The 42,772-nt window shown below is 48.2% G+C and carries 61 protein-coding genes and 1 pseudogene (1 of these 62 running past the window's edge); 40 read left to right on the forward strand and 22 right to left on the reverse strand.

Features of this window, described 5'->3' with window-relative positions:
* The 4 genes from EFB08_RS22990 to EFB08_RS23005 form a co-directional block, all read right to left on the reverse strand.
* Positions 1-734, reverse strand: the 5' portion of a protein-coding gene (locus EFB08_RS22990) for an alpha/beta hydrolase family protein (protein ID WP_123129326.1). 193 nt of this gene lie to the left of the window's left edge; only the first 734 of its 927 coding nucleotides appear in the window; its start codon is at positions 732-734; its stop codon lies off the left edge, out of view.
* 213 nt (positions 735-947) lie between these two features.
* Complete coding sequence (locus EFB08_RS22995; RefSeq protein WP_123129327.1) at positions 948-2,081, reverse strand: YsnF/AvaK domain-containing protein; 1,134 nt, start codon at positions 2,079-2,081, stop codon at positions 948-950.
* 63 nt (positions 2,082-2,144) lie between these two features.
* A complete protein-coding gene (locus EFB08_RS23000) occupies positions 2,145-2,624 on the reverse strand; it encodes a YsnF/AvaK domain-containing protein (protein ID WP_227006451.1) in 480 nt (159 codons plus the stop codon).
* A gap of 380 nt (positions 2,625-3,004) precedes the next feature.
* Complete coding sequence (locus EFB08_RS23005; protein WP_123129328.1) at positions 3,005-4,300, reverse strand: DUF2382 domain-containing protein; 1,296 nt, start codon at positions 4,298-4,300, stop codon at positions 3,005-3,007.
* A 1,245-nt stretch (positions 4,301-5,545) separates the two neighbouring features.
* Here EFB08_RS23005 and EFB08_RS23650 point away from each other — a divergent pair.
* The 5 genes from EFB08_RS23650 (at position 5,546) to EFB08_RS23035 (ending at position 9,971) form a co-directional block, all read left to right on the forward strand.
* A complete protein-coding gene (locus EFB08_RS23650; RefSeq protein WP_165865006.1) occupies positions 5,546-5,722 on the forward strand; it encodes a hypothetical protein in 177 nt (58 codons plus the stop codon).
* 579 nt (positions 5,723-6,301) lie between these two features.
* Complete coding sequence (locus EFB08_RS23020; protein WP_123129331.1) at positions 6,302-6,712, forward strand: hypothetical protein; 411 nt, start codon at positions 6,302-6,304, stop codon at positions 6,710-6,712.
* A gap of 266 nt (positions 6,713-6,978) precedes the next feature.
* Entirely contained in the window at positions 6,979-7,260 is a 282-nt protein-coding gene (locus EFB08_RS23025) for a hypothetical protein (RefSeq protein WP_123129332.1), read from the forward strand.
* Positions 7,261-7,578: 318 nt separating this feature from the next.
* Positions 7,579-8,913, forward strand: coding sequence for an NAD(P)/FAD-dependent oxidoreductase (locus EFB08_RS23030; protein WP_123129333.1), 1,335 nt, complete (start codon positions 7,579-7,581; stop codon positions 8,911-8,913).
* 455 nt (positions 8,914-9,368) lie between these two features.
* A complete protein-coding gene (locus EFB08_RS23035; RefSeq protein ID WP_123129334.1) occupies positions 9,369-9,971 on the forward strand; it encodes a hypothetical protein in 603 nt (200 codons plus the stop codon).
* Positions 9,972-10,208: 237 nt separating this feature from the next.
* Here EFB08_RS23035 and EFB08_RS23040 read toward each other — a convergent pair whose 3' ends face one another.
* The 6 genes from EFB08_RS23040 to EFB08_RS23065 all read right to left on the reverse strand — a co-directional run bounded on the left by EFB08_RS23040 (position 10,209) and on the right by EFB08_RS23065 (position 15,193).
* On the reverse strand, positions 10,209-10,700 hold the full coding sequence (locus tag EFB08_RS23040; protein ID WP_123129335.1) for an ankyrin repeat domain-containing protein: 492 nt from the start codon (positions 10,698-10,700) through the stop codon (positions 10,209-10,211).
* A gap of 277 nt (positions 10,701-10,977) precedes the next feature.
* Positions 10,978-11,604 (reverse strand): class I SAM-dependent DNA methyltransferase, encoded by a 627-nt coding sequence (locus tag EFB08_RS23045; protein ID WP_123129336.1) that lies wholly within the window; start codon positions 11,602-11,604, stop codon positions 10,978-10,980.
* 3 nt (positions 11,605-11,607) lie between these two features.
* Positions 11,608-12,177: a GNAT family N-acetyltransferase gene (locus EFB08_RS23050; protein WP_123129337.1), complete on the reverse strand. Its 570-nt coding sequence runs from the start codon at positions 12,175-12,177 to the stop codon at positions 11,608-11,610.
* A 588-nt stretch (positions 12,178-12,765) separates the two neighbouring features.
* Positions 12,766-13,017 (reverse strand): hypothetical protein, encoded by a 252-nt coding sequence (locus EFB08_RS23055; RefSeq protein ID WP_123129338.1) that lies wholly within the window; start codon positions 13,015-13,017, stop codon positions 12,766-12,768.
* 213 nt (positions 13,018-13,230) lie between these two features.
* Positions 13,231-13,563, reverse strand: coding sequence for a hypothetical protein (locus tag EFB08_RS23060; protein WP_125077840.1), 333 nt, complete (start codon positions 13,561-13,563; stop codon positions 13,231-13,233).
* Between the two features lie 769 nt (positions 13,564-14,332).
* Positions 14,333-15,193: a DUF2306 domain-containing protein gene (locus EFB08_RS23065; RefSeq protein ID WP_123129340.1), complete on the reverse strand. Its 861-nt coding sequence runs from the start codon at positions 15,191-15,193 to the stop codon at positions 14,333-14,335.
* A 657-nt stretch (positions 15,194-15,850) separates the two neighbouring features.
* On the opposite strand from EFB08_RS23065, the gene EFB08_RS23075 reads away from it, so the two are divergent.
* From EFB08_RS23075 to EFB08_RS23085, 3 genes are all read left to right on the forward strand, one after another.
* Complete coding sequence (locus EFB08_RS23075) at positions 15,851-17,443, forward strand: tetratricopeptide repeat protein (protein ID WP_123129342.1); 1,593 nt, start codon at positions 15,851-15,853, stop codon at positions 17,441-17,443.
* Between the two features lie 24 nt (positions 17,444-17,467).
* Positions 17,468-17,716 carry a response regulator gene (locus EFB08_RS23080; RefSeq protein WP_123129343.1) on the forward strand — a complete coding sequence of 83 codons (249 nt, stop codon included), beginning with the start codon at positions 17,468-17,470 and terminating at the stop codon, positions 17,714-17,716.
* An 86-nt stretch (positions 17,717-17,802) separates the two neighbouring features.
* Positions 17,803-18,126 (forward strand): hypothetical protein, encoded by a 324-nt coding sequence (locus tag EFB08_RS23085; RefSeq protein WP_123129344.1) that lies wholly within the window; start codon positions 17,803-17,805, stop codon positions 18,124-18,126.
* A gap of 253 nt (positions 18,127-18,379) precedes the next feature.
* On the opposite strand, the gene EFB08_RS23090 is transcribed toward EFB08_RS23085, so the two are convergent.
* The 5 genes and pseudogenes from EFB08_RS23090 to EFB08_RS23105 all read right to left on the reverse strand — a co-directional run bounded on the left by EFB08_RS23090 (position 18,380) and on the right by EFB08_RS23105 (position 20,712).
* Positions 18,380-18,796, reverse strand: a complete 417-nt coding sequence (locus EFB08_RS23090; protein WP_123129345.1) for a site-specific integrase — start codon at positions 18,794-18,796, stop codon at positions 18,380-18,382.
* A gap of 35 nt (positions 18,797-18,831) precedes the next feature.
* Positions 18,832-19,110 carry a hypothetical protein gene (locus EFB08_RS23095; protein WP_123129346.1) on the reverse strand — a complete coding sequence of 93 codons (279 nt, stop codon included), beginning with the start codon at positions 19,108-19,110 and terminating at the stop codon, positions 18,832-18,834.
* A gap of 149 nt (positions 19,111-19,259) precedes the next feature.
* On the reverse strand, positions 19,260-19,520 hold the full coding sequence (locus EFB08_RS23100) for a hypothetical protein (RefSeq protein WP_123129347.1): 261 nt from the start codon (positions 19,518-19,520) through the stop codon (positions 19,260-19,262).
* A gap of 530 nt (positions 19,521-20,050) precedes the next feature.
* Positions 20,051-20,305: pseudogene (locus EFB08_RS24060) on the reverse strand (sce7725 family protein); the annotation flags it as partial.
* 149 nt (positions 20,306-20,454) lie between these two features.
* Positions 20,455-20,712: a hypothetical protein gene (locus EFB08_RS23105; RefSeq protein WP_125077841.1), complete on the reverse strand. Its 258-nt coding sequence runs from the start codon at positions 20,710-20,712 to the stop codon at positions 20,455-20,457.
* A 157-nt stretch (positions 20,713-20,869) separates the two neighbouring features.
* On the opposite strand from EFB08_RS23105, the gene EFB08_RS23110 reads away from it, so the two are divergent.
* The 5 genes from EFB08_RS23110 (at position 20,870) to EFB08_RS23130 (ending at position 24,748) form a co-directional block, all read left to right on the forward strand.
* Positions 20,870-21,199 (forward strand): hypothetical protein, encoded by a 330-nt coding sequence (locus EFB08_RS23110; protein WP_123129349.1) that lies wholly within the window; start codon positions 20,870-20,872, stop codon positions 21,197-21,199.
* Between the two features lie 35 nt (positions 21,200-21,234).
* Complete coding sequence (locus tag EFB08_RS23115; protein ID WP_123129350.1) at positions 21,235-21,429, forward strand: hypothetical protein; 195 nt, start codon at positions 21,235-21,237, stop codon at positions 21,427-21,429.
* 515 nt (positions 21,430-21,944) lie between these two features.
* The gene (locus tag EFB08_RS23120) at positions 21,945-22,445 is read left to right on the forward strand and encodes a hypothetical protein (RefSeq protein WP_123129351.1); all 501 of its coding nucleotides are present in this window, start codon (positions 21,945-21,947) and stop codon (positions 22,443-22,445) included.
* 608 nt (positions 22,446-23,053) lie between these two features.
* Positions 23,054-23,194 (forward strand): hypothetical protein, encoded by a 141-nt coding sequence (locus tag EFB08_RS23660; protein ID WP_165865007.1) that lies wholly within the window; start codon positions 23,054-23,056, stop codon positions 23,192-23,194.
* Positions 23,195-24,481: 1,287 nt separating this feature from the next.
* Positions 24,482-24,748: a hypothetical protein gene (locus tag EFB08_RS23130; RefSeq protein ID WP_123129353.1), complete on the forward strand. Its 267-nt coding sequence runs from the start codon at positions 24,482-24,484 to the stop codon at positions 24,746-24,748.
* Positions 24,749-24,838: 90 nt separating this feature from the next.
* Here EFB08_RS23130 and EFB08_RS23135 read toward each other — a convergent pair whose 3' ends face one another.
* Positions 24,839-25,180 carry a hypothetical protein gene (locus tag EFB08_RS23135; RefSeq protein ID WP_123129354.1) on the reverse strand — a complete coding sequence of 114 codons (342 nt, stop codon included), beginning with the start codon at positions 25,178-25,180 and terminating at the stop codon, positions 24,839-24,841.
* Positions 25,181-26,782: 1,602 nt separating this feature from the next.
* Here EFB08_RS23135 and EFB08_RS23150 point away from each other — a divergent pair.
* The 27 genes from EFB08_RS23150 (at position 26,783) to EFB08_RS24065 (ending at position 39,242) form a co-directional block, all read left to right on the forward strand.
* The gene (locus EFB08_RS23150; protein ID WP_123129356.1) at positions 26,783-27,019 is read left to right on the forward strand and encodes a hypothetical protein; all 237 of its coding nucleotides are present in this window, start codon (positions 26,783-26,785) and stop codon (positions 27,017-27,019) included.
* A gap of 72 nt (positions 27,020-27,091) precedes the next feature.
* Positions 27,092-27,316, forward strand: a complete 225-nt coding sequence (locus EFB08_RS23155; RefSeq protein WP_123129357.1) for a hypothetical protein — start codon at positions 27,092-27,094, stop codon at positions 27,314-27,316.
* Between the two features lie 67 nt (positions 27,317-27,383).
* Positions 27,384-27,827 (forward strand): hypothetical protein, encoded by a 444-nt coding sequence (locus tag EFB08_RS23160; RefSeq protein WP_123129358.1) that lies wholly within the window; start codon positions 27,384-27,386, stop codon positions 27,825-27,827.
* Positions 27,800-27,934 carry a hypothetical protein gene (locus EFB08_RS23925; protein WP_262707494.1) on the forward strand — a complete coding sequence of 45 codons (135 nt, stop codon included), beginning with the start codon at positions 27,800-27,802 and terminating at the stop codon, positions 27,932-27,934. Before EFB08_RS23160 ends, EFB08_RS23925 begins: the two co-directional genes overlap by 28 nt.
* The gene (locus EFB08_RS23930; protein WP_262707495.1) at positions 27,909-28,037 is read left to right on the forward strand and encodes a hypothetical protein; all 129 of its coding nucleotides are present in this window, start codon (positions 27,909-27,911) and stop codon (positions 28,035-28,037) included. Before EFB08_RS23925 ends, EFB08_RS23930 begins: the two co-directional genes overlap by 26 nt.
* Positions 28,038-28,242: 205 nt before the next feature.
* The gene (locus EFB08_RS23165) at positions 28,243-28,467 is read left to right on the forward strand and encodes a hypothetical protein (RefSeq protein WP_123129359.1); all 225 of its coding nucleotides are present in this window, start codon (positions 28,243-28,245) and stop codon (positions 28,465-28,467) included.
* A gap of 1 nt (position 28,468) precedes the next feature.
* Positions 28,469-28,915, forward strand: coding sequence for a hypothetical protein (locus EFB08_RS23170; RefSeq protein ID WP_123129360.1), 447 nt, complete (start codon positions 28,469-28,471; stop codon positions 28,913-28,915).
* Between the two features lie 27 nt (positions 28,916-28,942).
* Positions 28,943-29,419, forward strand: a complete 477-nt coding sequence (locus EFB08_RS23175; protein WP_123129361.1) for a hypothetical protein — start codon at positions 28,943-28,945, stop codon at positions 29,417-29,419.
* An 18-nt stretch (positions 29,420-29,437) separates the two neighbouring features.
* Entirely contained in the window at positions 29,438-29,656 is a 219-nt protein-coding gene (locus EFB08_RS23180) for a hypothetical protein (RefSeq protein ID WP_123129362.1), read from the forward strand.
* Complete coding sequence (locus EFB08_RS23185) at positions 29,646-30,305, forward strand: hypothetical protein (protein ID WP_123129363.1); 660 nt, start codon at positions 29,646-29,648, stop codon at positions 30,303-30,305. The genes EFB08_RS23180 and EFB08_RS23185 overlap by 11 nt, the downstream gene beginning before the upstream one ends.
* Positions 30,306-30,540: 235 nt before the next feature.
* Positions 30,541-30,996: a hypothetical protein gene (locus EFB08_RS23190; protein WP_123129364.1), complete on the forward strand. Its 456-nt coding sequence runs from the start codon at positions 30,541-30,543 to the stop codon at positions 30,994-30,996.
* Between the two features lie 3 nt (positions 30,997-30,999).
* Positions 31,000-31,221, forward strand: a complete 222-nt coding sequence (locus tag EFB08_RS23195; protein WP_123129365.1) for a hypothetical protein — start codon at positions 31,000-31,002, stop codon at positions 31,219-31,221.
* Positions 31,205-31,348 carry a hypothetical protein gene (locus EFB08_RS23665; protein WP_165865008.1) on the forward strand — a complete coding sequence of 48 codons (144 nt, stop codon included), beginning with the start codon at positions 31,205-31,207 and terminating at the stop codon, positions 31,346-31,348. The genes EFB08_RS23195 and EFB08_RS23665 overlap by 17 nt, the downstream gene beginning before the upstream one ends.
* 210 nt (positions 31,349-31,558) lie before the next feature.
* Positions 31,559-32,827 (forward strand): S49 family peptidase, encoded by a 1,269-nt coding sequence (locus tag EFB08_RS23200; RefSeq protein ID WP_123129366.1) that lies wholly within the window; start codon positions 31,559-31,561, stop codon positions 32,825-32,827.
* Between the two features lie 16 nt (positions 32,828-32,843).
* Positions 32,844-33,209: a hypothetical protein gene (locus EFB08_RS23205; RefSeq protein WP_123129367.1), complete on the forward strand. Its 366-nt coding sequence runs from the start codon at positions 32,844-32,846 to the stop codon at positions 33,207-33,209.
* A 5-nt stretch (positions 33,210-33,214) separates the two neighbouring features.
* The gene (locus EFB08_RS23210) at positions 33,215-33,739 is read left to right on the forward strand and encodes a hypothetical protein (protein WP_125077842.1); all 525 of its coding nucleotides are present in this window, start codon (positions 33,215-33,217) and stop codon (positions 33,737-33,739) included.
* Positions 33,740-33,861: 122 nt separating this feature from the next.
* Positions 33,862-34,134: a hypothetical protein gene (locus EFB08_RS23215; protein ID WP_123129369.1), complete on the forward strand. Its 273-nt coding sequence runs from the start codon at positions 33,862-33,864 to the stop codon at positions 34,132-34,134.
* A 95-nt stretch (positions 34,135-34,229) separates the two neighbouring features.
* Positions 34,230-34,553, forward strand: a complete 324-nt coding sequence (locus tag EFB08_RS23395; RefSeq protein WP_125077843.1) for a hypothetical protein — start codon at positions 34,230-34,232, stop codon at positions 34,551-34,553.
* A gap of 73 nt (positions 34,554-34,626) precedes the next feature.
* The gene (locus tag EFB08_RS23935) at positions 34,627-34,752 is read left to right on the forward strand and encodes a hypothetical protein (protein WP_262707496.1); all 126 of its coding nucleotides are present in this window, start codon (positions 34,627-34,629) and stop codon (positions 34,750-34,752) included.
* A 291-nt stretch (positions 34,753-35,043) separates the two neighbouring features.
* Entirely contained in the window at positions 35,044-35,247 is a 204-nt protein-coding gene (locus EFB08_RS23225; RefSeq protein WP_123129371.1) for a hypothetical protein, read from the forward strand.
* A 182-nt stretch (positions 35,248-35,429) separates the two neighbouring features.
* Complete coding sequence (locus EFB08_RS23230) at positions 35,430-35,849, forward strand: hypothetical protein (protein WP_125077844.1); 420 nt, start codon at positions 35,430-35,432, stop codon at positions 35,847-35,849.
* Positions 35,850-35,911: 62 nt separating this feature from the next.
* Entirely contained in the window at positions 35,912-36,154 is a 243-nt protein-coding gene (locus EFB08_RS23235) for a hypothetical protein (RefSeq protein WP_125077845.1), read from the forward strand.
* 21 nt (positions 36,155-36,175) lie between these two features.
* Positions 36,176-36,298 carry a hypothetical protein gene (locus EFB08_RS23940; RefSeq protein ID WP_262707497.1) on the forward strand — a complete coding sequence of 41 codons (123 nt, stop codon included), beginning with the start codon at positions 36,176-36,178 and terminating at the stop codon, positions 36,296-36,298.
* Between the two features lie 151 nt (positions 36,299-36,449).
* Complete coding sequence (locus tag EFB08_RS23240; protein ID WP_123129374.1) at positions 36,450-37,103, forward strand: hypothetical protein; 654 nt, start codon at positions 36,450-36,452, stop codon at positions 37,101-37,103.
* Between the two features lie 678 nt (positions 37,104-37,781).
* Positions 37,782-38,261 carry a phage integrase SAM-like domain-containing protein gene (locus tag EFB08_RS23245; protein WP_123129375.1) on the forward strand — a complete coding sequence of 160 codons (480 nt, stop codon included), beginning with the start codon at positions 37,782-37,784 and terminating at the stop codon, positions 38,259-38,261.
* 47 nt (positions 38,262-38,308) lie between these two features.
* Positions 38,309-38,530 carry a site-specific integrase gene (locus EFB08_RS23670; RefSeq protein WP_123129376.1) on the forward strand — a complete coding sequence of 74 codons (222 nt, stop codon included), beginning with the start codon at positions 38,309-38,311 and terminating at the stop codon, positions 38,528-38,530.
* A gap of 496 nt (positions 38,531-39,026) precedes the next feature.
* Positions 39,027-39,242 carry a helix-turn-helix transcriptional regulator gene (locus tag EFB08_RS24065; protein WP_123129378.1) on the forward strand — a complete coding sequence of 72 codons (216 nt, stop codon included), beginning with the start codon at positions 39,027-39,029 and terminating at the stop codon, positions 39,240-39,242.
* A gap of 226 nt (positions 39,243-39,468) precedes the next feature.
* On the opposite strand, the gene EFB08_RS23265 is transcribed toward EFB08_RS24065, so the two are convergent.
* From EFB08_RS23265 to EFB08_RS23285, 6 genes are all read right to left on the reverse strand, one after another.
* Positions 39,469-39,948: a hypothetical protein gene (locus tag EFB08_RS23265; RefSeq protein WP_123129379.1), complete on the reverse strand. Its 480-nt coding sequence runs from the start codon at positions 39,946-39,948 to the stop codon at positions 39,469-39,471.
* Between the two features lie 158 nt (positions 39,949-40,106).
* Positions 40,107-40,700: a Cthe_2314 family HEPN domain-containing protein gene (locus EFB08_RS23675; protein WP_165865013.1), complete on the reverse strand. Its 594-nt coding sequence runs from the start codon at positions 40,698-40,700 to the stop codon at positions 40,107-40,109.
* A 15-nt stretch (positions 40,701-40,715) separates the two neighbouring features.
* Positions 40,716-40,871 (reverse strand): hypothetical protein, encoded by a 156-nt coding sequence (locus tag EFB08_RS23680; protein ID WP_165865009.1) that lies wholly within the window; start codon positions 40,869-40,871, stop codon positions 40,716-40,718.
* A 187-nt stretch (positions 40,872-41,058) separates the two neighbouring features.
* Positions 41,059-41,577, reverse strand: a complete 519-nt coding sequence (locus EFB08_RS23275; protein WP_123129381.1) for a hypothetical protein — start codon at positions 41,575-41,577, stop codon at positions 41,059-41,061.
* 60 nt (positions 41,578-41,637) lie between these two features.
* Positions 41,638-42,066 carry a hypothetical protein gene (locus tag EFB08_RS23280; protein ID WP_125077846.1) on the reverse strand — a complete coding sequence of 143 codons (429 nt, stop codon included), beginning with the start codon at positions 42,064-42,066 and terminating at the stop codon, positions 41,638-41,640.
* A gap of 166 nt (positions 42,067-42,232) precedes the next feature.
* Positions 42,233-42,673, reverse strand: coding sequence for a hypothetical protein (locus tag EFB08_RS23285; RefSeq protein ID WP_123129383.1), 441 nt, complete (start codon positions 42,671-42,673; stop codon positions 42,233-42,235).
* Between the last annotated feature and the right edge of the window lie 99 nt (positions 42,674-42,772).

The following is a 42,772-nucleotide window of genomic DNA, read 5'->3' on the forward strand; positions in this document are numbered from 1 at the left end:
AGGCTCAGCAAGTGTTGGTAAATGGAATAAGAGCCGAACAGCATAAGCCAGTTGGAGGCGTTGGAAGGGCAGTAGTGGTGAGCGGCGGTACCGTAGGGCACTACCGGGTCTCCATTTCCGTGGAAGAGCAGGGTGGGCAGCATGTTCCCGGGCGAAATCAGGTTTAAATCCATCAACGCTCCTGCGCCGGAGATGAGGCCTTTGTACCGGAAGGTCTCTGGCAGTACTACTTTTGGATACAGATTCATGGCGGAGTAGTTCCAGTAAGCGGCGTGAAGGGCGGCCTCGGCCCCGGCGCTGCTTCCGGCCAGGAAGATTTGGGTTGGATCCAGGTTGTATTTTTGGGCATTCTGGAGAAAGAAATTAGTAGCCAGCCAGAAATGATTGGCCGCATATTGGAAAGCTTTGATTTTCTCGGGCAGTTTTCCATCACAGCCAAAATTCTTGCCTTTCATGTACAAGGTGTATGTGAGGCTCGCCGTGGCATATCCTTGGTTGGCTAGGTACGTCCCGAAACCATGTCCACTGCTTCTTTCCCCACCTGAGAAACCGCCCCCGTGTTCAAAAAGGACCAACGGGATTTTGTCTTTCCTTGGTTTTTGGGGAAGGAACAGGTCCAGTTCTAATTTGAGGGTGTCGTCTTGGTAGTAGACAAGGGTTTTATGTTGTTGGGCTTTGGCCCAAGGAACCAGTAATCCCAGAAAGAAGACAAGAAGCAGGAGGCTTTTTCTCATAGAGGAGGGCGTTTCAAATTTTGGTGATAAAGGCCTGAAGATAGGAAGGAAACAGATGTTCCGGTGCTTTGCCCTCCGATCTTATGCTCTGAAGAGGACAAGGTGCTACTTTTATGTTACTGCTTGATTGCCTTTGGCCAAGCCCTTAAAACAAGAAGGCGGCTACTCATTGGAGCAGCCGCCTTCTTAAGGATATTATCTAAAGCCTAATTATTAGATAGAGGTTGACCGGTCGTTATCAAGGTCCAGGCCAGAGCGGCCGGTGCGGTCACGATCTAGGTCAGAATCTGTGTCAAGGGTGGTCCGGTTGGTGCCGGTGTTCAGGTTGTCAACGTCTACCTCGGTTGAACGAACGGTGTCTCTGATGACCTCGTCACGCTCTTCTACTTCTTTGCCAAGCGACACTTCTTCCACCACGCGGGCTTCTTTGTTCACGATCGGAACTTCGGCATGCTCGGTCAATTCAATCTCGCCTTCTCTGAAGCCGGTGAAGTCTGCTTCAGAAGCCGGACGGTCTACCGGACGGCGCTCAACGCGTACGTGCTCTGAACGGAGACGCAAGTGTTCCTCTACCGGACGCTCCACAATTCTGCTGCGCAGACGGGCGCCCCCGGTTTCTATCTCGCGTTTTCCAACCTGTAGGTTTTCCTCAATGATCGGAATAGAGGTAGAGTCGGTGAGGTCATTGCGAGTAGTGTCTGTGTATCCGGTATTAGTGGTATCAGTATACCCGCCGGTGGTGGAGTCTGCCAGGGAGTTGTTGGTGGTTGATCCAGTGTAGGTGGAATCAGCTCCACCTGCAAAGGTTCCTGAACTACCTGTACTACCTGTGCTTCCATAAGCTCCAGTTCCTGTGCTACCGGTGCTGCCATAAGCTCCAGTTCCTGTGCTACCGGTGCTGCCATAAGCTCCGGTGCCAGCGCTGCTTCCATATCCGTATTGGGTAGCGCGCTCGTCAAAGTCTACAGACCCGTACTGATCCAAGATCTGGGCGGCTCTGCGGGCTTCTTCATCGGTTTGGGCATGTACTGTCACGATGCAGTCTGAGTGGCGGGCTACATTTGAATAGGTAGTGGCGCGGTCATCGTCATCGCTGAACAAAGACCGGAAAAATCCGCCTATTCCGTCATTATCATCATGGCTTCTGGAAGAAGAAGAGGAAGTGCTGCCGTATGTAGAATCAGAAGTGGTAGAGCCACTGCCGTATGAAGTGCTTGAACCTGTAGATGATGAACTTGCGCTGGAAACATCTATGCGGTCATCGTTGATGCCAAGGGTTTTCAATTCTTGTACCGCCCGCTGGGCATCTGATGAACTATCGAAAATTCCAATTACTGTTTGTGCCATAGTTTTACGTTTAGTGTTATAGTGTGAATGAATAATATATAGGTGTGCGTTGGGGATTACTTTTTAAGAGGCGCTTTCGTTCGGTAGGCCCGAAGACGGAATCCGTTCTACCCTAATCTCCTCTTTGCGCAGACTTACTTGCTGCACGTCATGGGTCTGTACCCTGTTTTTAGTAATGTGCAGTTCCTCTACCACCATCAGGCGCTTCTGCACTACCATTACCTCCTGTACAATAGGAATAATCATGGTATCGCCTTCGTAGCGGATAGGGGCGGGCGGAGTGTCTACGTATTCGTTAATTGGAACCCGCTGGATGTCGTGCTCTTCCTGGATCAGGGGAATGTTCACAGGTACTTCCTGTTCACTTATCATCTTGGTGATTCGTACGCTTCCCTTTTCCACTACCTGGGTGTCAAGGTGAACGCGCTCCTCAATAACCGGGATGGTCATGGTTTGCTGCGGCGTCTCCTGCCGGGTAGGGTCTTGAGGTGAGGGGTTTCTTTCTCCGTATGAGTCCGTGCCGATATTCGTTGTCTGGTCCATTTTCTTTTCTCTTTGGATTAGTAAACGGGCGCCTGAGGGGGAGGTTACCGAAAAGAGATAAAAAAATTGTATTTTAGAGTTTTAAAGGTGTTTTAAGAAAATGACCTGTAAACAAGAGGATAGTTGTTTTGTTTGTAGAAAACGTTTAAAATCAAAATATTATAATTTGTATAAGCCCCTGTGGAGAAGAGTGTGTGATATTTGATAATTATAATATACCAAGGAAGGTATATATTGATTGGCGTTTCTGAAAAGAAGTTTTTGGGGATTTATACCTACTAATAAACCCTGTTGGAAGGGGAGTTGTGAGAAATGAAAGAACCTTTATGCACCCAACCGGCTTCAACCAGGTGGGTGCATAAAGGGGGAATAAAATTAAATTATATACCAGAAGCAGTTGGAGGGATTCTGGTGCCATCCTCTCGTGGGATTTCATCAGTGCGAAGATCTTCCACCTGGATCTCTGTTTTCTTTACCGTTTCCTGAATCAACTCCTCCCGCACTTCCACGTCTTTGCCAATGGTGATCTCCTCTACCACATGGGCTTCTTTGGAAATCACCGGTACTTCGGCGTACTCCTTCAGTTCAAAGGACCCTTCCTGAAAACTGGCGAAATCTGCCCCGGCTGCGGGGCGGTCAACCGGTACCCGCTCCATCTGAATGCGCTCTTCGCGCAGGCGCACATTCTCCCCAATAGGGCGCTCCACAATCTGGTGCACGCGGGTTCTACCGGTCTCTACTTCCTGTTTGCCCACCTGAAGCTGTTCCTCTATCACGGGGATGGAAGTGCTTTCAGAAGTGCTTTCAGTTAAATGGCTTGTTACAGGAGAAGTGTTTGAAGGGGCAGAGGTTGTCCGTTCAATTTCTATGTCCAGTTCTGAGTTGCGGTGCGAATCCAGGAGGTGGGCTGCCCGATTGGCTTCGTCCTGTGAATAGGCATGGACCACCACCAAGGCGTTGCTGTTTTGCATCTTGGCCTGATGCGCCATGGCTTCTTCTGGCGTAGCGAAAAGCGAGTAGAAAAACCGCTCAAAATTTTCCTGGGAGTAGCCTTCTGTAGATCCGGGGGAGCTTCTCATGGCTACTTCTATGTCTTCTTTTTTGAAACCGCTGGCAAAGAGTTCACTTAGCACCCGTTGCACGCTGCCGGCATCAGAAAACAACCCGATCACGTTTTTGGCCTTTCGGTTGCGGTAAAGGTTGTTTTGGTTGAAGTGCTCCTGGCTGTAATACTCCTGAGAATCAACCTGTGGCTGCCGGGCCGGGGCGGGAGAAGTGCCGTGTACGTGGTCTCCCACGAAAATCCGTTGCACCAGCCGTTCAGTCTCCTGGTTTAATAGGTTAGCCTCGTACCTGGGCAGAGCCTGAATCTGCTCCGCTGACAGATTTGGAACTGTCACAACATCGTCTGCCTCGTGCAGTTCTGCTAAACCTATGGGAACCATGATGTCGCGCGGCTCCAGATCCAGAACGTTTCCTTCTAAGTCTAATATCAGGTAACGCACCTTCAGAGCCTCAGGGTCACAGAGAAGTTCCTTTACCTTTCCCATAAGGTTTCCTTGGGCATCGGCCACTTTCCACCCCCTTATGTCAGGTTCCCCTTTGGCTACCTCGTACTTGCTGTCCCCTAATTCGCGCAGGTGATAGTTTGTAGCAGTCTGATTTCTTTTATCCATAGTCTCGGTATTTAGTTCACCAAAAGGTGTGCTGTAGCTGAAAGATCACTTCCTTTTCCTTTACTGAAAGGTGAATCCCTGCCCGGATTTTACTTAGTGAGTTACTACAACTTACGAGACCTGTGGGGAGATGTTGGTTCGGGGGTAAGGTGCTTACCCATCGCTTTAAAGGAAAACTTTCTTCCTGTTCTGAAAAAAATAAGTTAAATCTTTGTTAATTAAAATTGTATGCTAGCATAATAAATACAAAGAATAGTGCATTTTTTAAGTTATAATGTGAATTGGAAAATTTATATCAAGAAATTCAAGAAATAGCATAGAGCCGTTTTCTATCAAAAGAATATGATGAATTAGGTCGTAAAAATTATATTTAAAATAAGTTTTAGATAATGAAGTTTGTGAAGGTTTGTGCAAGATTTTGAAGTAAATCTGTTGTAAAGGCCTGATTGTTACTTATTTCAATTTTGTTTTGGAATTATTTTCTTATAAATTGGTTTGAACATGTAAGCAAATCAACCAAACTTATGAAGAAAAAGATACCTTTAGAGTCGGTGCTTCACATCATAACTCAGGCCGACTTAGTAGCTTGCTCAGATGCTGTAGAATTCATTAATAGTTTAGACTTTTACCAATATTCACAAGACGAGTTGAAACTCATCAGTGATACCTTGAGTGAGCGGATTACCTTGCTTATTCGTCTTGAGCTCAGGTCTGTCAGCCACGTTTAAAGCAAGCCTTGTGGCTGCGTTTACAGGCAGTTTTTCCAAAAGAAGCCCCAAACTCCCAATCTAACAAAACAATAAAACATTATTATCAGGCAAGCGTGTGCCCAGAAGGTAAGTCCCAAAAAAAGGATTTACTTGATGGTTGCCCCCAATTAATTGACATTGGAAACCAGGACATTGCTGCGGTTGTAGTGGCTGTTGTGTAACTCCTCCTATATAGTCAGCGCAATATACCACAAGATGCCTTCCAAAGAAGTGATCCTGAAGTTCAGGCCCGCATAGTGGCTCATGAAATCCGCAAAGCCGTAGTCGCTGGAGTAGAACCGGTCGCCGGGAGCATGCTCCTGGTATCCGGCAGAGGCTCGGGCAGGGTGGGTTTAAAACCCGAAATAAGGACTCAGTGACAGGAAAGAGGGTTGCTTTGAACGGTATCCCCAATTCCTTGATGTAGGCCTTAGCCCCAATTATTAGTGTAAAACCGGTAGAAGGACCTCAGGATAAATCGGTTTGAAACAAAGTAATGCAGCCTCAACCCCGCCGAAATCTTGAACTGGGATTTGGGCAGTTGCTCTACATTCAGGGACTTGTCCTGGAAATAAACTTGCTGGTAAAAGGTCCCCAACTGCCCCGATTGGTACATCACATCCAGGAGCTAGAAGAGGTACTGCCGTTTGTTCAGGACCTGCACAAGGGATAATCCAGAATTATAAGTATTCCTGGGCTTGGAGCTTTGGAACTAGGGATTGTCTACCCGGATGCCGCTCGTTTTAATGGTGGTCAATCCAATGGGTATGTGCCTGACCGAGTGTCGGGATAGGCAAGGGGAACTACCTAAAAATTCCTTTTCTGTCTTTCGAAAATCTAGAGAATTGAAGGTTGGTACTCTTTGGAAAGTTGTCATATTCCGTAAAATAGGAGATTCCTAAACCTCCACTTTGCCGTTTCCCTCATCACGCACAGAACCCCTGCAAAGAAGGGTAGATGCGGTTGTTCGCCGCTGAAGCCGAGGAGATGGGGGTGGGGGCAATCAAGTCTGATGATGCCTAGGAATAGGGGTCAAAGCCTACGACGAAGTTCAGGATATGCGCCTGATTGCGGGCATCTATCGGGTAAAGGTCAGGTCAAGGTGGTGGCTATATCGTTGAGTTCTTCGGTGCCAATGCCGCTGGTAACTGCTGAGTTGGAACAAACCCCTCTTGGTACCGTACAAAATTCACAAGAGTAAAAGGCTGTGAGGTAGCAGCTTTCAATGTTCCATTTCTAAAAAGATAAAACTATGTGGCAACCCATCACCAGGCCAATGCACGGCATTGCAGAAGTGGCCTATATTCCCGCTGTGGCTGCGGCCCCCGAATCAGTAGGCTTCACCGAAGAAGAAACCGCAACCACCCTCTGTCGGGCCATTGCCGGCGGCACGTTGGTCTCAGCCCTGGTTACCAAAGCCGAGTGGGGCGCGGTGCAGGTCATGCCTTACAAAGCCCACCTGGCCATTGACTTCGCCACCAGTATCTTTTCCTTGGCTGCTCCCTGGATGTTCGGGTTTTCGCAGAACACCAAAGCCCGCAATACCTTCGTGACGATGGGCTTGGTAGGCTTGGTAGTGGGCACGCTCTCCAGACCCGAGGAGATGGACCCTACCAGAGTGAGAACCCTTCGGAGAAGAGCAGACACGCATCCGGCTTTGTAGGTTCAGCCCAAAATAGTGGCTCCCGTTTCTGGCCAGTTTTCTATAAAGCGGCCTTGAAACGGGAGCTTGTTTTTTGCCTATAAAGCTTTCTTTACCCGACAGTGAATCAAAGGAAAAAGACGCTTGTGGAGAAACAAATCTATTTTAGGATGTCCTGTATCCAGATAAAAACCCTCACCCCGAAAGGGAGGAAGAGAGCGGGATAATAAGTTGTGGAACCACCCTTCGTATAAACCGTAAGAAAAGGAAATCTTAACCTGTTGACTATGAAATTTATACTGTATAAAAAATTGAATTCGGGAGTGCTTCTGCTGGTGTTTCCTTTCATGGTAGGATGCTCCATCTTGCCCGGTGGCGGCGGCTACTCCAGTGATCCTTTAGTGTCTGAGCAGGAACGAAGAGTGGAATCCCTGAAAGCCGAGGTAAAACGAGCAGAGGCCGATACCGAAGCCGCCGAGGAAAGGGAAAAAGCCGCCAAAAGCAGGTTGAAAGCCGCCCAGGATGAGTTGAAGGTTTTCAAAACAGAAGCGAAAAGAAGGGGAGCTTAACGTGCCAGTATCAAGCCTCTAAAAGCGCTTGATGTTAATCTGGGTTGAAAGTCTTCCATTCTTAAACCTTTGAAAAAACGGAGTATTCTCCATAATAAGAACCTCTTTTAGGTGCCCTTTTCAAAAAAGAGGCCCAAAAGAGGTTCTTTTCGTTTATTTAAATCCGCGTTTAGAATTGTCCCCTTTATAAATCTAAAACAGCGCAGAGCAACCCACGTAAACCTTACCCAACCTGACCTAAAATCCAGGAACAGCCGTTTTAGCGTGCTTGTTTGTTGTCTGGTAGAAATTAGGTAATGTTACGCTTCAGAGAGGATCATGGCAAACTATGCAAGAATTGCGAGTACCGGCAAACCGAAAGTAGTCATCATTGGCGGCGGTTTTGCGGGACTGGAACTGGTGAAATCGCTTCGGCACGCTGAGGCCCAGGTTATTCTCATTGACAAGCAGAACTACCACACTTTTCAGCCGCTCCTCTACCAGGTAGCTACTGCCGCCATTGAGGCAGATTCCATCATCCATCCGTTCCGGAAAGTCTTTGACGACCACAAGAATTTCTTTTTCCGGCTAGCCGATGTTCAGTGCATAGACACTGCCCAGCAGTTCGTGGAGACCAGCATCGGGCTCATCCGCTATGATTATCTGGTCATTGCCACGGGCGCTACCACCAATTATTTCGGGGATAAACTGATGGAGGAGAAAGCCATCGCCATGAAGAGCGTGGAAGATGCCATTCAGCTCCGCAACACCATTCTGAGCAACTTCGAGAACTCACTGCAACTAGACGATCCTGAGCAACTGAATAGCCTCATGGACTACGTGATTGTGGGCGGCGGACCAACCGGCGTAGAACTGGCAGGCGCGTTAAGTGAGCTCAGAAAGCACGTGTTCCCCAAAGATTACCCTGAGCTTGATTTCAAATCCATGGACATTCACCTGATCCAGAGTGGGGGCGAACTGCTGAAAGGCATGTCAAAGGAAGCGTCTCTTAAATCACAGCAGTTTCTGGAGGAAATGGGCGTGAGGGTTTGGCTGAACCGACGCGTGAAATCCTATGACGGCTACACCGTGACACTGGACAATGGCGAAACCCTGATTACCCGCACCCTCATCTGGGCCGCCGGCGTGACCGGCAATCCCGTGAACGGACTCAACCCCGAGAGCCTTTTGAAAGGAAACCGCCTGCAGGTAGACGAATTCAACCGGGTGGCTGGCTATGAAAACGTGTTCGCCATTGGCGATATCGCGGCTATGGTTACCCCTGAGAATCCGCAGGGACATCCAATGCTGGCTCAACCGGCGCTTCAGCAAGGCGCGCTGCTGGGCAAGAACCTGATGCGGCTTTTTGCCGGACAACCGCTGCAGCCGTTTGTGTACAAAGACCAGGGCACCATGGCCACCATCGGGAAAAACAAAGCCGTTGCTGATTTAAAACTGTTTCGGCAGGAATTCAAGTCACAGGGTTTCTTTGCCTGGCTTATCTGGATGTTCATCCACCTGATTTCCCTGGTTAGCTTCCGTGACCGCCTGGCCGTGATGATGAACTGGAGCTGGAACTACTTCACCTACAACTCAGGCAACCGGCTCATTGTGGGCAAGCAACGGGAAAACGTTCCCATCACAGAAACCATCACGCACAAAACCGTCATCTAAGTACCGTCTCTTTGGGCGTTCAAAGGAGTGGGAGCGAATCACGCTTTCCCTTGTTTTTGGTGCCTTTTTACCAAAGCAGGCTGAAAAGAGGCTCTGTTCTCCACTCGTATCTAGTTCATCAATCTCTAGAAGCTGATCTAACCAGGGCTTTGGTTGTTCTTTACTTTTTGGCATGTGATTTCAAAAGCTAAGCTGAACCTAGCTGATTCACTCCAAAAGCCAACCCTTCTTCTCTCTTCTACTACTTCCACCCGCTTGGGAGATGTGTGCTTTCCTTGTCATGCTGCAGGCTGCTTTGCTGTAGACTTATAGGTCACTCCCTAGCTTTAGTCATAATCTTTACTAACGGATTCCACTATTTCTTCTAAGACACAAATATTGCCTGTTTTTATCTAGACTTATTGAAAATGAACACGTTATAAATAAATATTATTAAATATTCAAATCCTAAAATCATGAAAAAACCTTTACTTAGTTTCTTGGGGGTGTTGGCAACGGTTTTCAGTGCCATGGCGCAGACCATTACCCCGCCACAAAGCACCGCACCCGTAGCTTCTACGGCCGTCAGAGATGGGAACTGGATGATTGGGGCCGGAATTGGTTCTATTGGGCACAACTTCAAATCGGAGACCTTTACCCTGGAGATTGAACCCCGGGCCGGTTACTTTATTAGTGACAACGCTGCTATTGGAGCCCAGGTGCAACTTGGGTTAGAGGCTTATGATGGAGGTGAATTGTTTAACTACGGAATAACACCCTTTGTGCGGTACTACTTTCCCGAAGGCGCCGCGCCCACGCACCGCTGGTTTGGCGAGGCCCTGGTAGGTTTTGCCGGTAGCAACCAGGAAGATTCTGAAGGCGACAGATTTTTCTCAACGGTATACGGGGTGAGGGCCGGATATGCCCACTTCGTTGCCACGAACGTGTCTTTAGAAGGAACTCTGAACCTGGTCAGGAGCCATGCCAATATTGATGTGGGGTCTGGTACCTCGGGTTCTACGGGGCTGTCCTTGGGGTTGGCGTTCCAGATCTATCTGCCCTCCAGAGGAACTCAATGAACAGGAGAGACCCATCCCAGACTTCCGCAGTCCTTCTTCTTTTCCGGCCGAGTTTTGGTTAGTGCCTGAAGCTGGGTTGCCTTAGATGTTGTGGCCGGAGGGAGGTACTGGAGTTAAAAAAAAAGAACCCCCTCGCTTTGGGCCTGTTTTCTGATAAACAGGCCCAAAGCGAGGGGGTTCTTTGGTGAGGTGAGTAGAAGGAATTCAGGGCCTCCCGCTCAGAGTGTCCATGGAGTATTAGCTGGCGTAATGCAGGACTTTCAGGGCTTCTTCGTTACCGATTTTCTCGGCCATTTCAAAAGCAGTTAATCCGCGGCTGTCTCTGATGGATTGGTCTGCGCCGTGTTCTGCCACTAACCTAACCAGTTCATGCCGACCAAACATGGTAGCAAACATGAGGGCGGTTCCGCCGCTGTAGTTCTGGATGTTTAAATCGGCTCCGCGGGAGATAAGCAGTTCGGCAATATCGGCGTAGCCTTTAAAACAAAGACCCATCAGGGCCGTGTTTCCGCTCATGTCCTGGATGTTTACATCTGCCCCAGCATCTAACAACGCCTTGGTGGCCTCATAGTGTCCCTCATACGATGCCAGAATCAATGGGGTGAATCCCCGGCCGTTCTGGGTGTTGACGTCTGCGCCCTCTGCTATCAGCTCCTGGATGGTGACCACATCGCCTTTGCGGGCGGCGTCAAACAGGATATCCTCAATTCTGGTAGATGTAAAGTTCATGGTAAAGCTTATTTAAAAGTACACTCACGTTTTTCTCTACGTAAAATATTGTGGGTTGACTATGTTTGAACCGCTACTTAGATGTTTCGGTCTGGTTTCTAGGGAGAAAAAATTACCGAATCCATCCAGAAGCCCTGAAAAGGGAGTTTATTCGGCCGAATGGACGACGTTTCCCAGGCGATGCATTAGGTAGATGTCTTTTCTGTTTTAGATCTTATTTCGCCAAAAGGAGCAGAAAACAACTTCTTCCACTTGGTTCTGCCGAAGGAATAAAAAATCAGCGCTTCTGGAACAGGAGGGTCAGGATTCTGGGTGGGGAGGTGGTGTTGCCGTCATCGAAAAACTCGTTTAAGTCTACCAGGTTTAAGCCGTGTCGTTTTGCCGTTTGGGTGAATTCAGAAACCGGGTGAACAAAGCATTCCACCTCCTGGCGACCAGCCTCCGTATCAAAACGGGCTTTGGTTCCGGTGTATTGTTTGAACGGGTGCAGTTCACCTAAATAGACATGGCCGCCGGGCAGCAGGCTTTGGGAGGCTTGCTCAAAAATGTGGTCTAACTGCTGGATGTGCTCCAACACCAAGCTAAACGTAACCAAGTCATACAGGCCGTTCCCGAAGGTCCAATCTTTGGTGATATCGGCTTGGGTGAACTGCACGTGGGGAGCCGTGATTTTCTCCTTCGCCTTGGCCAGCATTTCCTCCGAAAGGTCTACCGCTGTTACTTCCTGGGCTTTCTGGGCCAGAAACGAGGTGTTTTTGCCCGTGCCGCAGCCAATCTCCAAACAACGCCCGAAAGAGAGTGAAGCCAGTACTGTACGGAGTGCCTGCGCCTCCAGATCGCGAGTTCTGTTTTGATTGGTGTCGTACTGCTGGGCCCAGGTGTTGTAGGCTTGTTGTGTGTTCATGCTTCAGGTGGAGTACGGTGGGTTATGGTTAATGGGGAGTGATTCAAAAGATTCCCGCGTCAGTTCCCAGAGTTTTACGAGCTGCTCAAAGTTGATCCAGCCCGGGGTGGTGATGTACTCGGCCACTTGCGTGAACCCCACTTTCGCCAGGGTTTTGTGCGGGGCGGGGTTTAAGGCATAAGGCTCACAATACAGTTTCTTCAGTTCAAGGTTGCGGAAGAAATAGGGGAGGGTTTGGCGCACGAAAGCGGTTCCAAGACCGTGCGTGCGGTGGTCGGGTTTCCAGAGGTGCAGGTGCATGTACGCTTCTTGCCCGAAGGTAATTTTATTTGCGTTGGAATGGCCCACGGCTTGACCTTCCAGTTGCCAGATGAGGCAGTAAGATTGTTTCTGAGCCAGTGGCGTTTTGATCTGCTGCCGGAGCATTTCTTCCCAGGCGTCGCGCTCTGGTAGTTTGGAGAGATCAACGCCCATGCCCTCCAGAAAGGCGTCATCCGCCTTCAGCCAGTAATCTGCCAAAGCAGGAATGTCCTGTTCGGCCAGTTCTCTCACCGATAAACTCTCTCTGTCCATAGAAGTGCCTGACTATAAAACTGAGGGTTAAGTTTAATATGATTTCCATCCATCCGTTGGAAAACCAAAACCCCTAGCCGAAGAGCTTGGGGTAAGAGTATTTCCTACGGCTGCTCGGCCAGGGGCAAAGTACTTAGATTTTAAATCAATCCCGTTTAGAATCCCTTTTCTGCTGTTTCTCAGCTCTTTTCTCTTTCAGGGTTTTAGTTGGTTCCTTCTTGGATTTCTCTTTGGTGGGTGTTTTTCCTTTGGCCATGGTAGTAACAGTTTAAATGAGAAGCGCTTGATTAAAGATAGAGAATTATACAGATAAACCATATACCCGATTCAAGGATCTATGTTCAAAAAAAGCCCTGGAATCTTTAAGAGCATCCCTTTGGGCTTTTTCCTAAAAGCCGATATAAACCCGATGTTTCTTGCCCAGGAGGATGATTTCCCAATTACTAAACCCGAAGTGTAGCTGATTTCATTTTGTAGAAACTGCCTCAGAAAGCCTACTAAAAAAATAGGCCATTTAACCGCTGTTTTTTTTAAAACTGCGGTTAAACGGCCTATTTTTTGCCTCGTTCCAAAGTTGCCTGACGTGGGTTAGCTCAGCAGAATCACTTTGTTGTTGCGGTAAATGTCTATGCCTACCCGGGTCAGGTGCTTGATGCTGATTCTTACCTCGTAAACTACCAGCTCGCCGTTTTCTTCCCGTTCAAACCGATGGTTTTCGCCCAGCAGCGATTTCTTTTCCGAGACAATTTCGCCGTTGTATTTAATGGTCTCCAGACCGGTAAAGGAGTTGTCTACTTCTATTTTGACTGAATCAGAGAGGTTAAGGGTTAAGACGTTCATAACAACAAAGGTTTAGGTTAGTGGCTGTTAAAAAGAGCGGTTCCTATAATGCCGGAAACAAAGACGCCCTCAGGGAATTAGTCTGAGGGCGACTTGATTTATTACAGGCAAAAAATTCTTTTCGAAGTTGGCTACTGATTTTACTTTGATTTCAGCCTGTTTTCCTGAAAAGAAGGAAAAAACCGGGTTTCTGTTTAAAGAAGCAGCAACTGCTTAGTCGTACTCTTCGGTCTCCACCGGTACAGCTCCCGCCGAGGTGCCGTTCAACAGAAAGGTGATCACCGATTTACCGAACCAAAGGCCATCCTGCACTCCGCCTTCCTCAATTTCTGATTTGGCCATCTCCAGCATTTTGCTGAGGAAGGTAATCCGCTGATGTTCCTGGGTTGCCTCCGTCGCTTGTTCCTTAAGGTGCTCAATGACCTCTTCCGTTTCCAGGAAGGAAGCCAGGATGGTGGGAATGCTCTGAGGATTTTCGGTGGTATAGGTTTCCAGTTCTTCTAAAATGGTTTGCAATTGCTGAATGGTCTCTTCCCGTAGTTCCATAATATAAATTCCTTTTAACAAGACGATGTAAGTATAGAAGGGTAAAAGCCCCTTCATCTTCAATATTTTACGTAAAATAATAAATCCCGATGCTACTCTGCTTTACATTCCTTCTCTGTAGGATGCAAAATGTTTATAGTTTCTCTGAACAGAATTCCTTCTTTGGTACTAAATAATTGGTTTTTCAATGAGCCCTTAAATCAGTGCTTCCTGCGGAATCTATCCATTAAGGTAACAATATATTGAAAAGTACAATATATTCGTCATTTTCTAGCAAAACAAAAGAATCCCTCTGCATAAATCTTGCAAATGCCATTACCTAGTTAGAACTACTTGGCGGAGAGAACTAGGCCCAACTGAGTTTAGGTGTGCAGGAAGTAAAGGCACTTGTTAACGTCCTTGCAAAATTAGCGAAGGTGGTGTTAAGAAGAGGCAACAGGCTGTTTTAAATTATCTTGTTCATTCATTTAGGCTGATGAACAGGAAGTTATTGCGGGTAATTAGGTATGGGAACTTCCCATATTCAAATTGAACTCAATTATCTCCTTTATATCTGGTGGGTTAACTAAAATATTCCTATTGCCTTTTAAGAGCCGAAAGATGAAAAACGGATCAAAGAAGCGAACCTAGTTTTATTAGGTTTAGGATCCTGGAAAGGCAAGCGTTGAAAACCTGAGGCTATTCATTCACTGGAGAATGCCAGGTTTCCCAAGTGCCAAGACCAGAACCTTCTGCTAGTTCTAAGCGAGGAAAAGGAGGTGCCCATTGGTTAATCTCCCGTGACTAATCGCATAATGGCGGGTCCCCAATAGAATAAGGTGAAATAGTAGGTGCCAATCACAAGGAAAACCGTGGCGAACAGCAGTAGGAATGCAGCGGAAAACCGGAGCGCCACCGAGGCTCGGAACTCACGATCCCTGATAAAGGCCTGGGCAACCGCCAGGTTGGGCAGGTAAAAGAAAAAGGCCATCACCTGATCAAAGGGACCATTAAACTGTTTGTTGTGGCCCATGGCATCGGTGAGCAGGTACCAGAAACCGTAATCCATGCGGTACAGCCAGGAACCAATGGCCAGGGCGAACAGCCGAAGCGCCCAGGCCCGATGCTGCTCCAGCCGGCGAGCCACTGCGTGTCGGAAAGTTTGCACCGCTGCCAGAAGCATCAGGAGCCCGTATCCGGCAAACCCGATGTCCATTACCAATCCACCAATGGTTCCTTTCAGCAAGATGAAAACTAATCCGCCCACCGCTGCCAGAATGGAGGAGACAATATAAAGCCGTCCTACCCAGCGGTGCAGAGCAGGGTACCGGATTCGTATTTTGCCAATCAGTTGCAGGCTTCCCAGCACCAGAATGATACCGCCCGCGGCAAAGTGCAGGCCAATGCCCGAGGTAGCGGCCAAAGAACCTTTTTCATACAGGCCCGGCAATACATTGTTCCACCGTTCCAGATTGCCCTCGTACAGTGCCGCGGCGTAGAAGGCAAGAATGTACAGCCCAAACAAAGCCGCGCTCCCCCAAACCGAAGCCACCAATACCACCCCCGACCACTTCAGGGTTAACTGACTAATTTTGGTTATCCTTTGAGTGGGTATCTGGGCCTTAGTTGGCTGTCTTAACACCTTGCTCATTCTTGAATCTTTTTAAGTTGATGGCTTTAGAATCGATCTTCTGAAATAAAGCAACCATGGCTTTAGGGCTATTTTCCTTAAAACAAGCTTAAACCTGTTGAGCAGAGTGATTTATTTCAGAAAGGGAATCACTGAAGCTATAGAAGGGGTGTGCTAAAGTGATTAGTGGAGGAGCGGAGAGTTTAAAGTTTTAAATCGTGGATAACTGTTGATTGCTAACATTGTTATCAACATTAACAATTTATAATATACTTCGGCTATGTAGTTTAGTAAACAATGATAAACAAGAAGCGACTTCTCTATAATGAAGGTTTGCGCTGCAAGACCAATATTTCTTTATGGAAGATACTAGATTTTAAGAAAAGTTAGGGTTCGGTTTCCAACCTTATTTTCGAAAAACAGGCTGAAAACACTAGAACTTGCCTGGAGGCTCTTCTTCTGATAAGCAAATTTTAATTTAGCGAAGGCAGAGCGGAACGACGAACAGATTAGAAGCAAATCTAACCGAAAACGGGTTGGAAGCCTGAAGTCTTTCATGGTATTGAATGGGCCGACACAAGAGCTTTATTTTAACAATCATTTCTGGAATAAAAGGGTGATTTTCTGTAACTTACCTGTAAAGAGTAGAAAGGGTTTAAGCTGTTAGATGGGGTGGATATGGAAAAAGCAAATCTGCGAAAAGCATACGGGTATGTATGTCTTTTTCTGTCTATTTGGTTAGGCAGCAGCAGTCTTTCTGCTGCCCAGGACACGTCACAAATCAAGTTTCCCAACTCAGGGAAACACCAGGCCCAGCAGGCTTTTCTGGAAGGGGTGTTGTTGTTGCATAGCTTTGAATACGAAGATGCCGCAGAAGCTTTTCGGGAGGCCCAGCAGCAAGACCCTACTTTCGCGTTGGCTTACTGGGGCGAGGCCATGACCTACAATCATACTATCTGGGGCGGACCGTCTGAAAATAGCAAAGCAGTTGCCTGCTTGAAGAAACTTGGCCCAAATGCTGCTGACCGGCTTGCCAAAGCCCCCACCGAGCGGGAAAAAGGTCTGATGAGGGCAGTAGAAGCTTTGTTTATGGAAAAAGGGGAGAAAAAGGCAAGAGACCGCGCGTACCTGAACCAGATGCGGCAACTTTACAAGCATCACCCCTCAGACTTAGAGATAGCTGCCTTCACTTCCTTGGCGTACATGGGGGTAAGTAATCCCGATTCCGCGGCCGTCCTCGCCAAGCAGGTGTTGGATAAGGAACCGTACCATCCCGGGGCACTTCATTACTTTATTCACTGCCATGATAATGCTGCCCAGGCACACCTTGCCCTGGAAGCGGCAGAACGGTACCCCAAGGCTGCTCCGTATGCCCAGCATGCCTTGCACATGCCTTCCCATATTTTTGCTGCCTTAGGCCAATGGGACGGGGTGGTTGCCTCCAATGAAGTCTCTATGGCTGCTGCCGAAGATCGGCGGAAGAGAAAGAATCTGGGCGTAGAAGACCGGGGCTATCACTCTATCTGGTGGCTGGAGCACGGGTATTTACAGCAAGGCCGTTACAAGGAAGCTTTGGCGCTTGTGGAGGAGGTCGAAAAGAATGCCGCTCAGAGCCCCGATAAATTCATTCGGAACAACTTGATCTATATGCGGGCACACTATATCATAGAGACCCGAGATTGGGAAAACGAGCTTCTAAACCGATCCATGAAGATAGATGATCTTCCTTTGGAGCACCAGACCATTGCCCTCTTTACCGATGGGTATGCCGCGATACAAAGAGGAGATCTTGCTACCGCCCGGAAAGCGCTTACCTCCATTAACGCAGCCTTGGGTAAACCAACAAACGTAGGCAATGCGCAAGAGCAGCATTCCCATGCCATGGGCTGCGCCCCCAGTGCACCAGTGGCTTATTCAATTGCTACGGTTTTACAAAAAGAGTTAGAGGCAATGGTGTGGTTCAAGGAAGGGAACAAGGCCGAAGCTGAGAAAAGTCTGCAGGAAGCCATCCGGAATGAGAGCCTCAGGGGCGCTTTTGTGATGCCTATTTTCATTAAGCCCGCCCAAGAGCTTAGGGGAGAACTCCTTTTGCAGATGAAGCGTCCTGCAGAGGCAAAACAGGCCTTTCAAGCAGCGCTAATGCTTGCGCCCAACAGGGTGCTGTCTCTTGAAGGCTTAGCGCTGGCAGCTCAGCAAAACGGAGATCAAAAGCTGTATGCGTCTACACAAGCCACCCTAAAATCTATTAAGAAGAATACCGAAAAAAATTAACTTTCTGACCTGCTGGACATCCACATGCCCGTGATGGATGGCTTCGGGTTCCTCACCGATTTGGCTAGGTCCCCGGGTCACCTTCCGCCCAAGGTGATCCTGCTCACCTCCTCTGAAAACCCTAAAGACCTGGAGAAGACTGGTAGCTTCGCTATCGGGGCGGTCTTACGCAACCCCTCATGGCAGAGGCATTGGAGGAGGTCCTCGGAAGGGAGCCCGGGTCAGAAAGTGGCGCTACCTGAGAATAGGGCAACTCAGGTGAGATGGCGTTAGTACCCTCCTGATAGCCACCCATGCGGGGTTGTTTCCCTTAAGGTTTATTCTATATCTTTTATATCTTTGGGATATATAGCCCAAGGATGCAATTCAGGAAAAAGAGCAACGAGGAGCTGGCGCAGATCCTCGCCAAGATCGAGAAACTAGGGGACGCGTACGGAGACAACGGCCAGGCCTTGGCCGATCACATGGGGGAATCGTTGCTGGTGTTCGGCGGCCTGGCCAACCACGGCTTCACGGAGGACCACCTGGACCACATCATCAACTACTGCCGCTCCCGGGTGGAGTACGTGCTGCACCTCGTGGAGCGCGAGGAGCAGGAGGATGCCTACCAACTCGCCCGGCAGACTCTCCGCTACTACCTCAAGAACAGCCACCTGGGCAATGGCAGCGAGGTAGAACTCTGAGGGGGGCGATTTCCTCCGCGGGTACACAAGCATTAATGAAAAGATAAGGCCTTAAGCATGAGAAGCCTAGGTGGAAATTTTTCTGAATATAAAACAAAAGCCCCTTTGTAAAGAACTAAGGGGCTTTTTTGTGGCCGCGCCAAGAGGAGGGTAAACCACAATTAAATCACCTTAACGCACCTCCCTGTCTAAAAAGGCGCGTTAAGGTGATTTCTGTTTTACAGGAATGGAGGACTGAAAGTTGGGGTGAACCCTAGATCTGTACCCCGGTTTGTCCCCCATTTGAGTGTTTCTGGAAGTTGGTCACCAGTTTCTTGGTGCTGATGCCGGCGTAGTAATTGAAGCTGCTCTCGGTCCTTTGTCCGGTGGCCTGCATGATGATCCGAGCTGGCAATCCCTGGTAGAGTTTCAGCGTCACGAAATTCTTCTGGCGGTTCTTGGTCACCAAGGGGAACCGCTCAAACTTGATCAGCCTCTGGATGTCCTTTAGGTACCGGTTGATCTGCACGTTCACCGGCAGGCAGGTCTTTTGCTTTCCCTCGTACTTGCGCGCCAACTGCACCGGCTTGAAGATATCATCGTCATAGAAGGGGATGCAGCACATCACCCCGGTCTTCAGAGCTTTGATCTCGATGATATCACCGTGGATGTGCAGGGGAGCCAGGCGCATGATGTCGGAAACCCGCAGCTAGGTGTAGGACATCATCAGGAAGACATCCCGCATGCGCTCCAGCACCTCGGCCCGTTGCTGCCAGTGCCACTGGCGGTACCACTCGAGAGGTTCTGCACGAAATGCAGCACCTCATCAGAAGTGAAGTCAATGTTCTGCAGCGCTTGCAGTTCCTCCAGGGTGAGCGACTCCACCTCTCCGGTTTGGGTGGGGCTGTAGAAGGTCCGATATTTGGCGCAGACCGGATGGTCCTCCTCCACGCAATGGTCCAGGAAACGCTTCAGCCTGGTGATGTGCTTGCTGAGGGTATTCACCGACTAGCCAAGTTCCAAGATCATGTACCACTTGAACTCCTGTTAAAACCGTGGGTCCATGCCTTCTAGGGTGAGAGGCTTATGGGAGTACTCCTCAAAAGCTTTCAGCCGTTCCATGGTAGAGTTATGGCCCCGGGTCGTGGTGAAGACTATGGGCTGTTGCCGCTGCTCGGATAGCTTGGTGCTTTACCCAAATCTCCATTTGCTAGAAAAAGGAAAAGCACTTGCTTTTCTGCTTCAATTGGCGCTGCCTGCTCCCCCTTTAACTCTCTGATCACAGCCTGCTTGAACTCCAGCTCTGTCAAAAGCTTCTTTTCCTTTTGGGTATTTCGGTAAACGGCAAGGGAGGCCTCTTTACACGGCTGCAGACTGTCATTGATCTGTGCGGCGTAGGGTTCTCTGCCTTTCACGCGTTGTTTTTTCTCGTCCTATCCCTTGGGGTGTACCTTCTCCCCGGACTCCAACCAGATACGTTTCTGAAAAGGGATAATAGATATTCGGATTGGGACAAGTCCTTCTTTGTTTGGTTTATCTTTGCTTAAGTTGCTGTTAGCCTCCATGCTCTGGCAACTGGTTTGGCGTTGAACAATGATTTTTATCCACGCGAAGCTGTTCTAGCAGGAACGCCTGAATCTGGACAACAGCAATTTAAATGGCGTTGGACTCGGCCAGCATAAGCTCCTTTATGTCGTCACACCTGGTGCAGTTGAGTTGAACGCTTTGGTGGTTGTCACCCACCGAATTGGCAATAATAATCACTAAGGGAGACTGTCCTTGTGTTGGGGATTCATAGAGTTTGTTAGTTGTTTGGTAAAGACCCTATGTTGTTTGTCGGTAAAAAAATGGCTGCGAAACCCGCAGCCATTTTGTCATTACCTTGATTTCCTACAAATTTGAGGAGGTATTTATAAGGTAAAAGGGTAAAAAAAGGAATTTACTACTAGATTATTGAGGAAATAAATTCCATGTAATGGAGTAACCCCAATTTCTTTGCCGTTGGTAATCCAAGATATTCTTCAAGGGTATAGGCATCAAGAAAACCAATCGATCCAGTAGTTCTCATAAATTCAGGGCTGCTGCTGAAGTTATACAATTTTGTTACAGCTTGTCGATACTTTCCCTTAGGGTTCTTAGTCCCTTTGTTGTCATAAGATACGAAATGTCTTACCCAAATTTCATTTGTGCTTCTCGGATGAACATAAGTTAGTTATAAAGCTGAAGGCGGATGCAACTCCGCCTCCAGCTTTATAACTCTCTCCTATGATTAAATAATCTCCAAAACCAGAGAAACCATCTGTGCAATGGGTGCTATGTAAGCTAGGAAAATGTTCGTTTTCCGGGTAATCAGCATTTTTTTGCCTGTTTATTGAATACATCTATAATTAAAACTTTAAGAACTTGAGATAAAACCTTTATAATGTACAGTTGGCTGACTCTTGAATCTAGAAAAACGTTATAAACTACTGAGGTTTGCTGATTTATTAACTCAGGAATGCCCAGGGCAGCCTCTGAATGGCCTTGGTGAACAAATGCATTAGGGTGGTCAAAATATTTTGCAGGGAAACCGTTTAAATCATAAATCGATGTGGTTTTGTCAACCATAAGTCCTAGTATGAGACTGCTGCAACTAGCCAAACAAGTATCTATGATTACGGATTCAATCAGGTGTTTTCACCATTCCCTCTTCTTTATACAAAATCGTTCCGGCTTACCTTTAGAAGTTTCAAAATATAGTGTAATTTATGCAAACTCACTCCACATGGACGGAAATCAGTTAGCAACAAAAGGCGACATCACCGCCGCTAAAGAGGAGTTAATCCAGGCATTCCATAAGCTCGTGGAACCGGATCTGGCGAAGCTAAATGGTCACTATATTACGGTGGAGGAGATCGCGGCCTTCAACAAGTATGACAAGCGCACCGTTGGGTCGTGGATCACGGAAGAGAAGAAGGACCAGTTCGGAAAAAGGGTGAAACTGGTGGCCGATGAGTTCTGCCCCGGCAAGTACCGCGCCATGAAAAGCGAGGGGATCGCCTACGGGAAGATCAAGTGGCACATAGAGATTTCCCACCAACGCAAAACGAGCTAACCTATGGAACTGAGAAAAGCCAGAACCATCGCCGAGTGGATTGCCACCTACGGGAGGAGTCCTGTCCTCGCATTGAGATCGCCGAATCCATCAGAAAGGAGAAGGCCCAAGTCAAAGAAATAGAGCTGGTGGTGATCCCCCGCTTCGAGAGTAGGGGAGAGCCCGTGAAAGATATTTTCCAGAACATCATCGCCTGGCTTCCCAAGTCAACCTGCTCTCAGAAGCCCTAGGGAACATGCCGAAGGTCCAGTAGATCAAGCCCAATACCTCTGAAATAATAGTGTGGCCCCTAAAGCCTAACGCCAAGTACTACCGGGGTTATATCCCGAGCAAAGGCATCAAGGTGGATATTTTGACCGACACCCGCGAGAACTGGGACCTGAACTGCGCACCGGCTCTGCCCACTACTCGCCCCAGGAGCTGGCAAGCAAATGGGTGCGGCAAGGGTTCCACAGCAAAGTGGGAATGCTTTTCAAAAACGGGAAGGTATTTCCGGTGCCCAAGGAGCAGGATTTATTCCGGATCTGCAAAGTGCCCTTCCTGGCCCCTCAGCTTAGGCAGTGAGGATTAAAAAAGGAACCGAAAGGTAAAAACCTGACTCTTCCTCTAAATTTCTAGAAACACTGATAAGTGGGATAAATCCCGCTTCCAAAATTCTAACACAATGGAGGTACTATTAAATTTCAAAGGATTTTCAAAGTATAAGTACCTATAATATAGAAGAAATGCCCTATTAATTAAGCCTATGCGAAAAATCAGTGAGTGCTGCGAATGCAACTGGATCGGCACCTATGATCAGATGAAGAACGTGCCCCTCGATGGTTACCGCGTCGAGATGATCTGCCCCAACCGGGACAACGATGAGTTCTTCATCAAGGAAATCAACGAGAACCACATGCAGCCAATCGTGCGGCTGGCGGCAAGCCTAGAGCGGCTTTACACCCAGGAAAAGGCGCACCTCTACCAGGATTTCCAAAACAAGAAAATAACCGAGGAGGAATACGGGATCACCCTGGCCCTATTGGAGCATGATCTAGAGGCCATCCGGCTCCGGACCAACGGACTAAAGGAATTTACGGGTGATGAAGACACAAGAGAAATTACGGCTGTTGCAACCCGACCTGCGGTTCCTGGAAGAGGAGAAAAGAAACAACTAGGAGCTACTGGATGCCCTGCACGTAGAAACCTCCTTCCTACTCTGACAGCAGCTAACCGATACCATCTCCCAACAGCAGCGATCCATTGAACGGAAAAAGGAGTACATCTCCACCCTAAAAAAGGAGAACGTCAATGGAGGCAAAATTCCAGAGCTTCCTGGAGGCCCTCTAAAGCAAGCAGCTCGCTCCGTGATCTGCTACACAGAAGGCCCCAAAAAAAGCGACACTAGGTGCACGGCTTTTCGAAATAACCCAAAGATAGTACTCGAATACCAGTGGCGCGAGCGGAAGCGTAAAAAAATAGCCGCCAGAAAGAATTCAATCAATTAAAAGGCCCTACTACACTACCGTGGGGAAGAAAAGTTTTTTACCGCCACGAAAAGAAACCTCAACCTTATTTATCAACGGCCAGCCACTCACGTTCGATGACAGCAGCCAGATAAAGGCCTTGCGTGATCACCAGCTGAAAGGGATGGGAGTCGCCCCCGTGGCATCTCCGCCTTCCGGTGGAGCAAACTGGAGTTCTTCTTCGGTTGCGTGAACAACCGGTGCCGGAAGATGAACGCCCACAAATACAACACGCGCCACATCTGCATCCTTTGCAGTCCACCTTTGCCTGCAAAGGATGCGGTCACGTCTATGTCTTCGGCAAGGGACTGGATGGGAAGACCAGGCTCTTCTACAGGGAGGTGCAGGCATGAAAATATATCTCAACAGCCGCTTCGCCGCGGTGCTTCTGGTCAGCCTCGTTCCGGCCATGGGCGGTAGAAGCCTGCGCAGCCTCTGCTGCGAGTTCCTACCAGCAGTGACAGTTAATTCAGCGATGATACAGAAATAGGGTCTGCATCAGGCGGTGCTAACGGAGGATAGGGAAGACACGCCCAACCCCTCCAGGCGCCGCCGCAGCCAAACAAAGAACCTCGGTCTTGAATACGCAAATCAGACGAATAGATGCAGGTAAACCCCTGCTTAATTGGCACATCCAAGTACAGAAGCTGAACGCGGCCCAGACCCTAGTGGAGAGCACCCGCGTAGTCAAAGGGGAAAAGGTAAAATACCTGACCCGAGGAGCGGAGGCTCAGCCAGGAATAAGCGCTGGCTCTGCCGCCCCTGTCCCGAGTCGGCAAGCGGATCGCCACCCGCGCAGAGGCCGAAGGGCACAAGGCCAAGCTCAGGCCATTCCTCTTCAAGTTCAAATGGGATGAGCTGCTCGCCATCCAATGCTGCATCTACCTGGAAGGAGGCAGCCAGGTCCTGCAGATGCTCTTAAATAAGATCCAACAGAAAACAATTAACCTCAATATCCAACCCCCACACCAATGGAAGAAAACAATTAAGTCTGAGAGAAATCGTCCTGGCCAACTTCAAGACAAAATGGGCAGGAGATCTCCAAAAGGCACAAGCCCAAACTAAGGTACGGCAGTAAGTCGAGTCAAAAGCTGAGGAGCATTTAAAATCCGCTTTTTCTAAATTCCACCGGGTGCTATGTAATGAAGGGCTTTATAGAGGAGTAGAAACCCACTTAGGAGATTATGGGGATGAACAGGTGCTGGTCATCGGCACTGATCATAAAACATTATCACCATGCGGCCTGCGGCTGGTAAGATCCAACCAGAAGCCGGATTGCTATTTGACGAATAGGGCTTGGAGAAGCTATTGGAAGCTGTTGCTGTCAGGCTCAGCTTCATCACAGAGGAAGAGGTCGATGAAGAGTATGCCAAATACCAAGTTGAGCTCGGAAACAACCAGGCATAATTCGGGTGAAAGTGTGCTGAAACAAGTATCCTTGATTTTGACCCTTTTTGAGGCCTGTTTTCGAGGAATCAACGCACTTTCCTTTTGCCCCTAAATGTGCTGCAGAAAATTACTGTTTTAATCAATACACCTCATATCCCATCCCTTGAAAGAATTACTACTAATCCTGCACTTGGTACTAATGGTGGTTAGCAGCAGCACCCCCTTCGGAACCTTTGATCAAAGCCGAGCCCAATATAAAATAAAGCAACGCCGGTTCCTCTTCCTTAAGGGCCTGCCTATCTGGCTACAGGATAATGTGCATAGGAAGCACCGAAGTTTCGCCACCAAAGCTTAATCACCATTCCTTAACAATTTTAGGCTAATCCAAATGACTCAATTTAAAATTAAGATCCAAAGTATTGCTAAGCTCGACGCTGGGCACTGCATCATCGCATATTCAACTCCAGAGAACACAAAGGAGACCACTGACATCACCATCGCCTTTTTAAAAAAAAGATCAAGTGAGTGGCAAACCTCAGTGATGATTGTTATGAAAGATGACCAGGAGAATAACCACATCGACCAACTTACTCAGGGTTTATTCGATTCAACCTACTTGCCTATGCAGGTAGCCATCCAGCGGTTTGTTGCCTAAATTAAATACACAGGTGATTGGGGTATAGATTTACTGATCATCTGTGTTCACGAAATTGGTTTCGTGTGTAAATAAAACCTAATGGTTAATCTACCTTGCTATTTGCATTGATGAAGGGGCCTGCTTCTTTTTCGTTTTCTCACGGCTTACTTCCCTAATAAGGTAAATTATGGGTGATAAGAGAATGATAGACAATATAACAAATGAAATAAGGAAGCCTATGCTCAAGCCCTTATCGCTTTCCCCAAAATAGACAAACCAATTCAAGTGCATAAGCAGGAAGTAGTTGGCCACCAAGCAGGCAAAAGCCGCTTTGTCACCTTTTGAAAGGCTACTATCTGGGGCCTCTCTTTTTTCAGTGGTGATTAAGTAAAAAATAGCCCCTATCAGGAGCAGGATAAAAATACAGTAAAGGGCAATAAGCTTTTCCATGGGTCAAATTAGGGAAACGGTTTTGACCTCATAGTTAGGGAATTATTACCTTTTTGTTAAGATCGTTTGAAATATGGTCAAAAAATGCATATGTACATAGAGCTTTCACACTTTACGTAGAAGATTGTATTAGAATAATCTTCTACGTAAAGTGTATTTTAGTATTATCTAGTATAATTTGGACATAAATATGGTTAGTTCATTCAGGTTGTAGGCGCTTGGGTGTACCTGCCACCTCTAAGGGGAAGCAAAAGGTAAACTAGGAGATGGTATGGGGAGTCAGTCGCGTCCGTAATCTCCAACAGAACGGCGGGATTACCTCATGGATAGACCCTGCCAGCGACTTTAACTCAGTAGGTTAGAGTAGCAGAGTCATAATCAGGAAGCCATAGGTTCAAACCCTATAAGGGGCACTAAGACAAAACAAATGATTAGAAAACGCATGAGTATTCTACCGCCAACGCATCCCGATAACGTAACAGAGAGAATGAAAATATAGAATTTTAGGGGGAGGCGAGATATAAGCCTCCTTTTCCTTGTCGCTCCTGAACCAGATACGGGAGCAAGGCTTCACCCCCTCAGATAGTTTGGGAGATTATATGGTTCAGATGGCTAGGCGCGCAAAAATTCAGACTGGAGATAATATCAGGATCGATTCAGTTGACAACTGCGTGGAGGATTTAAAGACTTTTGGTTTTATCACAGAAGTCTAAGTATAGTAAAAGTTGGTTTTTGGATTACGTTATTAATGGCTACTTTATTCTGAACTTAATATAAATTAAAGTCCTTTATAATAGTGAGTTATGAGGTAAATTTTATTTATCTTATAACACATTCTATGCAACTGACCCTCGAGATTCCTGTAAAAGCAGCTGTCTTAAAATTCCTCACTGAAAAATATGATATACCTTTCTGCTTAAATAAAAGAACCCATCTAGTTATATCACTTTTCAGCCTGTGACGCCGCCAACTGGTAGACAGCCGGCAGAACTCCATTCTAGAGGTGTACCCTCACTTGTTCCTGGTGAATATCAGTGAGCATGCCTTATTCAGAAAGGAGTGCCGCAATCTCTTGACCGACACCATCTACCTTTTCAACCAATTAGTGGAAGACTTGATCGAAGCAGAATTCTGCGGCACCGTAGAGTGCCTGGAGATGTTTGGGTGGGGCAGAAGCAGGCTATTGAGGTGTTCATGGCCAGGTACGGCTTTGAGGAATCGGACGTGAAGTTTGACTCTTTGAAGAAAGCGTACCAGCGCTACTGGAACAAGAAGCTGAAAACCAGCAAGCAAAAGCTAAAGGGTGTGGACTTTCTTCCGTTCCTTTTTTCCTTGCAGACGGTGAAGGCGCTCGACTCACGTTATAGGCAAAAAAAGGTTCGAAAATGACGGTTTATTTGGTTCTGTTTTGTCCCTCGGTTTTACACCTTTTTCCCTAAAAATGAAGTTATCTCATAACCGCATAGACTGGTTTAACCAAGATACTCTGCCCAGCCGGTAGGGTATTTTTGCTTTACTTCAGACTCAGTTTCCACCGTTCTTAGGTGTCCTTTCCAAACACTCCCGCGCGCGTGACCTTTGTCGCATATTCCTTGGCAAGCTATGCGCAATATCCTGCAGATTGACTCAGACAATATTGGTGGGCTGGAGGCGGTATTCTACACCGCTCACAGCAACATAGACTTTTCCCGTTTCCAGGAGTATGACAGGTTGCGCCTGATCGGTGACATCACCCTCAAGCCTGGAGCCACCTGGGGCATGCTCACGTTCACCAGGCAGACCCTCGGTTTTAATCTGGTTCCCACGCGGGACCGGCGAGTCCTGACTTATGGCCATTAGATAAAGGCTTCTTCCCCAAAGACACCCCAGCTGGCGGAGCTACTGCAGGAACTAGCCCATGGCCGATTCTGCGTGCTGCACCGGGACAATAACGGTTTCCTCAAACTCTCCGGCCACTCGCAGTTCTCCCTAGGCTTCGACTACAAGTACGACTCGGGCAACGGGCTGGCCAATCGGAACGGCTACAGGGCCGGCTTTAAGGCTGAGAGCCTGCACCCGGCCCTCTTTTATACCGGCTCCTTTGAGGTGACCGATTTCGGCAACATGGGCCCGGTGCCTAAACAGCAGGTTACCTGATGCAGAGTGACGGCCAACGCTTCGCCCTGGAGGACGGCTCAATTATAAGACTAAACTAATTCAGACAATGGCAGAAGAGAAATTTTTCCATGACTTGCTGGAGCTGCTGGCTACGGACGTAGAGGCCGCTGATCAGTTCATGGTCTACTATGGCTCCGAGACGGTTCCGGAGAAAAAGGTGAAGCGCATCGAGTGGAGCGGACTGCTGGAGAAGCTGGGCCTGTCCTCTGAAACCAAAGGCAACGATGGTGGCGGCAAGTTCATGGGCATCTATGCCGATAGCGCCAAAACAGCCTACACCTACTGGATCTCGGGAAATAAGATCTGGCGCACCAAGAAGGCTTTCAACAGCGCGGCCTCCTCAATGGCTTGCGCCTTCTGGGAACTGGTTCTGGATATCCCCGAGACCAAGTATCCCGAGAACACCAGCACCACCGACATAGTGGGCAAACTTACAGCTGGTACCAACATCGGTGGCAAGACGTGGCCGAGGTGCAGTTGCTGCAGGTGATCTCCTACCAGGCACCGGGCTTCTCCTCTTTCGCCATCACCGGTGAGGCGAATACCGTGGTGGCATTGGGTTATAAGATCCATGCAGCTATCGGAACCTTCACCTGAGGCACTCAATGCCGGTAACGTGAAAACCGACTCCGTTGCCATCCGGAACCAGACCTCCAACGTGGACCTGAAACGGGCCTGGCCTATGACGGCTGGGAGGTGATCACCTTGGCTGCCGATATCCCTCTGGATGCTGACCGGGCAAGCGTTACCTTCCGGATCACAGGGGACAACAGCCAGAACGGGAGCTTCCAGCTAGAGCCCACCCATTTCCCCCCGGTCTTACATTTACTGGGGCGTGGCTCCGGCCAACTCTGTCATCAACGAGGCTTTAATACATTCCCTTCCCGGCCACAATCTCCGGGAACATGGGAGCCAGTCAGAAACTCTTCTATCTCTATTCCAAGGCCTTCGGCAACCTCTACCTCAAGACCGCCCTGGGTACCCGGGGCGCTTCCCTCATCCAGAATGGCGGGGTGAACGTGCGCACCCAGGAACAGATTGACGGTGCACTTGCAGACCTTGAGTATTCCAGCACAGCCTCTGAGCAGGCTGGCTTGGGACAAACCACTTACGAATTAAGCGCTTCATAATATGGCAATCCTTACAGAATCAGACTTAGCACCAAAAAGCGACCTCCCAGTTGCTAAGGCGCAGCACATCAAAGGGGCTCCGCAGAACAAGGCTTCCAAGGCAGAACTGGACGCAGTGCCTACTCATACGAGGGAGGCGGGACAGATCGGGAAGGTGACCGTAGACCCGGACCCCAACAAAAACGGCTCTTATACCATGAGCACCGCCTTGGCCTGGGTGAAGGACACCGTGCCCACCAGCACCACTGATAGCGGCTACCGTTGGCACGGGGTGCCCAACCTGAGTGTCGTGGACTCTGCCGGAGGCGGCACCGTGGCGGCTTCCTGCGGCTCGGTGGTGAAAGGGACCGCCATTACGGGAACGGCCCCAACCGATTCACCCATTGCCTGTTCCAACTGTGCACCCGGTAATTGGCGGGATGATCTAGTCGGCCTCCATATCATGTAGGACGGCCAGACAGGTGCCGTGACCGGGATGCAGGTAAAGATCCTGACCGGCACCGAGTACCCTAAAACGGATGCGAAACTACAGCCGAGCCTTCCTGCCGATTGGCTGCTGATCAGTTATCTCTCCATCTCTGACGGCACCAGTGATACCACCACCACCACCACCACCACGCCCACCGGCTCCTACGTGCCCACCTCCGACATCAGCGCCGCTGATTCCCTGACGGCTACCCGCAGCAAAAGCAAAGTGGTGAGTGAGCACACCCTGGGCAAGGAACTCGCCAGGAAGCTGAGCACCTTCGTCTTCAAGAACATGAACCCCTCCAGGGTGTTCTTCGCCGCCACAAAGATCACAGCCATCAAAAGCTCTATGGCGGGCCTTCAGTACAAGATCAACGACGGGGCTTGGGTCACACTCGTTTTGCCCTTGACGGCCGCGACCGCCATCAGCCTGAACCCCAATGACCGCATCACCAGGGCGACCTGGCCGTGGACACACCATTGAACTAATGCACGAGACAACATGAGATTAGAAATTGAAACTGGGATTTGGGCCGACGAGGCCCAGCCCCTCTCCGGGCAACCCGAAGCCGCCGCCCTCGTGCTGGCATGCGAGCTGGTGAAGGGGTACGAGCCGGTGAACAGACTAAACATGAAAGCCCGCGCCATCCAGGTGGGGGAATACATCGTCACCGGGAACATAGAAACCGATACCCTAACGATCTCAGAAGATGGCACATAACTTCATAAAAGGCATCAACACTTCCACCGGCGCGGCCCTGGCCAGCCATTACTTCGTCTCTGAGTCCGGCAGCGATGCCAACGCAGGCACCCCGGACCTTCCAAAGCGGACCATAGAGGGGGCAGTTGCTGCTATCGGGTCCTCCACCGGCCACACCATCGTGGTGAGTACCGGCACGTACACCCCCGCCTCCCTTGCCCTTCCCCCGGCGACGATAGTGGCGGCGGACGGGTTCATGGTGCTCCAAGGAACAGGCACCCTGCCCCTTTTCGATGCGAACTCGGCCGCTAATCGGACCTTCAAGGTTTTCATCATCTCCAACGACGCCTACCTTTCCAACAACGCGGCTAACCTGTCCCGTACGGTCACCTTTGACGGTTGCCTGGTGTTCGACTCTGACATTCGGCACACCTTCGTCTACGGGTTTGTCCTGTTCAACAGCACCTTCATGGGCTGCACGATTGAGTTCGCCCGGAATTCTTATGCAAGGAGCAACAACGCTGTCGGCTGCCGCTTCATAGCCTCCACGCTCAACACTAAGTCCTATGCCAAGAACTGCGTCACCGACGGCGACAGCAAGTTCTACAACGTCTCCAAATTCCACGGCGGCACGGCCAACAACTCCTATGAGCAGACCGACTACAACTGAATGCAGGGCAAGTTCTACCTGGACGGGGGTGTAGCGCACCCTTGCAGAGCAGCAAGCGGGCAGCACCTTTATGGCCTTCAACGTGCACTCCTTTAACAAAGACCCGAGGTTCAGGAACGGGTGGCTTACGATTTCACCGTCTCCCCCGACAGTTCGTTGCTTGGCTCCGGCGAGAGCGGCGTCAACATCGGATCGGTGATGCTGGCTTAGGTCCTTCACTAAGCAGGACGAGGCCTTGGCCCAGGCAGTGATTAACCACCCGAACGTGCGCTTCTCGGCTGCCGGGGAACTGGAGATCATCAATCCCAACGCCACCTCCACCGGTACGGTGGGTTACGAGGAACTGGTGGTACCCTTTGAGTTCGACATCGTGCGCTACGTGGGACGCATAGAGCTGCTGGGCATCACCGACTTCATCTCCAACGTGCCCGACACCTCCCTTTCTCCCAGCAACCCCAACGCCCTGAGCTTCCTCATGCGCTGGGGCTTCGCCAGCGAGAACCTGGCGGCCAAACCCTGGGCCCGCTTCCGCTGGGGTCTGATCCCCACCGTGAACCGGGACGCCAACGGCAACGTGAGCAACTCCAACGGTGAGGCGGGTTTCAGCTTCACCGCCGAGCAGAAGGTGCAGGCCAAGAAAGGGGAAATCAAGATCGGGCTCTATGCCTCGGGCTATTTTGTGAGGGGGTAAGCTATGGTAGTAAAGAAACTGACCGGGCTCCGGGTGCTGCCCGACCCGGCAATCGTCACCACCAAGTTCGCGGGCTTCTCCATCTCCACCATCGAGAACCTGTTCATCTCGGTGCGGAGGGAGCAGGGGCAGCTGATCCCCTCCACCATCATCCTGATCGTGGGCGGTGAGATCGCCGGGGAGTACCTCCAACCCGCTCAACATCGCCGTGATCGCCCCCTCTGAGATGTCCATCCAGGTGAAGGCCGAGTACCACATCCCCAAGACGGTGAACCTCTCGCATCCGGGCGAGGGGGTGAACCGCACCGTTGAGGTGAATATGGTGGAGCAGTACGCATTTCAAATCAACTGACCCCATTCCCTTTCAAGGAAAGCCCCTGATCCCAGAGGCTTTTTTGTGTCCTTTCCGGAGGCAAACCCTCCCGCAACCTTTGTGACCTCTTATTGAAGTTTTCAAACAAAGGTTTTCCATGCGATTCAACAAAGTCTTATCTGCCGTACTCCGCGATGCCTGGGCCATTGAGCCGCATGCCGGCGAGTCCTACCTGCCCCAAGTCCTCAGATGATCGCACCTGGTGCCACGCAGCAAACAGAAGAAAAGCAGGAAGAGAAGCCCCGTGGCATCACGGTGTGCGTGGTGGGTATAGGAGCCGGTGCCGCTGCTTCAGCTGTCGCAGAGCGGATCATGATGTCAACCTTCACCAGCTATGACCAGGCGCCGGCCGGCTCCGTCGCCATCCACCGGGTGGAAGGCCCGATGATGACCGAGGACTACTGCGGCTCACCTGGCACCGCCACCCTGGGCAGTTGGATGCGGGAGGCAGATGACAGCGAGAACATCGTGGCCCACGTGATCGACTGGAATACTCCGGGCGGCACCGTGGCCGGCACCGAGCGCTTCGGCGGCATCATCGGCTCGCTGTCTAAACCGGTGGTCTCTTTCGCCCAGATGATGTGCTCCGCTGGGTACTGGGCCGGCTCCGAGGCAGACCTGATCATCGCGGCCGGCAAGACGGCCATGGTGGGCAGCATCGGCACCATGAACACCATCACCGACTACAGCGCCTACTACGAGAAGTTCGGCATCAAGTCCCACACCATCCGGGCCACTGACTCCAAAGACAAAAACGAAACTTACCTGCAGGCGCTGAAAGGCAACTACAAGCCCATGCAGGAGCAGCAGCTGGACCCGCTGAACGCGGCTTTCACCTCTTCTGTGAAAGCGAAACGCGAAGGGAAACTGGACCTGAAGGCCGAGAACGTGCTGACCGGCAAGGTCTACATCGGAGAGGCCATCGTGGAAGTGGGCTTAGCCGATGAGCTGGGCACCTTCGAGCACGCCGTGCAGCGTGCCGCCGAACTCTCCAGGCAGGAGACGGGCGAATCCGAAACCGCAAACCAATCTAATTCAAATACTCAAATGGGAATTTTCTCCAAAAAAACCGTTCCGGCGGCACTGGCTTTCGCTGCCGTGTCTGCCCTGGTGGGCAAGAAAGGCGATGACCTGACTGCGGAAATGGTAGAAGCCGCCAACGATGAGCTGGAGGCTGCCGGCATTGAGGGCGCTGCCCTGATCACCGTGGAGCAGCACGCTGCCTTCACCGCTTCCGTGCAAAACGAAGCAAAACTCACGGGGGAGCTGACCGCTGCCCAGGATCAGATCGCCACCCTGAAAGCCAAGAATGAGAAGCTGGGCAAGAAACCGGCTGCCTCTTCCACTTCCGTGACCAAAGAAGGCACTGAGCTGACTGAAGGAACCGATGAAAATGCCGCTGCCATGGCCGCTCTGGAGCATAACAAAGCTCTGGACAATAACCCGTTGTTCAACTAATTTTTTATAAAACACGATGAATATCGCTGATATCAAAACCGAGTTCGGGGCTTATTACCTGAATAACGGGCAGAACCTGAGCCGCTTGTTTAAGTTGCTCAACTACAAGTCGGCCACGGATTCTATCCTTACTCCGATCCTGACTGATGAAACCGTGTGGCGTGCCGCCCAGGCCACCATTGGTCGCGTCCTACAGCTGTTTCAGAAAGCCTGGACCCCATTGAACAGGCTTGAGTTCAAGCCTCCGGAGATTCAGATGTTCAAATTGAAAGTGGATAAGGAAGAATATCCGGATGACCTGGAGTCTTCTTGGTTTGGCTTTTTGACCGGAGAAGGCATAGACTGTAGGAGTGGCCTTTCATCAGTTGGTTCATCGAAGTGATGCTGTTGCCCCAAGCATTTGAAGATTATGAGCTGAACGAGGTGTACAAAGGCGTTTATGTTGCACTTGGTGCCGGTGTAGCAGGTGCCGCTGGTACCGCTATCAACGGGATCCGCAAAGCCATCAACGACAACGTGACCGCTGGCCGGATCACGCCAATTGTTACTGGTGCTCCAAGTGCCACCAACACCGTTTGGGTGGATCAGGTGGAGGATTTGGTGGACAAGATCAGCCTGCGCTACCAGCATATCCTGATGAACCTGGCCATGCAGCCTTCTCTAGTGAGCAGAATCCAGCGTGAGTACCGGGCCAAGTACGGGAAAGACACTGACTACAAAGGCAGTAACGGTTTCGTCTATTTCTCCATTGTTTCCATCGTTGGGCTTCCGTCCATGATCGGATCCAATAAGTTATGGGCTACCACGCAAGGCAACGGGATTCACCTGGGCAAACGCACCCAGAACAAGAATGCCATGGAGATCGAGAGCGTTGATCGGAAAGTGAAATTCCTCACTGACCATAGCGCCTGAGTTGGTGTTCACCAACAGCTAGGACTTGGTATAAGCCAAATTGATAATTAAAGTTTTGGGCCTGTTTTCTAAAAAACAGGCCCAAAACAATCTCTAAAAAGTAAGTTAAGGAGACCCATAAAGTGGCTACTACAGAAACTAAACCTACTCCGGAACAGGAGATCGCTCTTTTGAAAGAGCAGCTTCCGGCTAAAGACGCTACTATTGCGGAGAAAGAGCAGGCACTGGTTGTGAAGGACTCAATCATCGATGAGCAACTGCAGGCGTTGGATGACGCGGAGGCCAGCAAAGATGAGGTGCTTCCGGTTATCAATGTGGACGGTGTTCAGTACCAGTTAACCTCTGCCAAGTTCCAGCACCCTGAAAAGGATGCGGTGGTGACGGCTGTGAGTTAATGGAATATAAGGAGCTGCTGGCGCCCTGATCACCCTAGGCTCAGGCATCCTGGTGCCGATTGTTAAATAGTTTAGTCTGAAGGGAGAAATAAATAATGGCAGATTTACTGGATTTGCAGGAGCCAGACGGCACCGATAACACCTCAGGTATCAGAAGCGACCTTTACGTCACCCCTGAGTCTGAGTTCAAGGTACTGAAAGGCGCCAAAACCACCAACGGCCATACGGACGAGGTGGTGATTGATGGTTCCATGAGTTTGAGGCCGGCAAAGGCTTCACCAACGTGTACGCCACGCTGGACTCTTCTGAGTTCAACCGGGAGTCGGTGGGTGAGCGTGATGGCCGCGGGTTCAAAGGCACCATCACCTTCTTTCACCCAGACACCAGGAAAGAGGCCACTGTCTTCGCCAGACCGGTGAAGAACAAGAGCTGCATCATGATTGTGCCTTTGGCCGATGGTACCAAGCTTCAGTTGGGTACCCAAGGGTTGGGTTGGGTTGCGAGATCCTGCCGGCTTTCGGCTCAGGCAAGCTTTCCGGTGGCCGTAGAGGCTGGACTTTCACCGCCGAATACTATACAAACTCCCTGTTCTTCTACGAGGGAGCCATCGTGGAGTAGAAGGCTGAGTTAGTTCCTGAAGGCTAAGAATAAAAAAGCGATGTATGGCCTAAATGGCGTAATTTCGCTGTAAGACGAGTAAAAGTTTACTTGTTTTGTTTCCAAATTAAAGCTCCTTTCCATGGCATGGGCTTTTTTTGCGTCCTTTCCGGCGGCAACTGCTGGCCGCACCTTTGCCCCATGGAAAGTGGGGACATCAAATAATGGCTCGAGAGCAAGGGCACCTATCAGGACGGCGTGAAAGAGTTCGGCCTCCGGATCCGCGAGCAGAACAAGCCCACCATGTAGGCCTTGGAAGCCGCCTTCGGGCAGGGTTTCACCGATAAACTCACGGACTGCATCAACTCCGGGAAGACCAGCACCGTGAAGGCGCTGCGCATGGTGAGTGCCGAGATGACCAAAACGAACCTCCCTGCCGACAAACTGAAGACGATGATCGCTGACGTGTTTGGTAAGCTTGTGGTGATGCCGGTATTGAGTACCTCAAAAGCCTAAAAGAACTGTGCGGGGAGTTGGATTCCATGATCGATAAAACCGGCTCCCTCACGTCTCTCCAATTGGAGTAGCTGGAGGATAACAAAGACCTGGCTGCCGCCGAGGCAGCGCTAGGAAAAACCTTCGCCGGTACCGGGGCTGCCTTGGATGTGGTGTGGGCCAACATCAAGACGGTCGGCCTAGTGGTACTAACCTCTATCATTGATTACGTAAAGCGGACCCGCAACGAGATCCTGGGTTCCTGGGAGGCAATCAAGACGTTTGGCAGCGGGATAGGGGATGTTTTCGGGAAACTGCTGGAGGGTGATCTGAAAGGTGTGGCCGAGGAGTTCGGGAAAACAGGCAAGAAAAGCGCCACTGCTTTATGGGAGGGGTACACCCGGAATGACCGGCAGCCGAAGGCCGATGCCGATAAACTCAAGAAGCAGGAAGCTGATAAGGCTGAAGCCGATGCCATGGCCGAGGCTTTCAGGATCTCTGAGGCCACCCGCGCCGAGAAGGAGAAAGCCGCCAAGAAAGCTGCCGCCGATGCTAAAAAGGCCGCGGAGAAAGCAACCGAGGAAGCCCAGAAGCTCCGGAAAAAGAACGTCAGGAGTACTTGAAAGCCCGTGAGGAGCATATCAAGTCCTTGAAAGAAGCTTAGCTGAAACTGACCAAACTCAAGGTGACCATCATGAGGGGCGGCATAGACAAGGTGATTGCCCAGCTTCGCCTGCAGCACCAGCAGGAGCAGAAGGGAATTGATAAACTCAAGCAGGAGTTCTTAGCCAATGCCGACTCTACTGAGGAGGAAAAGCAGGCGCATGTGGATAACTTGGCCGAGAAGAAGAAATTGCCTGATGAGAAATTACGCTTAGCTGAAATGGCAGCCAAGGTGGCGGCGCGTGATGAGGAGGCTTTGAAATAAAAGCTGATCTAGGCCAAGTTCATGGAAGACCAGCTCTCCCTAGATGAGCAGGCCATGTGGGCCGCCGAGTTCCAGCTGATCCGGAACGATTCCATGCTGGCGCTGCACCAGGTAATGCTGACCAAAAACTCAATGACCTGTTGATGGCTGGTCAGGGAGAGACGGAAGCTGACAAGAAAATCCGGGATGAGCAGGTAAAGCTGGAGAAAACGAAAAGCTAAAGAACCTGAACAAACTTCGGATAGAGAATGAGAGCATGATGCAGTAGAATCGTGTCCAGATCGGCCGGGAGGCAGTGGATGGGATCCTTGGTTTGCTGAAAGAAGAAACTGAGGCCTATAAGCTCTTTAAGGAAATCCAGCGCATGATCACCGTGGTGAAGATCCGGATGAACCTGGAGCGGGAACTTGCCGCCAATGCCCTGGCTGCTGCGGCCAACCCATTGAATGCCGTGACAGCCGGTGCCGCTGGTGCCGCCCAGCCGAAACTTTACAATGCATTGTCTTACGTGAGAGCCGGGGTTTCCTTGGCAAAGGTTCTGAAGTTTGAGGGAGGTGAATCCACCGGTGGTTCTGGTAAATCCGCCCGGGTGAAGATGGAAGAGGTGAACGGCATGTGGCAGATGGCTTCTGGTCAGACTGGAGGAAGACTGGGAACCTTTGCTGATGGTGGCTGGGTGAATGATGCGCAGTTTGGCCTTATCGGAGAGCGGGGCGCTAAATTTGTGATACCTAACTGGATGATCACTTCACCTAAGTATGCCAATACCGTGGGAAGGCTGGAATCAGAGCGGGTTAAGGGAGCAAAAGCTTTTGCAGTGGGAGGTGGAATAGCGCATTTGACTTTGCCAGAACCTGTGCAGGTTGAAACAGTGGAACTGCTCCGCCAATTGAATTCTCAGTTTTCGGTTTTGAATCAGCAGGTAATTACCTGGCCAACCCGCCTTTAGGTGCATGCCAATGTGGGAGACATCCAGGATCAGATGGTTCTGCTCAATGATCTTGTGGAGCAATCCGGGGCCTAAATTCTAAATAGAGCTGTACCTTTTTTTTGTACCCCATAAAAAAAAACCTCAAAAACACCGTTTTGAGGGGTTCAAGTGGCCGCGCCAGGGCTATTATTACTTTACTTACCTTCAATTACTTTAACTCAAACAGTTTTAGGAAGGGTTCTTTCCCATAAAATTCACGAAGTAGTTTAAAGGAAACCAAAATGATTAAAGGATTTTAGTCACCTTTTGGTCACCTATTGTTCTTTTCAGAATGCCGCTTGAAGAAAGGTGCGAAAACATGCCCGCACTTGTAAACACGCAATCTAACTTTGTAGAAATATTTTATAGAACATTGTAATGCACAGAGTAAAAGTATCTTTTTATTTAAAAGAATCCAAGGATAAAAAGGCGGTGAAGCCATCCCAAATTTGGATAAACGTCAACACAAGCCCTAGAACACGAAAGTCCGCAAGCCTTTCTATTGCCCCAGCAAATTGGGATTTTAAAACAGGTTTGCCATAGAAGAGTTACGCGGAATACACAAAGCTAAAGGGCATATTAAGCGAAAAGGAATCTTCGGTAATATCCTATTATGATGCCTGTGCCACCAAGGGAGAAGACCCGACTCCAGAGGGCGTGGTAAGCGTGATTAGGAAAAAGCCAACCAACGCCACCGTTGAAAGGGCCCCTGATTTCCACTATAGGTTCAAAGAGTTTATGGACTATAAAAAACAGGCAGTAGAGTATGCCACTTTCCAGAAGTTCAACACCCTTCACAATTACCTTATTGAGTTTGAGAAGAAGACAGGGTATAAGGTAGATTTTGGAAGCATAAATGACGTTTTTGAGTACAAATTCATTGATTACCTTTCCAAGGTGAAGGGTAATTTTAATGATACCATTGCCAAGAACTTCACCACCCTCAAGACATTCATGAATTGGGCACCAAGGTACAGGTACCACAATAACCAAGAATTTGGGTATCTATCCATTCCAAATAATGTCTCTGTTCCCTTGGCCCTCACCCTTCCCGAACTCAAGAAATTATTGAGTCTTGAATTAAGTAACAATCCAAGGTTAAAGAAAATCAGGGATAGGTTTGTTTCCAATGCCTAACGGGCCAAAGGGTTTCCGATTTAAATAAAATCACGTGGAACGACCTATTGATAGACAAGTACGGAAATGAAGTATGGCACCTTTACCAAGTAAAGGGAAGGAACCCAGAGCCAGTGGACGTTCCCCTAATGAAAGAGGCGCTGGTAATAATGAGAAGGCAGAAAAGGAAATCAAACTCACCTTTGGTTTTTGACAGGATAAGTGATGTGAAGTACAACAAATACATCAAAGAAGTCTGCCAGTTGGCTGGTTTCAATGATTTGTGGTAAGGAAGAAATACAGTGGAAAGGAATTGGTAGACGTTTCTGGCCTCAAGTGGGGATTGGTTACAAGCCACACTGCACGAAGGACATTTGTGACCATCTCTTATGAGTTAGGTATGCCGCCCCAGGCAATAATGAAAATCACCGGCCATAGAAGCATGGCTGTGTTCCTTAAATACTTGGGAATTTCAAAGAACTTCGTAAAAGAGCAATTTGACAATGCATGGAAGGCGGCTATCTGCTGAAAAGCGCACTTAAAAGTAGCCTTAAAATAGCAGGAAAAAATAATTTAAAAAAAGTCGAAATAACCTTCTTTCACTTGTAAACAGAGGTTTTACCTTTGCACAATAAATCAAAAGAATGGAAATAATTACAACATTAATCTTTTGTTTATTAACCTTTATATAAGCTAATAAATTAATTAAAAATGAAAACAAATGTGCAGTTGGGTAGTCAACTAGGTCAAATTTTGACACAAGAATTAAATGAGGGATTTGAGTAAATGATTTATTCTTGCTTTTCTAAAGTCATTGCAAAATTAAGTGCAGATGAGGAGATTTTAAAGCCAGAGGAAGTTTGTGAAATGCTTTCAATTTCAATGCCTAAATTAAACAACTTAGTAAAGTGTGGAAATTTCAACAGTTACGATTTTAAGGATGCTCGTGGCGTTTACTACAAGCGCAGTGAAATAATGCAAGCACTCAGAAAAAGAGAATAAAATAATTTTAAAACCTTCTATCACCCCTTTGCTTTTAACTAGGCAAAGGGGTTTTTATTGAATTGCATAGGTTGGATAAGAGTAAAGCTTAGCAAACTAAACAGGCATAAAATTATTTAAAAATAAAACGCCCTTCCATTTTGCCATTTAAAATGAGCGTATGGGAGGGCGAACTTGTTTGTTAAATTATTTAACGACCTAGGTTATCAATGTATCCAATCAGTTCTTACCGTTTGATAATCACATTCTTCCAACTAACCTCTTCACCCACTTTGAAATAAATCCGGTAAGGTCCTGCTGGTAAACCAGACATGTCCAACTGAAAAGGTGAACTACCCTGCACCTCGGAGTCTTTGGTAACCTCCATAGCGACTTTTCCCGGAGTTTCAGAAGAAGCAACATAATAAGGTGAGTTACTTAGGGCAGTGGAAAGTATAGCATGGGTGAGCCAAATTGAAATCCTAGTGGGCTTGGTGGCTTGCATGTACACAAAGATGTATTGGGCAAGAGGGTTTGGGAAGACACTTATGTTGATACTTGCGTCTGCAAAGTTCTTTTCGTTTGGAGTTCCCACATCTCCAATCATGTTTCCCGATGCATCAATGAGCCTGAATCCGGTTATCAACTCACTAGGTTCTGCGTCTTTGTCTTTCTTACAGGATAAAAAGGTGACACAAAAAAGCAGGAGCAGTAGGCATTTTCTCATAGCTGGAAATAAAGTGAGTTTAAATTTAAATTATTTTATTAAACTAGTGGTTGTTAAACCATTTTATCCTTTACTCAATACAGCTACATAAAAAGGAGCGCGTGGAAGGACGTTGTTTTAAATGAATGCCTTTAGCGAAAAATCCGTAGAAGATTTAACTAACCTTTTGTAGCTACACTAAATTCAACTTTTAAATTATTTATGTAGCTGTAGAGAGACTGCAAAGAATCATATGTGTTTTTTATAAAAATACTTGCTTTTGTGTATTCACCGGAATGGAATCCATACTTTTTATTCCCACTTTCGTCTTTGTAAACTTGTATCCTATGATTCGGAAAGTTGTCAGGATAGGAATGAGTAATATTGTTTCGGTAGTTTGAAGCGATTCGTGTTTCAGTTTGAAAATTAGTAAGGATTTCGATTAAATTTGTATTTTTCTTAATCTTGTCATGCTGAAGAATAGCGTTAAAAGAAACTTCTTTGATTTTTTTATTACCATCCCTCTTTTCTTTTAATTCTAAGCTGTAAAACACATTAAGTATTTGGAGTATAACATCTTTTATTGAAAAGAAAAGACTGTAGAACGATTCAATATAGAAGTTAAATTGAATAAAGTTGACCCATTGGTTATTTAAAATTTCACCAATATTATCTGGTATGCCTTTATTATGATGGGTTATAAGATTGACAAATGCATTGTTTAAATTAAAAAGTTTATTTCCTAAGCATACATCCCAATAATGTAAATTAATATTTGTTACTTTTAATTAAAAGTTATTATATTCTTCTAGGTGAATCAACAGGTTTCCAGAAATAGCTTCATTAGGGAAACCAAACCTTTGAATTTTAGGATAGTTTTTGTTGGCTTCTATTTTCTCTTCTTTTGAAGGATATTTAAAATCAGAAGCTTTTAACTTTGTCATATTTGAGAGAAGGACTTTGTAATATTAAAACTAAATCAAACCTGTAATTTTCTGTGGTCGTAAAAAGATATAATGTAAAGTTTCTCTTTAATGGAACATGTGGAGGGGCGTACTTGCTTGTTAAATATTTAACGAGAGGCCGTCGGCCGATGCTGGCGTTTATACAGTGTTGTACCATGTGTTTCTTTTAGCTTATCCAAGAAGTTTCATGAAACGATTCTACATTGTTTGATTCATCAAAAAAGAATAGATAAATCACTCCTGACGCTCCTTCATCTCCAAGCCTGCTGTAAGTCACATGGAGTAGAATGTTATTATTACCAAATTTGGAAATAATTGTGTTTGGGTGGCGGGACTTAGGCAAACAATTCAATTTGGAACTAGGCTTAGCAGGCTTGTCTTCAAAAGATTTGAAAATTTCACCAATCTTGTCTTTGTCTTGGCTCCACAGGTCTTCAAGCTTTACGTTTAGCTTCTTTGCTGTATATATGTTAGCAATTGGGCCATTAAAGCCCCATCCGTCTAAAATTCGATTTTCGGACTTAAATTCAAAGCTTTTAAGGTTATCATTTTGCATTAGGTGCCGTATTGCCGCTCTAACCTGTAAACAAATTATTTCTTCGCTAAGTTTTTTGCCTGCGATTTTTTGTCCAAAGTTTAATAAGGGGGTTAGGAGCAGAAGCAAAATGATAAGAAGCTTTTTCATATTTAACATTTGGTACAACGTGCTGGGCTATGCGGTGGCCTAGCTGCCGTATAGGTGTGGTTAGGCTAAATTATTCTCTTGATTATTGGGAATGTAATTGCTCCGAATCAACTCTTCTCTCAGCTTTTTGATACATTTATGGATTGGGATCCGATTCTTTGCATCTTTTATCCAGTTAGGTAGTCTGCTTGCCATGCTTTGGTTGATATTTGGGATTCTCTCTCTTAAAGAAGATTCCACATAAGATTCCAAGAAGTTCAAATGGTCAATATTCACCGCCCACAACAAATGCCCACAGCATTCTACTTCTAAAAACAACTTCAAGTCACCTTCTAATAATATTCTACTGAATGCTTTATTGAATCCACATTTCAAGCAAGCTATTCTATTTTTGACTAAATCGACTGGACAAGAGCAGCTAGGACAATAGACTATTCTTTTGTTTAAGAAATCATAGTAACTCTCCCCAGTATCGTCAAATCTTTTCATTTTATAAATTTAGCCCAACGTACTAGCATATAATTTGTGGTGGTTTTTACAGCATACTCATATCCACTCAAAACTGCCTTGGTTAAGAGGTGAAAAATCAAACTCGACATTTCACTCGCCATAGATTATATGCGTTGTTGGCACACGTTTTTATTTATTAAATGAACTAAAAGAATAGCAATGCTAATATTGTAAATATAGGGATCAGTCCCTGAGCAAAGCTGAAAAGATAATCTTCCCACATAACTTTTCTATTTTTGGGATACTTTGTCCAGTACCCGTTTAAAGGCTTTCCGTCAATTGAACTTGTGCTTGAGGTTATATATGGTTCGGTTCCTTTCCAAGCTATGAAAAGCATTCTTAATAAATAGTAGTAACCGAGGTATATAATAGATATTGACATAATTATGATTGCCGTTCCTCTTTCTAGGTTAAAAGCGTTTGTCAATTCTAATACAACACCTAGCGTAAAGGAAATGGCTGAGGCAATCAAGCACCTCTTGAAGAATAGAGGATTCCCCAACTCGCTTTGCAGGGAGAAGGAAATGGCTCCAACTATAAATGAATAGGCAAATGCGCTGTATATAAGTAAATCAACTGCGTTCATTTTCTAAATGTTTGCCAACGTACTTGGCTTTGCAGCGGCCAGGAGACTTACTTGTTGATCCTGCCTGCCTAGAAGGACAAGTTTAGGTAGGTACTGCAT

Origin of the sequence: Rufibacter latericius (genome assembly GCF_003721515.1) — a bacterium.
Classification (GTDB): Bacteria; Bacteroidota; Bacteroidia; order Cytophagales; family Hymenobacteraceae; genus Nibribacter; species Nibribacter latericius.

Excerpts from the sequence above, each read along its gene's own strand:
- EFB08_RS23185 (WP_123129363.1), top strand. The coding sequence starts at position 29,646 with ATGGCACATAACTTCATAAAAGGCATCAACACTTCCACCGGCGCGGCC.
- EFB08_RS23065 (WP_123129340.1), bottom strand. The coding sequence starts at position 15,193 with ATGAGCAAGGTGTTAAGACAGCCAACTAAGGCCCAGATACCCACTCAA.
- EFB08_RS23120 (WP_123129351.1), top strand. The coding sequence starts at position 21,945 with ATGCGAAAAATCAGTGAGTGCTGCGAATGCAACTGGATCGGCACCTAT.
- EFB08_RS23055 (WP_123129338.1), bottom strand. The coding sequence starts at position 13,017 with ATGAACGTCTTAACCCTTAACCTCTCTGATTCAGTCAAAATAGAAGTA.
- EFB08_RS23005 (WP_123129328.1), bottom strand. The coding sequence starts at position 4,300 with ATGGATAAAAGAAATCAGACTGCTACAAACTATCACCTGCGCGAATTA.
- EFB08_RS23110 (WP_123129349.1), top strand. The coding sequence starts at position 20,870 with ATGGACGGAAATCAGTTAGCAACAAAAGGCGACATCACCGCCGCTAAA.
- EFB08_RS23175 (WP_123129361.1), top strand. The coding sequence starts at position 28,943 with ATGCAGGTAAAGATCCTGACCGGCACCGAGTACCCTAAAACGGATGCG.
- EFB08_RS23030 (WP_123129333.1), top strand. The coding sequence starts at position 7,579 with ATGGCAAACTATGCAAGAATTGCGAGTACCGGCAAACCGAAAGTAGTC.
- EFB08_RS23660 (WP_165865007.1), top strand. The coding sequence starts at position 23,054 with ATGAAAATATATCTCAACAGCCGCTTCGCCGCGGTGCTTCTGGTCAGC.
- EFB08_RS23275 (WP_123129381.1), bottom strand. The coding sequence starts at position 41,577 with ATGAAAAAGCTTCTTATCATTTTGCTTCTGCTCCTAACCCCCTTATTA.
- EFB08_RS23130 (WP_123129353.1), top strand. The coding sequence starts at position 24,482 with ATGACTCAATTTAAAATTAAGATCCAAAGTATTGCTAAGCTCGACGCT.
- EFB08_RS23170 (WP_123129360.1), top strand. The coding sequence starts at position 28,469 with ATGGCAATCCTTACAGAATCAGACTTAGCACCAAAAAGCGACCTCCCA.
- EFB08_RS23035 (WP_123129334.1), top strand. The coding sequence starts at position 9,369 with ATGAAAAAACCTTTACTTAGTTTCTTGGGGGTGTTGGCAACGGTTTTC.
- EFB08_RS23280 (WP_125077846.1), bottom strand. The coding sequence starts at position 42,066 with ATGAAAAGATTTGACGATACTGGGGAGAGTTACTATGATTTCTTAAAC.
- EFB08_RS23105 (WP_125077841.1), bottom strand. The coding sequence starts at position 20,712 with ATGGTTGACAAAACCACATCGATTTATGATTTAAACGGTTTCCCTGCA.
- EFB08_RS23090 (WP_123129345.1), bottom strand. The coding sequence starts at position 18,796 with ATGCGCCTGGCTCCCCTGCACATCCACGGTGATATCATCGAGATCAAA.
- EFB08_RS23160 (WP_123129358.1), top strand. The coding sequence starts at position 27,384 with ATGGCAGAAGAGAAATTTTTCCATGACTTGCTGGAGCTGCTGGCTACG.
- EFB08_RS23930 (WP_262707495.1), top strand. The coding sequence starts at position 27,909 with ATGCAGCTATCGGAACCTTCACCTGAGGCACTCAATGCCGGTAACGTG.
- EFB08_RS23940 (WP_262707497.1), top strand. The coding sequence starts at position 36,176 with ATGGAAGACCAGCTCTCCCTAGATGAGCAGGCCATGTGGGCCGCCGAG.
- EFB08_RS23395 (WP_125077843.1), top strand. The coding sequence starts at position 34,230 with ATGGCAGATTTACTGGATTTGCAGGAGCCAGACGGCACCGATAACACC.
- EFB08_RS23265 (WP_123129379.1), bottom strand. The coding sequence starts at position 39,948 with ATGAGAAAATGCCTACTGCTCCTGCTTTTTTGTGTCACCTTTTTATCC.
- EFB08_RS23650 (WP_165865006.1), top strand. The coding sequence starts at position 5,546 with ATGCAGCCTCAACCCCGCCGAAATCTTGAACTGGGATTTGGGCAGTTG.
- EFB08_RS23195 (WP_123129365.1), top strand. The coding sequence starts at position 31,000 with ATGGTAGTAAAGAAACTGACCGGGCTCCGGGTGCTGCCCGACCCGGCA.
- EFB08_RS23200 (WP_123129366.1), top strand. The coding sequence starts at position 31,559 with ATGATCGCACCTGGTGCCACGCAGCAAACAGAAGAAAAGCAGGAAGAG.
- EFB08_RS23150 (WP_123129356.1), top strand. The coding sequence starts at position 26,783 with ATGCGCAATATCCTGCAGATTGACTCAGACAATATTGGTGGGCTGGAG.
- EFB08_RS23040 (WP_123129335.1), bottom strand. The coding sequence starts at position 10,700 with ATGAACTTTACATCTACCAGAATTGAGGATATCCTGTTTGACGCCGCC.
- EFB08_RS23085 (WP_123129344.1), top strand. The coding sequence starts at position 17,803 with ATGCAATTCAGGAAAAAGAGCAACGAGGAGCTGGCGCAGATCCTCGCC.
- EFB08_RS23680 (WP_165865009.1), bottom strand. The coding sequence starts at position 40,871 with ATGACAAAGTTAAAAGCTTCTGATTTTAAATATCCTTCAAAAGAAGAG.
- EFB08_RS23080 (WP_123129343.1), top strand. The coding sequence starts at position 17,468 with ATGCCCGTGATGGATGGCTTCGGGTTCCTCACCGATTTGGCTAGGTCC.
- EFB08_RS23025 (WP_123129332.1), top strand. The coding sequence starts at position 6,979 with ATGAAATTTATACTGTATAAAAAATTGAATTCGGGAGTGCTTCTGCTG.
- EFB08_RS23180 (WP_123129362.1), top strand. The coding sequence starts at position 29,438 with ATGAGATTAGAAATTGAAACTGGGATTTGGGCCGACGAGGCCCAGCCC.
- EFB08_RS23060 (WP_125077840.1), bottom strand. The coding sequence starts at position 13,563 with ATGGAACTACGGGAAGAGACCATTCAGCAATTGCAAACCATTTTAGAA.
- EFB08_RS23285 (WP_123129383.1), bottom strand. The coding sequence starts at position 42,673 with ATGAACGCAGTTGATTTACTTATATACAGCGCATTTGCCTATTCATTT.
- EFB08_RS22995 (WP_123129327.1), bottom strand. The coding sequence starts at position 2,081 with ATGGCACAAACAGTAATTGGAATTTTCGATAGTTCATCAGATGCCCAG.
- EFB08_RS23135 (WP_123129354.1), bottom strand. The coding sequence starts at position 25,180 with ATGGAAAAGCTTATTGCCCTTTACTGTATTTTTATCCTGCTCCTGATA.
- EFB08_RS23020 (WP_123129331.1), top strand. The coding sequence starts at position 6,302 with ATGTGGCAACCCATCACCAGGCCAATGCACGGCATTGCAGAAGTGGCC.
- EFB08_RS23000 (WP_227006451.1), bottom strand. The coding sequence starts at position 2,624 with ATGGACCAGACAACGAATATCGGCACGGACTCATACGGAGAAAGAAAC.
- EFB08_RS24065 (WP_123129378.1), top strand. The coding sequence starts at position 39,027 with ATGATTTATTCTTGCTTTTCTAAAGTCATTGCAAAATTAAGTGCAGAT.
- EFB08_RS23165 (WP_123129359.1), top strand. The coding sequence starts at position 28,243 with ATGGGAGCCAGTCAGAAACTCTTCTATCTCTATTCCAAGGCCTTCGGC.
- EFB08_RS23050 (WP_123129337.1), bottom strand. The coding sequence starts at position 12,177 with ATGGACAGAGAGAGTTTATCGGTGAGAGAACTGGCCGAACAGGACATT.
- EFB08_RS23075 (WP_123129342.1), top strand. The coding sequence starts at position 15,851 with ATGGAAAAAGCAAATCTGCGAAAAGCATACGGGTATGTATGTCTTTTT.
- EFB08_RS23045 (WP_123129336.1), bottom strand. The coding sequence starts at position 11,604 with ATGAACACACAACAAGCCTACAACACCTGGGCCCAGCAGTACGACACC.
- EFB08_RS23205 (WP_123129367.1), top strand. The coding sequence starts at position 32,844 with ATGAATATCGCTGATATCAAAACCGAGTTCGGGGCTTATTACCTGAAT.